This is a genomic window from Nocardia citri (assembly GCF_054065835.1).
In genome coordinates, this window is the sequence record NZ_JBSUQM010000013.1 from 112,889 (window position 1) to 159,675 (window position 46,787).

Annotated in this window: 33 protein-coding genes (1 of these 33 cut by a window edge); 11 read left to right on the top strand and 22 right to left on the bottom strand. The window is 65.3% G+C overall.

The features are described 5' to 3' along the window. The 18 genes from ACW2Q0_RS19350 to ACW2Q0_RS19435 form a co-directional block, all read right to left on the bottom strand. On the bottom strand, positions 1-479 hold the beginning of the coding sequence (locus tag ACW2Q0_RS19350; RefSeq protein ID WP_457192055.1) for an acyl-CoA carboxylase subunit beta. Its footprint begins 1,066 nt before the window's first position; 479 of the gene's 1,545 nt are visible here — the first part of the coding sequence; it begins with the start codon at positions 477-479; its stop codon lies beyond the left edge, outside the window. Between the two features lie 23 nt (positions 480-502). Next, entirely contained in the window at positions 503-5,920 is a 5,418-nt protein-coding gene (gene pks13 / locus ACW2Q0_RS19355; RefSeq protein ID WP_457192057.1) for a polyketide synthase Pks13, read from the bottom strand. Positions 5,921-6,055: 135 nt separating this feature from the next. Next, entirely contained in the window at positions 6,056-7,972 is a 1,917-nt protein-coding gene (gene fadD32 / locus ACW2Q0_RS19360; protein WP_457192059.1) for a long-chain-fatty-acid--AMP ligase FadD32, read from the bottom strand. A gap of 192 nt (positions 7,973-8,164) precedes the next feature. Further along, complete coding sequence (locus ACW2Q0_RS19365) at positions 8,165-9,244, bottom strand: LLM class F420-dependent oxidoreductase (RefSeq protein WP_457192061.1); 1,080 nt, start codon at positions 9,242-9,244, stop codon at positions 8,165-8,167. A gap of 193 nt (positions 9,245-9,437) precedes the next feature. Next, entirely contained in the window at positions 9,438-10,427 is a 990-nt protein-coding gene (locus ACW2Q0_RS19370; RefSeq protein ID WP_457192063.1) for a cutinase family protein, read from the bottom strand. Continuing rightward, entirely contained in the window at positions 10,424-10,948 is a 525-nt protein-coding gene (locus ACW2Q0_RS19375; protein WP_457192065.1) for a DUF732 domain-containing protein, read from the bottom strand. Before ACW2Q0_RS19375 ends, ACW2Q0_RS19370 begins: the two co-directional genes overlap by 4 nt. A gap of 102 nt (positions 10,949-11,050) precedes the next feature. Next, on the bottom strand, positions 11,051-12,844 hold the full coding sequence (locus ACW2Q0_RS19380) for an alpha/beta hydrolase-fold protein (protein ID WP_457192122.1): 1,794 nt from the start codon (positions 12,842-12,844) through the stop codon (positions 11,051-11,053). A 243-nt stretch (positions 12,845-13,087) separates the two neighbouring features. Then, positions 13,088-14,125, bottom strand: a complete 1,038-nt coding sequence (locus tag ACW2Q0_RS19385; protein ID WP_457192067.1) for an alpha/beta hydrolase — start codon at positions 14,123-14,125, stop codon at positions 13,088-13,090. Between the two features lie 949 nt (positions 14,126-15,074). After that, a complete protein-coding gene (locus ACW2Q0_RS19390) occupies positions 15,075-16,094 on the bottom strand; it encodes an alpha/beta hydrolase (protein WP_457192069.1) in 1,020 nt (339 codons plus the stop codon). Between the two features lie 372 nt (positions 16,095-16,466). After that, positions 16,467-17,558, bottom strand: a complete 1,092-nt coding sequence (locus tag ACW2Q0_RS19395) for an alpha/beta hydrolase (protein ID WP_457192071.1) — start codon at positions 17,556-17,558, stop codon at positions 16,467-16,469. A gap of 306 nt (positions 17,559-17,864) precedes the next feature. Continuing rightward, positions 17,865-19,799 (bottom strand): flagellar motor control protein ZomB, encoded by a 1,935-nt coding sequence (zomB, locus tag ACW2Q0_RS19400; protein ID WP_457192124.1) that lies wholly within the window; start codon positions 19,797-19,799, stop codon positions 17,865-17,867. 7 nt (positions 19,800-19,806) lie between these two features. Next, entirely contained in the window at positions 19,807-20,739 is a 933-nt protein-coding gene (locus tag ACW2Q0_RS19405; RefSeq protein WP_457192073.1) for a decaprenyl-phosphate phosphoribosyltransferase, read from the bottom strand. A gap of 1 nt (position 20,740) precedes the next feature. After that, the gene (locus ACW2Q0_RS19410; protein ID WP_457192126.1) at positions 20,741-21,286 is read right to left on the bottom strand and encodes a phosphatase PAP2 family protein; all 546 of its coding nucleotides are present in this window, start codon (positions 21,284-21,286) and stop codon (positions 20,741-20,743) included. A 77-nt stretch (positions 21,287-21,363) separates the two neighbouring features. Continuing rightward, positions 21,364-23,376: a glycosyltransferase gene (locus tag ACW2Q0_RS19415; RefSeq protein ID WP_457192075.1), complete on the bottom strand. Its 2,013-nt coding sequence runs from the start codon at positions 23,374-23,376 to the stop codon at positions 21,364-21,366. Between the two features lie 77 nt (positions 23,377-23,453). Next, complete coding sequence (glf, locus tag ACW2Q0_RS19420) at positions 23,454-24,683, bottom strand: UDP-galactopyranose mutase (protein WP_457192077.1); 1,230 nt, start codon at positions 24,681-24,683, stop codon at positions 23,454-23,456. A gap of 131 nt (positions 24,684-24,814) precedes the next feature. Beyond that, on the bottom strand, positions 24,815-25,336 hold the full coding sequence (locus tag ACW2Q0_RS19425; protein WP_457192079.1) for a hypothetical protein: 522 nt from the start codon (positions 25,334-25,336) through the stop codon (positions 24,815-24,817). Between the two features lie 290 nt (positions 25,337-25,626). After that, positions 25,627-26,388, bottom strand: coding sequence for a MerR family transcriptional regulator (locus tag ACW2Q0_RS19430; protein ID WP_457192081.1), 762 nt, complete (start codon positions 26,386-26,388; stop codon positions 25,627-25,629). Positions 26,389-26,473: 85 nt separating this feature from the next. Next, positions 26,474-27,388: an EamA family transporter gene (locus tag ACW2Q0_RS19435; protein ID WP_457192128.1), complete on the bottom strand. Its 915-nt coding sequence runs from the start codon at positions 27,386-27,388 to the stop codon at positions 26,474-26,476. A 115-nt stretch (positions 27,389-27,503) separates the two neighbouring features. On the opposite strand from ACW2Q0_RS19435, the gene ACW2Q0_RS19440 reads away from it, so the two are divergent. Further along, the gene (locus ACW2Q0_RS19440) at positions 27,504-28,004 is read left to right on the top strand and encodes a MarR family winged helix-turn-helix transcriptional regulator (protein ID WP_457192083.1); all 501 of its coding nucleotides are present in this window, start codon (positions 27,504-27,506) and stop codon (positions 28,002-28,004) included. A 131-nt stretch (positions 28,005-28,135) separates the two neighbouring features. Here the strand turns inward: ACW2Q0_RS19440 and ACW2Q0_RS19445 are convergent, their stop codons facing one another. Next, entirely contained in the window at positions 28,136-29,773 is a 1,638-nt protein-coding gene (locus tag ACW2Q0_RS19445; protein WP_457192085.1) for a SpoIID/LytB domain-containing protein, read from the bottom strand. Between the two features lie 488 nt (positions 29,774-30,261). On the opposite strand from ACW2Q0_RS19445, the gene ACW2Q0_RS19450 reads away from it, so the two are divergent. Next, complete coding sequence (locus ACW2Q0_RS19450; RefSeq protein ID WP_457192087.1) at positions 30,262-32,556, top strand: N-acetylmuramoyl-L-alanine amidase; 2,295 nt, start codon at positions 30,262-30,264, stop codon at positions 32,554-32,556. A gap of 32 nt (positions 32,557-32,588) precedes the next feature. Here the strand turns inward: ACW2Q0_RS19450 and ACW2Q0_RS19455 are convergent, their stop codons facing one another. Then, positions 32,589-33,389 (bottom strand): HAD family hydrolase, encoded by an 801-nt coding sequence (locus tag ACW2Q0_RS19455; protein ID WP_457192130.1) that lies wholly within the window; start codon positions 33,387-33,389, stop codon positions 32,589-32,591. A 74-nt stretch (positions 33,390-33,463) separates the two neighbouring features. Next, the gene (locus ACW2Q0_RS19460; RefSeq protein ID WP_457192089.1) at positions 33,464-34,282 is read right to left on the bottom strand and encodes a hypothetical protein; all 819 of its coding nucleotides are present in this window, start codon (positions 34,280-34,282) and stop codon (positions 33,464-33,466) included. Between the two features lie 159 nt (positions 34,283-34,441). On the opposite strand from ACW2Q0_RS19460, the gene ACW2Q0_RS19465 reads away from it, so the two are divergent. Genes ACW2Q0_RS19465 through ACW2Q0_RS19495 form a run of 7 tightly spaced genes read left to right on the top strand, consistent with a single transcriptional unit; the run spans position 34,442 to position 44,045 of the window. After that, positions 34,442-35,419: an ABC transporter permease gene (locus ACW2Q0_RS19465; protein ID WP_457192091.1), complete on the top strand. Its 978-nt coding sequence runs from the start codon at positions 34,442-34,444 to the stop codon at positions 35,417-35,419. Further along, on the top strand, positions 35,416-36,354 hold the full coding sequence (locus tag ACW2Q0_RS19470; RefSeq protein WP_457192093.1) for an ABC transporter permease: 939 nt from the start codon (positions 35,416-35,418) through the stop codon (positions 36,352-36,354). Before ACW2Q0_RS19465 ends, ACW2Q0_RS19470 begins: the two co-directional genes overlap by 4 nt. Further along, positions 36,351-38,225 (top strand): ABC transporter ATP-binding protein, encoded by a 1,875-nt coding sequence (locus tag ACW2Q0_RS19475; protein WP_457192095.1) that lies wholly within the window; start codon positions 36,351-36,353, stop codon positions 38,223-38,225. Before ACW2Q0_RS19470 ends, ACW2Q0_RS19475 begins: the two co-directional genes overlap by 4 nt. A gap of 12 nt (positions 38,226-38,237) precedes the next feature. Next, a complete protein-coding gene (locus ACW2Q0_RS19480; protein WP_457192097.1) occupies positions 38,238-39,911 on the top strand; it encodes an ABC transporter family substrate-binding protein in 1,674 nt (557 codons plus the stop codon). Beyond that, on the top strand, positions 39,908-41,593 hold the full coding sequence (locus ACW2Q0_RS19485) for an ABC transporter family substrate-binding protein (RefSeq protein ID WP_457192100.1): 1,686 nt from the start codon (positions 39,908-39,910) through the stop codon (positions 41,591-41,593). The genes ACW2Q0_RS19480 and ACW2Q0_RS19485 overlap by 4 nt, the downstream gene beginning before the upstream one ends. Then, entirely contained in the window at positions 41,590-43,248 is a 1,659-nt protein-coding gene (locus tag ACW2Q0_RS19490; protein ID WP_457192102.1) for an ABC transporter family substrate-binding protein, read from the top strand. The genes ACW2Q0_RS19485 and ACW2Q0_RS19490 overlap by 4 nt, the downstream gene beginning before the upstream one ends. Positions 43,249-43,286: 38 nt before the next feature. After that, positions 43,287-44,045: a hypothetical protein gene (locus tag ACW2Q0_RS19495; protein ID WP_457192104.1), complete on the top strand. Its 759-nt coding sequence runs from the start codon at positions 43,287-43,289 to the stop codon at positions 44,043-44,045. A gap of 438 nt (positions 44,046-44,483) precedes the next feature. Here ACW2Q0_RS19495 and ACW2Q0_RS19500 read toward each other — a convergent pair whose 3' ends face one another. Continuing rightward, a complete protein-coding gene (locus ACW2Q0_RS19500; protein WP_457192106.1) occupies positions 44,484-45,440 on the bottom strand; it encodes an MBL fold metallo-hydrolase in 957 nt (318 codons plus the stop codon). A gap of 47 nt (positions 45,441-45,487) precedes the next feature. Here ACW2Q0_RS19500 and ACW2Q0_RS19505 point away from each other — a divergent pair, with 47 nt between their 5' ends. After that, a complete protein-coding gene (locus tag ACW2Q0_RS19505; protein ID WP_457192108.1) occupies positions 45,488-45,943 on the top strand; it encodes a MerR family transcriptional regulator in 456 nt (151 codons plus the stop codon). A 39-nt stretch (positions 45,944-45,982) separates the two neighbouring features. Further along, positions 45,983-46,720 carry a FadR/GntR family transcriptional regulator gene (locus ACW2Q0_RS19510; protein WP_457192111.1) on the top strand — a complete coding sequence of 246 codons (738 nt, stop codon included), beginning with the start codon at positions 45,983-45,985 and terminating at the stop codon, positions 46,718-46,720. The last annotated feature ends 67 nt before the right edge of the window (positions 46,721-46,787 follow it).

A 46,787-nucleotide genomic window follows, 5' to 3' on the forward strand; every position in this document is an offset into this window, starting at 1 on the left:
ATCGAAACCTGGGGCACCATGCCGGACAGCGGCTCGACCCGTGTTCCCAGCTCGGCGTACCAGGCCAGCGAGGTCACCGCCTCCTGTACCCGGGCGCCGCCGGAGTCGTTGATGCCGACCACCGGGCAGCCGACCTTGGCCGCGAACTCCATAACGGCGGCCACCTTGCGGCCGAACATCTCCCCGACCGAGCCGCCGTAGACGGTCTGGTCGTGCGAGAACACCGCCACCGGTCGTCCCTCGACGAGGCCGTGCCCGGTGACCACACCGTCACCGTAGAGCGCCGAAGGATCGCCCGGCTTGCGCACCAGCGCACCGATTTCCACGAAGGTACCCGGATCGAGCAGCATGTTGATCCGGTCACGGGCGCTCGGAATACCCTTCTTGGCCCGCTTCGCCACCCCCGCTTCACCCGCCGGTTCCTGCGCCAATTCCAGTCTCTTGCGCAGGTCGGCGAGTTTCTCGGCAGTAGTGCTCACTTGGCCCCTCTCATCAGGCACCCCTAAGGGGTAATTACAGCAAGTTTCGCGGTGAGGTCGGCTCCGATCTTTCCGATCCGCGGCTCGTCAACGATCTGGAGGTGGTCACCCGGGATATGGATAACCTCGAGGTTCGGAATGTATTCATCCCAACCACCATTGGGTCGACGATTTGCGTAGCGGGGCTCCAGTTCGATCATGCCGTCGTGATAGCGATCCGCGAGGTACAGCACCACATTGCCGTCGTAGTGCGTTGGCGTGGTCTTCGACAGATGCCGCCCTTCGATCCATGAGGTGCGCTGATGCTCGAGCACACCACCCGGAATCTTGGTTCCGCTGATCTTGATCAGATCGCTGATCATCTTGAACTGTTCCTCATCGGAGGCCGCAGCCAGTGTCTGCAGCTGTTCGCGATCCAACTCGCCTTCCACGCCGTAAGTCTTCTTCGCGAATACCTGGTAGCGCTCGATGCGACGCAACCGCTCCTCGGGGCTGTTGTCCTCCCCCTCGGTCGGGATGGCCAGGTCGATCAGGCCGACGATGCGCACATCGGCACCCTCGGCCCGCAGCAACTGGGCAACCTGCAGCGCGAATACCGCGCCCAGCGACCAGCCGTACAGCACGTAGGGACCATTGCCCTGGATTTTGCGAAGCTCGGGCAGATACTGACGCGCCCGCTCGACGATATCGCCCTCGACGCGCTCGAAGCCGTACATCGGGGTATCGGTCGGAAGCCGCTTCAGCAGCGGTTCGTAGACCAACGTGTTGCCGCCCGACGGGTGGAATACGAAGACCGGCACGGCATTCGAGCCGTCCGGGCGCGCCCGCAGCGGACGCACGAAGCCGTCCACATCGGCACCGCTGTCCTGCAGACCACGCACGATATCGGCGAGCTGCTCTATGGTCTCGCAGTCGAGCACGTCATCGACGGTGACCTCCGCCTTGATCCGCTCGGTGAGTCGGGCCGCCAACTTCTCGGCGACCTCTTCTTCGAGGATCGGCAGGGTATTGAAAATGCCGCCCGCCGACTTACCCGTCACGATCGCCCAGGTGGCGAAGGTCAACCGCTCGGCGGCATCGCGCGGCGGCACATCTTCCTCGTCGGCACCCGCGGGCTGACCACCGAAGATCGCCGCGGCGGCCACGGCATCGGCTCCGCCCACGGCGGTGGTGTCCTCGGCATCCAGAGCGCGCTCGATCACGGCTTCGTCGGCCTCGGCCGCCGCAGCCTGCTCGGGCGTGGCCGCGACCGGGGTGGCGGTACCAACTGCCGCACCGCTGATACCGGCGGCCGTCTCCGCCTCGACGACAATCTGCTCGGCCTCCGCCTCCACCGAGGTGTTCTCGGCATCCAGCGAAACCCCTTCGGCGGCAGCGGCTTCGGCCACCGCGGCCGCCGGATCCTGTCCGGCCGCGACCGCGGCGCGCGCCGCCGCGATGAATCCGCCGTCGACCGCGATCTCCGCACCGGCCGCCTGCTTATCGGCGATGGCCTGCACCTCGTCGCGGTGCTCGATGGCGTAGCGCAGCACCTTGCCGACCTCGGTCAGGTTGGCATCGCGCACAGCCTGGATCTGCAGCTGCGGAATATCGAATTCGTATTCGACCCGGTTCTTGATGCGCATGGCCATCAGCGAATCGAGGCCGAGTTCCATCAGTGGGATCTCCATCGGCAGATCCTCGACCGCGTACCCCATCGACTCGGCGACGATCAGCGCCAGCCGCTCCTCCAGGGTCTGCGTACCTTCCGGATCCCAACGCTCACCGAAGGTTTCGACGACCTCCAGATCAGCATCCCCGGTCGTCGCGATCTCGGTCCCCGTAACCGCAACGGCGACAACAGGTTCGGGCAACGGCGCACCCGAGACGACAACTGCCTCGAACAACAATGGGAAGCTGGCCCCCGCGCGCGCATGCACCTGCACCGAAGCGCCGCCCAGATGCGGAATCAGCGTCGTGGTCAGCGTGCCGGTAGTCGGCAGCACCGCGTGCGGGACCGACGCACCCAGCGACACCTCGCTGAGCACCTGTGCCGCAGCGGCTTTCACCAGTACCGTGAGATCGGTGACGGCCGAGGCCTGCACCTCCCACACGTGCCGACCGTCCGGCAGCGCGACGTGCGCGCCCGGCACGCGGGCATTGCCGCTGCCGATGGTCATCTTCGCCTTCGGCCAGTACTGCTTGCGCAGGAACGCGGTCCGCGGAATATCGGCGTAATCGCCAGCGGGCAGCAGCGACGGCAGATCGACGCGATGTCCGTGCACGTAGAGTTGGGCGAGTGCGGAGATCACCCCCGCCGACTCGTCTTCCTTGCGCTTGAGGGTCGGGATGAGCTGTGCGTCGTGCACACCCGCCGCGAAGGTGGTGCCCAGAACCTGCATCAGCGCAACGGAATTCGGCGCCAACTCCAGGAAGGTGGTGTGGCCGGTATCCACCGCGAGCTGCACCGCATTGGTGAAGTACACCGAGTGGCGCATGTTCTTGACCCAGTAGCCCTCGTCGTGCACCGGATCGCTGCCGGGCCGGTAGAACTGTTCCTTGTTAACGGTCGAGTACAGGCCCGCCGTCAACGTGGTCGGCTCGATACCGGCCAGCTCCGCGGCCAGCTCGCCGAGCAGTGGGTCCATCTGCGAGGTGTGCCCGGCGCCGCGGGTCTGCAGCACGCGCGCGAATTTGCCCGCCGCCTCGACCTTGGCCACGATCGCCGCGACCTGATCCTGCGGACCACCGATCACTGTATTCGTCGGCGCCGCGTATACCGCGCATTCGACATCCGGATAGTCGACCAGCATCGCCTCGATATCGGCGGCGCTCAATTCGACCAGCGCCATATTCCGCACATCGTCATCGCTGATCATGGCCTCGCCCTCGCCCATAAGGCGCGAGCGGGCGCAGATCACCCGCACCGCATCCTCGAGTACCAGCCCGCCGCAGATGTAGGCCCCCGCCACCTCCCCCATCGAATGACCGACCACCGCATCGGGTTGCGCGCCGTGCGCGCGCAACAATGCGGCCAGACCGACCTGAATGGTGAAGATGCCGACCTGCGAAGTGCCGACGTTGTAATCCTGGGCGTCGTCCAGGATCATCTCGCGCACCGAATATCCGGCCTCGTCCTGCACCAGCTCATCGACCTCGTCGACGGCCGCGCGGAAGATCGAATTCTCCAGGTAGAGCTGCTTACCCATCTTGCGGTGCTGCGCACCGAATCCGGACAGCACCCAGACCGGGCCCTGCGCGGCGGGCGCGTCCGCAGTGAACACACCGGCGCCGGGCTTGCCCGCGGCGATCGCGCGCAGACCGGCAACGGCCTCTTCATGATTCTTGGCGATGACCACCCCGCGCGAACGCCAATGGCTGCGCTTGGCCAGCGAGCGCGCAACATCCTCGAGCGGAGTGTTAGAGCCTTCCTCGGTCTCCAGCCAGTCGGCCAACTCTGTGGCGGCGCGGCGGCGGCGCGAAGGCAGGTAAGCCGATACCGCAAGGATCACCGGCAGCGGTTCGGCCCGCTCGGTGGACCATTCAGCAACGGCCGCTACCTCTACCGCCACCGGCTCGGCACTGTCCGCGACTATCTCATCGGCCTCCGCGACCACATCCGTGGTCTCGATATCCGCGTCGATCGTTTCGCTCTGGTCTGCCGCCTCAGCTGCCTCGGCGATAAGTTCCGCGGTCTCTTCCGAGCCGACAGTCTCGCTCCGGTCGGTCGCAGCCGGGGTCGGCTGGTATTCCTGGATGACCACGTGGGCATTGGTGCCACCGAAACCGAAGCCGGAAACACCGATGGTCGCGGTGCCGCTATAGCGCGGGAACTCCATCGGCTCGTCGACGACCTTCAGGTGGGCCTGCTCGAATGGGATGTACGGGTTCGGCCCGACAAAGTTGACGTTCGGCGGCAGTACGTTGTTCTGCAGCGCCATGACCACCTTGGCCAGGCTGGCAGCGCCCGCACCGGACTCCAGGTGTCCGAAGTTCGTCTTCGCCGAGCCGAGCAGCGCGGGCTTATCGTCGTCGCGACCGCGGCCGACCACTCGGCCGAGCGCGTCGGCCTCGATCGGGTCACCGAGCAGCGTGCCGGTGCCGTGCGCCTCGATGTAGTCGACCGTGGACGGCGCGATGCCTGCGTCACGGTAGGCCCGGCGCAGCACATCGGCCTGCGCATCCGGGTTCGGTGCCACGATGCCGTTGGAGCGGCCATCGGAATTGACCGCCGAGCCCTTGATCACCGCGAGAATGCGATCACCATCACGTTCGGCATCGGCCAGCCGCTTGAGCACCACCAGACCGGCGCCCTCGGACCGGGCGATGCCGTCGGCATCGGAAGAGAATGCCTTGATGCGGCCGTTCTTCGCCAACGCACCGATCGAATCGAAGCCGAGAGTGATCGCGGGCGCGAGCAACATGTTCACGCCGCCGGCGAGGGCCAAGTCGGCGTCACCGTTACGCAGCGCGCGCACCGCCTGGTGCACTGCGACCAGCGCGGACGAGCATGCCGTGTCGACAGCGACCGAGGGGCCACGGAAGTCGTAGAAGTAGGAGATCCGGTTAGCGATGATGGCGGAGGATCCACCGGTCAGCGCATACGCATCGGCCGAGGCAGGCGCAGTCGGATCCGACTGACCCAATCCGAGCGCGGATACCAATTGGAAGTCGTTGGTAGAAGCGCCGACGAAGACGCCGACCGGTCTGCCCTTGAGCTCGCTTGCGGGAATTCTGGCGTGCTCCAAGGCTTCCCAGGCCAGCTCCATCATCAAGCGCTGCTGCGGATCGACCCGCTCGACCTCGATCGGGGACATCGCGAAGAACTCCGCGTCGAAGCCCTTGACTACGTCTTGGTCGAGGTAGCCGCCCAGGGTGTTGCCCTCGGCGATCTTCGCGGCCACGGCCGGGTCGTCGGTGAACTCGTCCCACCGGCCCTCGGGCCGCTCCCGGATCGCGTCACCGCGGTTGATCAGGAACTCCCAGGTCGACTCCGGGGTATCCCCCGCGCCCGGCAGCCGGGTGGACAGGCCGACGATCGCGATATCGTGCGCCTCGCCCGGCTGGTAACCGGCCGTGTAGAACGAATCGTCGGCGGATTCCGGCGGCAACTCCGGCTCACCGTTGATGACGACCTCGGCCAGCGACGCGATGGTCGGATGCTGATAGACGATCGTCGCTGTCAGCACCACACCGGTCAGCTCTTCGATATCCCCGCCGAGTGCGATGGCATCGCGCGAGGCCAGCCCGAACTCCTCCATCGGCCGGTCCGTCGTGATCTGCTCGATCGGTTGACCGGTCGCGTCGGAGACCCAGCGTCGCAGCCATTCCCGCAACTCCGCGACGGACACATCGGTCGTCGCGGCGGACTGCGAAACCTGCCCGGTGTCGGTGGTGTCGATCGCGTCCGCATCACGCACGATCGCGGTCGTCTGGTCGGTCGTGCCCTCGTTGTCAGCCATCAGTTCCTCAAGCTACCTGTCTGCGTACCGGGCGGATCGACGCCTGGCGTGGAAAGCCACGCCGAGCGCCGATATTCGGGGCCGATCTTTTCGAGCGATCTGCAAGCAATCGCTACGGCTACCACCCTCGGGCAATTACTCTTCCGGTGCATCGGGGAAAGCCTGCTGGGTGTAACCACCCCGCAGCGTTCCCTCCAGATAAGCAGTCTTACAGGCGCGCCGAGCGATCTTGCCGCTGGAGGTCCGCGGAATCGAACCGGCGGGAACCAAGAGCACGTCGCGCACGGTCACACCGTGGCGCTGGGAGATCGCCGCGCGCACCGCGTCCGCGATCGGCAGCGGATCGGCCTTACCGGCACCCGGACCGCGCTCGGCCACGACGACCAGCTGCTCGGAGGCATCGTCGGCGTCGAAGCTCAGGCCGGAATGGCTGCCCTGCTCGAATACGTCGGCGGGCAGCTGGTTCGCGGGCACCGAGAACGCGGCGACGAAGCCGGGGCGCAGCGCCTTCGACGCCTCCTGCGCGGAGAACTCGAGGTCCTGCGGGTAGTGATTGCGGCCGTCGACGATCACGAGGTCCTTCACCCGGCCCGTGATGTACAGCTCACCCTCGAAGTACACGCCGTAGTCGCCGGTGCGCATCCAGTTGGCGTCCAGCTCGGTGCCCTCGGTGTGGCTGCCCTCGATGAGACGATGCGTGACCTTGTTGCGGAAGGTCGCGGCGGTCTCGTCCGGACGGCCCCAGTAGCCGATGCCCATATTGTTGCCGTGCAGCCAGATCTCACCGACCCGACCGTCGGCCAGCTCGTGCCCGCCGCCATCGGAGTCGACGGTCTCCGGGTCGACGATGGCGGCCCACTGCGACAGCGCGACATAACCGCAGGAGACCTGCGCGATGGCGTTCTCCGCGCCCTGCTCGACCTTGATCATGCGACCGGCGTTGAGCTCGTTGCGGTCGACGTAGACGACCTTGGCCTCGTCCTCGGCCTTGGTCGCGGAGACGAACAGGGTCGCCTCGGCCATGCCGTAGCAGGGTTTGATCGCGGTCTTGGGCAGGCCGTACGGGGCGAACGCTTCGTTGAACTTCTTCATCGACGAGGTGGTCACCGGCTCACTGCCGTTGATCAGGCCGATGACATTCGACAGATCCAGCGATTCGCCGTTCTTCGGCAGACCGCGCGCGGCGGCGTGCTCGAATGCGAAGTTCGGCGCGGCGGCGAAGGTCCCGGCGCCGTCGTTGTGGGCGGCCAGTTCCTTGATCCAGCGGTACGGACGGCGCACGAACGCGCTCGGCGACATGATGGTGATGTACTTGCCGCCGACGGCGGGCAGGATCACCGTCAGCAGGCCCATATCGTGGAACAGCGGCAGCCAGGTGACACCGCGCGAGTTCCAGTCCAGGTTGATCGCGTCGACCATCTGCAGCAGGTTGGTGCCGACCGCCCGGTGGGTGATCTCGACACCAGCCGGGACACGGGTGGAGCCCGAGGTGTACTGCAGGTAGGCGATGTCATCGATGGCGATATCGGGACGCACCCAGCTCTCGCCGACACTGTCCGGGATCGCGTCAACCGCGATGATGCGCGGACGCTGGGCGGCGGGCAGCGAGCGGAAGAACTGGCGCACGCCGGCCGCGGAGGAGCTCGCGGTCAGAATGGCCGAGGGTTCGCAGTCGCCGAGCACCGCGTGCAAGCGGTCGGTGTGGCCCGGCTCGTCCGGGTCGAACAGCGGCACCGAGATGGTGCCCGCGTAGATCGCGGCGAAGAAGGAGATGACGTAATCCAGGCCCTGCGGGGCCAGGATCGCGACCCGGTCGCCCGGGTTGGTCACCTGCTGCAGTCGAGCGGCTACCGCGCGCAGCCGAATACCGAACTCACGCCACGTCAGCTCCTGCGCCTCACCATCACGCTCGCGCGAATAATCGATGTAGCGGTACGCGAGGGTGTTCGCGTCGTTGCGCGTGTGCTTCTCGACGTGGTCTACCAGGGTGTGATCATCGGGAATACGGATATGCCCGGTCTCATCCAGGTAATCGTCGAAAGTCTCTTCCATTCCTTCATCTCCTCCGAGGCACACGCAGCAAGACGGCGATATCGCCGCTGTTACCTGTGAGGCCCCGACTCGCTATCGCCCGCGGGTGCTCTACATGCGAGAGCCAGCCTGCAGATTTTATTGCGGCCTGCGCGGTAGACCGCTATCGGCTAGATGTTCTCAAACCAGAGTCATGTTACAGAGAAGACCGGGTCACTCCCCCCGCAGCAGCGGAATAATCGGTGCGAACGCGTCCATCTGGGTAGGGAACACCCCGACGTAGGACATCGATGTGAGTTGGCGCACCTGACGGATCTGTTCGGCGATCTCCTCGAATGTGCCGATCGCGACATACGGCGAGGCGAGGATGTCCTCGACCGACAGCTCGACGTCGACCTCGAGGTCCGGGTGCAGTCCGCGCTCGATGGCGGACAGCGCCATTTCGGCGGTCTTCTCCCGCTCGTCGGTGATGACGATCGCGGTAATGGCCCAGTTCAGCTCGATATCGGCGAAGCGCTCACCCGCGGCTTCCTTGATCAGATTCACCTTTTCGATGGTCTTGTCCAAGGTGATGCCGGAGAGCAGACCCTTGCCGTTCTTGGTGGTGACCGGAACGACCGAGATGATGTCGGCGTGCTTGGCGGCCAGGCGCAGCATTTTCGGGCCGCCGCCGCCGGTACAGATCGGCGGGCGCGGACCCTGCCGCGGTCGTGGCGTCCCCTTGAGACCGTGCACCTGGTAGTACTTGCCCTCGAAGGTGCATTCCTGGCCGCGCAGCAGCACATCGAGGATGCTCAGCGTCTCGTCCAGCTTCGCCAGGCGCACGCCCGGCGATTCGTACGGCAGACCGGCGGCGAGGAATTCGTCCTGCTTCCAGCCCGCGCCGATGCCGACCTCGAGGCGGCCCTTGGACAGTACGTCGATGGTGGCGAGGTCCTTGGCCAGCACCACCGGATGCCGGAAACCGTTGGCCAATACCGAGGTGCCGAGCCGGATCCGCTCGGTGGCCTGGGTCAGCGCACCGAGTGCGGCGATCGGGCCGATCTGGTCACCCAGGTGGTCCGGCACGACGAAGGTGTCGAAGCCGTACTCTTCGGCGTTCTGCGCGGTCTGGACGAACTTCCTGGCCCCGCCCTCTTGCTTGTTTCCCTCGCCCGCGGCCGCGAAGCGGAACGGCCGCAGCGGGGTACCCAGCGCGGTCGACTCGGCATCCGCGTCACGGCTCGCGGTGGTGGCCGGTGCAGTGCCGTTTCGAGCGACCTGCAGGCGATCGCTGGCGGCGGCTTCTGTCATGAACTCATGCTCCTGGCTATAGGAAGTGTGGGCGCGACGCCGGGCCACATCGTGCCCACGCTGCTGGGGGCTCGAGCGCCGGCGTCGCGATCATCAGGCGCACTTTACAGCGTTGTCGTGTATGGCTGCCCAGGCTTGCGTGGCCGCACCGCGATCAGGGCGGCTTCCTGTGACCGGTCACCAACGGAACACGTCAAGTATGCGCCGGATGGGGCGCTGCCTCGATCAACCCGTTGGCCCAGTTCACCGTCCACTGGGTCGCGGTCGTGCCATCGCCGTCCACCACGTAACCGTTGTAGAGGCTGTGCACCGGGTTGCCCACCGCGCGGACCAGGGTCAGCACACTGCCCACAACGTTGAGGGGACTCAACGCATCCCGCGGCGCGTCGCAGATCAGATCGCCCGGCGCGCAGATGGTGTACGTGCGATCGGCGAGCGAGCCGAATCCGCCCGACCTGGCACCGGTCATCGTGATCCCGGGCACCTTCAACCCGTTGAGCGCGACCTCGGCGCCGACGCCCGCGGGCGCGGTGCCGATCTGGATGGCCTGGCCGGGCCCGTTGTCACCGGTGCGGCGACCATCGGCGATCAGCATGACGCCCAGCACCTTGTCAGCGGGTACCGGCCCCTTGCCCGCGCCGATCTGGTTGGCGATATCGCCCGCGATCACCGCGCCCTGGGAGAACCCGGCGATCACATACGTGGTCAGCGGACAGTCGCGATACCGGTTCGCCATCGCGTCTTGGGCGCGCTGCCAGCCCTCGGAGCGGCTGTTGTTGTAGGACTGCTGGCCATCCGGCGGAATCGCGATCGGATTGGAGAACTGCGCGACGTAGGCAACGGTGTAGACATCCAGCCGTCCCGCTTGGAACCGCTGCGATACCGGCCCGGAGACATTGAGCATCAACGAGATCGGATTGGCCGTCGGATTGTGCGGATCGTCGTTGCTATTCGATTCCCACGTGCCGGGTATCGAAATCATCTGCACGTCGGGACACCAGGCCGGCTGGGAGGTCGGTGGCAGCGGCGGCGGCTTCGGACCGGGCTTCGGCTTGCGCAGCGGACCGGCGAGCACGAACCACAACAGCAGCGCGATGATGACGACGAGCGCTACCAGACCGATGAAGAGCAGACACCCCGCCGGTTTTCGGGACCGGCGGGAAGTCGAACCGCGCACCCTCACTGGCAGTACGTCGACTTAGCCGTATCGATGTAGATCCTTCCGGCCTTCTCCACCGGCATCTTCGACGGATCGAAGGACGGATCCGATCCGGCCATCGCGGAGACGAAGGTCATCAGATCCTGGTCGGAGGCATTCGCCGCAACCCCCTGGCAGACGTAGGAGCCGATGCTCAGCGCGATATCCGGGGTGGACGGGGTGATGCCCGCGGCCTTGAGCGCGTCGAGGAACTTCTTGTCCTTATCGGTGAGCTTCGACGTGTCTTGGGGCGTGACCGCATTGGTCGGTACGGGCTGCGGGCGCTCCGGCGTTGCCGTATCGGCGGGCGTCTCGGGGGCCTGCGACGGCTGACTGGTCGCAGCGGCGCTGGTCGAGGCGGCGGTCGGCGCCGCCGCGGTGGTGGTGGTGTGGGACAGCGTCGGCGTGTTCGACGCCGTCGAATCGTTGTTGCCACAGGCGGCAAGCAAACCTGTAGCGGCGATCCCCACGACTACGCCGATAACCTTTCCGGGGGTCCGATGCATGAATTCGTGTCCTCGATCTGTTCGCTAAGGGGTCAGGTCGCCACCCAGGCTAGAGGAAAGCCAACCACAGGTGCAGCAGCTCAGCAAACAGACCGGTTGGAATTAAATTCCGTGAACCTCGGGTTTGCCATCGCGCACGGTAATGAATCCGGTCTGGAAATTCTGCTGGATACCGCCGGGCACGCCGAACTCGTCACTGGTCGGATACCCAAGCCTGCCGTTCTCGTAGCCGAGCACCGACCACATATCCATGACCGGCCCCGAACGCACCGGCCACGCACCCGACAGCGGGCTCCAATAGATATTTCCGCCCTCGAACTTGCTGAAGCGGCCGAAATCCTTGAGCGGCGCCTCATCGGCGGTGGGAAAGCCGAGTTGGCTGTTCTCATAACCCAATTCGCCGTACTTGCCGAGAATCATCCCCTGTACGAGATGCGCGCCGGTCTTCGCGCTGTAGTAAAACGCGCCGTTTTCGAAAGACTGGACCACACCGTCTTTATTGGGGACTTTGATCTCCGACCCGGTGGGATATCCGGCCGGGCCGCGCTCGAAGCCCTGCCCGCCCCATTCGTCGAGGATCGCACCGCGCACCACCTGCGCCCCGGTCCGCGGGGTCCAGTAGAGCAGGCCGTTCTGGAAGGGCTGCATGCGTCCGCGGCCATCCGGCAGTCCGCGTTCGTCGCCGGTGGGCAGACCGAGCGGACCGTTCGGGCCGAGCGCTGCCTGGTAGCCGCCACCGATCATGCCCCCTACCGCATGCGCACCGTCGGCCTGCGAATACAAGACCCGGCCGCCCTTGAAGTCCTGTGCGATACCGCCCGCCACCTGGTACTCACCAGTGAGGCAGTCGCCGAGCCAGCCGTTGCCGCTCGCCAGCGCGGCGATCGCGCCCCCGGTCTGGCAGGCCGGTTTGTTCGGATCGACCCCGAGCGCGGCGGCGGCCTGCGGCCACGACTGGCGCATTTCGAAGTCCCAGTACGGCCACGAATGTGTGCCGGAGAGGCGGTAATTCACCTGGGCGGGGATGGATAGCTTGCCGAGTTTGGTCACGAAGTTCTGCGAGGTCAGCCGGGACAGGATCTCGAGTCCCGTGCCCGCGTAATTGCTGCTGACCCCCGGAATGCCGCTGGCCTGGTCGAACGGTCCGGTCGAGCCGTTCCCGCTGGAGATGTACAGGCTCACGCCCTTGAGCTTGTCCGCCAGCGCGTACGGGTCGTGGCTCTCCCATTCCGGACCGTCCGGCGGACCCCACATGGCGGCCGAATCGAAGCCGCCCGCGTCGTGCATGGCGAACTGGATCGCCTGCGGCATGCCGAGGGTGGTCGTGGTCAGCACACCGGAGTACGACGCGGCGTATTTCGAGAAGTTCGGATTGCGCGCGGCCAAGAACATCGCGGCCGTACCACCCATCGAAATACCTTCCATGCCACGCACATCCGTGGTCCGCCACTGACTCTCCAGCAGCGGCGGAAGTTCCTTGGTCAGGAAGGTTTCCCATTTGTAGTTGTGACCGTTGTCCGGCTGCAGCCAGTCGGAGTAGAAGCTGGACTGACCGCCGACCGGCAGCACCACCGTGACGTTCTTATCGGCGTAGAAATCCACCGCACCGGCATCGTGGGTCCAGCCGCTCTCCTCATCGGTGGCGCGCAGACCGTCGAGCATGAACAGCGCCGGGAACCTGGCGTCCGGACGCGTATTCCAATCCCGGGCCAGCAACAACTGCACCTGGATGGGCGTCGCCATCGATGGTGAATTGATCCACAGCGCGACCCGCCGATCCGTGAGCCATACCACGCGCTGCACCGTCGCGTCGACGGTCGTTGCCGCGGCGGGCTGGGCGTTTGCGGGTGCGGTGATCGGGGAAAGACCTGAAGCGAGCGGAATCGCGACAGCCATGGCGAGCAGTGCGACCCGACCGCGGGTCACACGTCCGTCACGTCGATCGCGCCGCCCCCGTCTGCCGAATCCGAGTGCTGCCACAGGTGTTTCCTACTCCCGTTTGCGCACGGTTCCGGGTAGACACGCGGACTGTCTGATTCAGGTACCCCGAAACGCAACGGGCAGCGGCGAAAATACGAAACGACGCCGTCGCTTCCGTTCGGGAAGCAGACGGCGCCGTTCGGCGTCTATACCGCTAGGTCACCGGCCGCCCGTGGCGTCGAGGATGCCGTTGCGGGCGTTCCACAGCTCACCCTCCCAGTACTTCCACGAGTGGGTACCCGCGGCCGGGAAGTCGAACGTGGCCGGAATGCCGAGCGAGGCCAGGCGAGACTGGAACGCGCGGGTGTTCACCAGCGAGAGCGCCTCCAGCGCCATGCCGTTGGCGGTGTTGAAGTAGCCGACGGCCGAGTTCGGGTTGTCGTACTGACCCGGCAGGCCGCTGGCCGCCGAGATGTACATCGGCAGACCCCGCAGCTGCGGCGCGAAGACGAACGGGTCCATCCGCAGCCACTGCGAACTCCACGGCGCGGCCATCGAGTCGACGTTGTAGCGGCCCGCGTCCAGCATCGCGATGCGAATCGCCTCACGCATACCCGGCGCGGAGATGTTCAGATAGCCGGAGAAGGATGCGGCGTACTTGAACTGGTCGCGGTGGTAGGCGGCCAGCGCCAGCGCGGCCGAACCACCCATCGAGAGACCGACAACGGCGTTGTCGGTGCGCGACACACCGTAGCCCTCTAGGAAGGCGGGGAGTTCCTTGGTCAGGAAGGTCTCCCACTTGTAGGTGGTCTTCTGACCGTTGGTGTTGCTCGGCGCGTACCAGTCGGCGTAGAAGCTCGACTGACCGCCGACCGGCATGATCAGCGAAATGTTGTCGTTCTTGAACTGATCGAGGGCATTGGTCTCGAACGACCAGGCATTGCGGTCGTCGCGCGCGCGCAGACCGTCGAGCAGGTACAGCGCGGCACCGCCGCCGCGCGCCGCCCACTGCACCTGGACCTTGATCGGCCCCATCTGCGACGGGACCATCAGATCCTCGAAGCCACCCGACGGCGTCCGCAGCACGGGGCCGTGCGCAGGCGCGGCCAAGGCAACGGTCGGGCCCATCGCGCCTGCGGCGATCGGTAGCGCCAACGCCGCGGCACCGACAGCCAGAATTCGATTCCGCCAACCACGAGGCGTGCCTCGCCGTCCCGACTTGGTTCTCTTCGGCGCGGCCGCCCTGCCGAAACGCATGAATCCTGCTCTCTTTCTGCTGTTGTGGTGTCGCCCGTAGTCCATGCGGACCCGCAACACCCGTGTTGCCAACGAGACGCGCGTCACATGCGAACCGGCACCCGACATTCCGGCACAAGAGACGGCGCTACAACGATCTGGTCACACTTGCGCTCGCTGGAGGTTATTCGACGTGCGAAGCCTTAGCAAGACCGGGGTATTCGAGTGACCGAATTCCGCCCGTTCACAAGCTGTGATCGTGCGGTGACCTTAGCGCGTTCGCCCGGAGATGTCGTGCCGGAAGGGGAATTTCGGACTGCGATCAGGGGTCACCAGGGAGTCCGCATCCGCACCCGAGATACCCCGCTCGGATTCGGCACCTGCTCGAGCACTTGCGCCAGGCGTACATACCAGTAGCCGGGGAGCAGAAGACCGCGTTCGTCGCGAGCGAGTACAGCCGGAACTGGAATGCGCGGGTATTGGCGCGTGTGATCGTCTTCAGCGCTATCGCAGTGCCGAGGTTGTAGGCAGGCGTCGACTGGTTCGCAGCCATCCACCGGCAACTTTTGCGCGCACTCCGCGAGACCGCATCGACTCGACCTTTCGCCCGCGCGAGCACCGTTGCCCGCGCCGTAATGTTGAGGGATCAACACTCGACACCGCCGCTTCCCGCGCACAGCAGGTCTCGGCGTGACCGCGCTTCCATGAACAATTCCGAACCGAACCGTGCGCGAAGCGGCCGCGATGCCGGATCGTGATGAAGCCTGCAGAATTACCGGCGCAGACTCACACCACGGACCTCCGCCGGGCATACAGCATCGAAATCCTCCGCCAGCGAACATTCAGCCAACCGATAGTCATATGTATGGATACGGTCCAAAGTAAACAAAGTCGCCTGGGCGCGCGCCCAGGCGACTTGTCTACCGCAACACCCACCCGCACGGAGCGAGCGTCCGTGCCAGCCGACAACTCAGCCGATATTGGCGGACATATCCGGAATCATCCGATAGGCCTCGTCCTGCCAGTTGGTCCACGCATGCAGACCGGCGGGCGGGAACGAATACACCGCGTTCTGCGCCCCCAGCGACATCATGCGGACCTGGAATGCCCTGGTATTCGCCAACGCGAGCGCCTCGAGCGGCGCACCCCTGATGATACGGTCCGCGGCCACCGGGAACGGGATGTTGACATCGTCGGACATCGGCAGCCCGCTGCCGGCGGCGACCCACACCCGGGTGCCGTTCTGGATCAATCGCGGCGCGAAGACGAACGGATCCATCCGCAGCCACTGCGGGCCCCACGGCGGTGCCATCGAGTCCACGTTATAGCCGCCCGCGTCGATCATCGCCGTCCGAATCGCCTCCCGCATGCCCGGCGCCGAAATATTGAGGTAACCCGAGAATGAACCGGCGAAGCTGAACTGATCCGGGTGATAGGCCGCCAGCGTCAGCGCGGCACTGCCACCCATCGACAACCCGAACACACCATTGCGATTCGGGTTGAAGCCCAAGCGATCCCGAAGAGCCGACCGCAGTTGCTGGGTCAGGAATGTTTCCCAGTCGTAGCGATAACTCTTCCCCGGCCCGGCCAAAAAGGCTTCCGTCGCACCGGATCCGGTGGACGAACCCGCCGCACCCGGCGTGACGCCGAAAAAGTCACTCGGTGCGTTCCAGTCGGCGTAGAAGCTCGACATGCCGCCGACCGGCATGACCACGTTGATATTCCAGCTCGCGAGAACCTCGGGGACGTTGGTCTCGATCTCCCAGCCATTGAGCGTTTCCGGTGCCCGCTGGCCGTCGAGCACGTAGACAACGCGGTTGGTATTGCCGTCCGCCGCGCGCAGCACCCGGCTCTTGATCGGACCCATCACCGGGGAGTCGACCCAGAAGTCGAAGGCCGCCGGGTTGAAGCCGGCCGATGCGGTGGCGCCGCCGCCCGCCACGGAGATCCCGAGCGGCAACAGCATGGCCGTCGCCACGCCGAACACCATTTTCTTCGCCCAGGAACCCGAGGCAGATCCCGGATTCGGTCGCGGGGTCCTACATTTCCAGCGCACACTTCGCATTCGACTCGACCTTTCATCCGGACGGCCAGTCAGCAAATAATAGGCAACTTATACTGAACCCTCATCGGACATATAGACCTGCCGCCCCGCCCGAAACGGGCGTTTCGACCTATATGCATGTTTTCTGCACATCAACCGCTAACGAATGCTCCTATGTTGCTGGAAAGTGATCCGACCCACAACTACCGAAGGCCTCCCGCAGCTGATTCGTTGTCAACCCGGGGTTTCGGCCGCACGCAAGCAAACAAAACCGCCTGGTGTGCGAACACGCCAGGCGGTTTCGAATGGGTCCGGATATTACCCGATGTTGGCGGAGAGATCCGGGATCATGCGATAGACCTCGGCCTCCCAGTTGTGCCAGTTGTGAATGCCGACGGACGGGAAGTCGTAGGTGACATTCTGCGCACCCAGCGTCGCCATCCGGACCTGGAAGGCCCGGGTGTTGACCAGCGCGAGCGCCTCCAGCGGCACGCCCTGGACGACGTCGAGCACCGAGTTCGCATCGGCCGGACCGGGCAGTGCGCTACCGGCGGCCACCCAGAGCCTGGTGCCGTTCTGGATCAGTCGCGGCGCGAAGACGAACGGATCCATACGCAGCCACTGCGCACCCCACGGCGGCGCCATCGCGTCGATGTTATAGCCGCCCGCGCTGATCATCGCGAGGCGCAGCGCCTCGCGCATACCCGGCGCGGAGATGTTCAGGTAGCCGGAATACGAACCGGCGTAGACGAACTGGTCCGGGTGGTAGGCCGAGAGCGTCAGCGCGGCGCTGCCACCCATGGACAGGCCGAATACACCGTTGCGGGTCGGGCTGAAACCGAGGCGATCACGCAGCGCATTACGCAGATCGCTGGTCAGGAAGGTCTCCCACTTGTAGGTATTCGACTTGCCGAGGGTCTCGTTCCAACCCGAGGAACCGGTCATCGCGGACCCGGAGGACGAGCCGTTCGCCGAACCCGACGAACCGGTGCTCATGCCGAGGAAGTTACCCGGCGCGTTCCAGTCCGCGTAGAAGCTGGACGGTCCGCCGACCGGCATGACGACATTGATATTCCACTTGGTCAGCTCACGGGCGACCTCGGTCTCGATCTCCCAGCCGTTGAGGTCACCGCGGGCCCGCATACCGTCGAGCGCGTAGACCACGCGCCCGGTATTACCGTCCGCGGCGCGGAAGATCCGCGACTTGATCGGCCCCATGCTGGAGTCCACCCAGAAATCGAAGCCGTCCGGATTGAACGCCGCCGATGCGGAGCCCGCCGGACCTGCTACTGACACCCCGAGCGGCAGCAAGATAGCCAGCGACATCAGCACCGACCGCTTGAGCCACGAACCGGCTCTCCGGGTTCCCAGACGTCGTCTCTGCGCGCTTCGCCCGATCACGCCTCGCATCTTTTCAGGCCTTTCGTTATTCGGTCGTAGTTCGACCGCGTCTCTACGTTGACCACTGGATGGGCCCATATCGAATCGGAACGCCCCACCGGGCGCACCCACGTACCATATCGCTCATCGATGCAGTTACGTTATCAAAAAGAGATAAAGCGATATGCGCCACGTTCAGCTGATCCTATAGAGCAACCTGAACGTAATCTCGAGCAACGCTGATCTGTGAAAGAAGTGGGCCCATGGAGGTCCATGGGCCCAGTGTGACTGGAGGTGCGAATCAGCTGTCTCTTTCGAGCGACCTGCAAGCAGTCGCTAGCGCTGAGGTTGCGGGTACGGATCCACGAGCCCGCACCGCTCGATCTCGTACTTCGGCACCCGATCGATCCGGTACTCGGCGAAGTGCAGGGCGTGCAGCAGGTTGTGCTTGAAGCGACCCCAGGTGAGCGGATCCCGGTAGGAGATATCCAGCGCCACGGTGTCCGGGCAGCTCATGGCGGTACGCGCCTGGGTGACCCACTTCTCGTCCAGGTACCAGGGCATCCACGGGTGCCGATCGACCATGCCGGTATCGACCACAACCCAGTCCGGGTACAGGCTCTTGTCATGACCGATCCGGCCGTCGGTGAGCCGGTCGGTGTGCGCGGCCAGCGGATACGCCAGGCCCATCTGGTCGATGACGCGCACGTCCAGCGGAACGTTCATGCTGGTCATACCGAGGTTCAGGAAGAAGACCGTATGTCCGGCGCCACCCTCGGGGATCGGCTGCGGCGGCGGCGCGACGTACCAGAACATGAACGACGGCGAGTTCAGCAGCAGGCCGCCGTTGGGGGTTTCGGCGATGTTGTTCACCATGGCTCGCACACGCGGGTAGTCCAGGTAGTCCTCGGCCAGGATCGGATGGTCGTGCCCGGTATTGAGGACGTAGTAGACCCGCTCGTCGACAATGCCGGAGGCACTGATCTTGGTGCCGGTCTTGATGGCCGTGGTGTCGGCCGCGAACAGCGCCCAGCCCGCGGTGCCGAGCAGCGCGAGCGCGACCACCGCGAAGGACCAGTTCCCCGCCGGCGCCGCGCGTAGACCGCCCTCGGGTAGCCGGATCGGCACCACGGCGACCGGCAACAACAGGCAGAACAGCTGCGGTAACAGCATCCGGCCGTGCATGAAGTCGCCGCCGACGCGCAGCGCGTAGATCGTCAGGACGAATCCGCTGCCGAGCATCAGCGCGACCACCGCACTCGGCGAGCGCAGCCATTCGCGTACCCGGCGCACCGTCCAGCGGCGCTCGTCCTTACCGCTCGTTTCCCCGGCGGCGCGCGTCGACCGGCCCGCGACGACGCCGAGGACCAGCAGCACCAGCAGCGGCACCCACAGGTAGTACGGACCGACCAGGTCCCACAGGTATTTGAAGCCCTGCCCCCACTTGGCACCGCCCGCATCCTTCGCGACCGCGGTATTCGGGTAGGGCAGGCCGTAGTAGCCCATCCGCCAGACCTGATAGCACATCGGCACCAGTCCGGCGGCGGCAACGATCAAGGCGCGCAATACGATCGGGTGCAGCCGGGACTGCGGCATCGGGGCCAGGAAGATCATCAGCAGCGACAGCGCACCGACCAGCGTCATCTCCGGACGGATCAGCGGCGCGAGGCCGGCGAGGAAAACCAGCCCGAACAGCGCGGGCAGCTTCACCCGCTCGGCCTGACTCCAGCGCACGAGCCGCCACCACAGCAGACCCAGCCAGCAGATGACCAGACCGCTCTCCAGGCCGGACGTGGCGTAGTCGCGGGCGGGCGGCAAGGCGATGTAGACGAATACGCCCGCGGGCAGCAAAAGCGCCGATGTGGTGCCGCCCCACAGCCGCGCAGCGCCGAGCATGGCGAAGACGATCGCCAGCATCGACACCGTCAGCGCGACACCGAGTACGACGTACTCCAGCCTGGCCTTGGTGAGCCAGCTGAAGAACCACACCAGATAGGTCCACGCGGTACTGGTATTGGTCTCGACGCGCTCGCCCTCGTTGAAGACCGGGCCGTTGCCCGCCAACAGATTCCGCACCGTGCGCAGCACGATGAGGCCGTCGTCGGCGATCCAACGGCGCTGCCAGGCGCCGACCGAGAAGAGTGCGACGGTGAGCACGATCCCACCGACGAAGGTGGCTCGGGATAGCCCGGCGAACCGCAAGGCCGAACGAGCCGACCCTTCGGCCGGCTCCTTCGTCACTTGTTCTGTTCGCTCCACTCCCGCTACCAACAGTTCGTCAGGTGAGATAGACAGCGACACCTACCGCTCCGATCCAGGCGATTGCGAGGAACTGGAGGATGCGATCCCCCAGCGCGATCTCTTCGGGCTCACCGGCCTCGCCGCCATCGACGTCGACCGCGTAACGCAGGATTGCGATGGTAAACGGAATCATCGAGATCGCGAACCAATTGGTGTGCTTGAGGTTGTCCTGTTGGAACGCCCACAGGCCGTAGAACACCACCACCGCGGTCGCGGCGAGAGTCCAGATGAAGCGCAGATATGTCGGTGTGTAGTACTCCAGCGACTTGCGGATCTTGGCACCGGTGCTCAGCGCGATCTGCAGTTCGGCATAGCGCTTACCCGCGGCCATGAACAGCGAGCCGAACGCCATGATCAGCAGGAACCACTGCGACAGGTCGATATTCGCGGCCGCACCACCGGCGACCGCGCGCAGCAGGAAGCCCGAGGACACGATGCAGATGTCCAGTACCGCCTGATGTTTGAGACCGAAGCAGTAGGCCAGCTGGATGCCGATGTAGACGGTCATTACCACGGCCAGATGCCAGGAGGCCAGAAACGATCCGGCGATCGAGCCGAGCAGTAGCACCAACGAGAGCGCGTAGGCCAGATTGACCGGGACGACGCCCGCGGCGATCGGGCGGTACCGCTTGGTCGGGTGCGCCCGGTCGGCCTCCACGTCGAGTGCGTCGTTGACCAGGTAGATGCCCGAGGCCGCCATGCAGAAGATCACGAAGGCGATGCCGACATGACCGAGCACACCCAGTTCGGTCGCGGTATCCGGACCCGCCGCCAGCGGCGCGGCGAGCACCAGCACATTCTTGACCCACTGACGCGGGCGGACCGCCTTGAACAGCCCGCCGGCCAGTGTCTTGGGCGGGCCCTTGACTACCGCTTCGGCTAGGTCCGTGCTGGTCGGCTCTTCACTCATGTCAACCAAGGTCTTTTCTTGTGCGGTCACTATCGAGTCTCTTTTCGGCGGCAAGCACAACAGCGGCGGACGCGGCGCCGAGCGCGGAACCGGCGAGCACGTCGGAGGGATAGTGCACCCCGAGCACAACCCGGGAGAGCAACATCGGTGGGACGAGCACCGCAGGCAAGGGTAGCCCGGTCAGTCTGCCGAGCAACACCGCCGCAGCCGTGGTCGAGGTCGCGTGCGAGGAGGGAAAGCTCAGCTTGCTCGGCGTCGAGACGTTGACCTGCACCGATGGATCATTCGGGCGCGGGCGCCGGACGATCCGCTTGATGACGATCGATGCCGCGTGCGCACCGACCGCGCCGACCGCGACCCCAGCCCACTGGCGCCGCCGCGGTTTGTCGACGAGCCAGCCCGCCGCCGCGATGCCGATCCAGCCGAGCGCGTGCTCACCGAAATGCGACATACCGCGTGCGGCCGTGATCACCGCTGGTTTGGTGCCGATAGTCGCCTGGACCGCGTTGATGACCTTGACCTCGGGCGGCTGCGGCGCCGACGGCACCGCGGATACCGGGCCACCGTGACCGTTCGCGCTCGCGCGCACCGCGGTGTTGTCGTCCGCGGCCGTGGCTTCCAGACTCACTGCTGCTCATCCTTCGTATCGATACCGAAGACGTTCTCCCAGGCCGCCGTGCTGGTCAGCATCGGGTGGGCGGCACGGTAGCGCTGCCGCATCTCCGGGAAGCGGGCGGCCAGTTCCTTGCGCAGCCGCATGGCCTGCTTGAACAGGCCGAGGGCCTGGCGCGGATCACGCTTGCGATAGACCACACCGCGGCCGTCCGCGGTGGTGACGGTGACGCCGTCGACCTGCGAGAGCAGGAACCAACGGGCATCCAGCGTCGGCACATTCAGCTGCGGACGCTCATGATGTTCGGCATGGGCCGGGCGGAAGTTGTGCACGACACCCTTGGCCAGCCGGACCACCTTGGCGATCGGATTCGCCGGTTCACCGACCGCACCGACGCCGATATGGCTGGCCAGCGGCAATTCGGTGGAGGACGGCAGGATGACCGCGTCCGGATACTGCTTGCGCATCTCGTGCACCGCGCCGAGCGCGCTCGGCAACAGTTGGAACAGTCGCTCCGGGCCGGCGAGGAAGTCCTGAATCGCCAGGTTCTGGATGGCGACGGTCGAATACTCCAGGCAGAGGAGGTGTTTCAGGGTCGCCTTGACCGTGTTGACGACCATGCCGCGACCGTTGCCCGGCATATGCAGGGACGCGACAACGAGCCGGTTGCGCAGGTGGAAGTACGCCTGCCAGTCGATCGCATCGTCCTTATCGCTCCACGCCATATGCCAGACCGCGGCGCCGGGCAGGGTCACGGTCGAATAGCCGTGATCGCGTGCGCGCAAACCGTATTCGACATCGTCCCACTTCAGGAACAGCGGCAGCGGCTGGCCGATCTCCTCGGCGACCTGTCTGGGGATCACGCAGGTCCACCAGCCGTTGAAGTCGACGTCGATGCGTCGGTGCAGCAGCTTGGAGTTGTCGCGGTCCTTGAGCGGATACTTCGAGAAGTCGTGGTCGTATTCGACATTCGGGGCGGAGGTCCACATGAAGATGCCGCGATCCACGACCTCACCCATGCTGTGCAGGTGTGAGCGCTCCTGCAGATTGAGCATCTGCCCACCGACCAGCATGGGCGATTCGGCGAAGCGGGCGAAGGCCAGCGCGCGCAGGATCGAATCGGGTTCGATCTCGATATCGTCGTCCATGTAGACGATGTACTGGGCGTCGGTGGTCTTCAGCGCCTCGTACATGACCCGGCTGTAACCACCCGAACCGCCGAGGTTGGGCTGATCGCGAATGGCGAGCCGATCGCCGAGCACCGCCGCGGCCTCGGCGAAGCCGGGTTCGTCGACCACCTTGCGATTGCCCTGATCGGCGACGATGACCGCGGCGATCTTGTCCAGCACCAGCGGGTCCGAACCGAGCGCGCCAAGGGTTTTCACCAGATCGGTGGGTCGATTGAAGGTCGGCATACCGACCGCGATGGTGCCCGCACCGGGCGCCTCGACCGGTGCGTACCAACCGCCCGCGAGCAGCGTGACGGCGGTATCGGTGGTGATATCGAACCAGATCCAGCCGCCGTCCTCGAACGGGCCGAGGTCGGTTTCGAATTCCACGTGCACCGATTCCGCACCTGTGTCGGATTTGCGGCGCTCCCTGGTCCCTCCGTGGTCACGCTCCGCTGCCTCCTCCGGGCCCTGAGCTCGCGCCGCGAGCGCGACCGCGAATTCCTTGCCCTGCACGTGGATTCGCGAGCCGTCCGCCTTCGAGCGGTAGACGTCCACGCGGCCGTGCCCGGCGAGTTCGAGCCGCAGCACGACTGACTTCAGAATGCTCCAGCGACGCCAGTAGCTCGCGGGCAACGCATTGAAGTAGGTGCAGAACGACACCTCCGACTCCGCGCCCACCGACAGCGAGGTGCGGGTGGTCGCGTGCGCGCGCCGGGCATTGGTCGACGACTCCTCCAGGTAGAGGGTGCGCACATCCAGCGGTTCACCCGGCCGGGGCAGGATAATGCGCTGCAGCAGCGACTTCGCGCGGGTTTCGGTGGTCATATCTTCCAGGATCGATTGGGAGGTCATTCGTCGCTTTCAGCGTCAATGCGGGACACCCGCACCCGGTCGGCTTCGATGAGCAAGGCTTCGCCAGTGTCGCTCATCTACGCCTCCTGGTCCGAAAGAGGTTCGCCCGACTCCAGGTGCGGCCGCAGCACATTGTCGAACATGCTCAGCGCGCTGCCGATCGCCATATGCATATCCAGGTACTGGTAGGTACCCAGGCGGCCACCGAAAAGCACCTTCGCCGCTGCGGTTTCCTTCTTCGCCAGCACCCGGTACGCGGTGAGCTTGGCGCGGTCCTCGGGTGTGTTGATCGGGTAGTACGGCTCGTCACCGGTCTGCGCGAAGCGGGAGTATTCGCGCATGATCACGGTCTTGTCGTTCGGGTAGCTATCGCGCTCCGGGTGGAAGTGCCGCGGTTCGATAATGCGGGTGTAGGGCACATCCGCATCGTTGTAGTTCATGACCGAGGTGCCCTGGAAGTCACCGGTTTCGAGCACTTCGGTCTCGAAATCGATGGTGCGCCAACCGAGTTCGCCCTCGCTGTAGTCGAAGTAGCGGTCCACCGGGCCGGTGTAGACGACCGGGGCGTCCGGGTTCTCGGCGCGGATCTGCTCGCGCACGTCGAACCAGTCGGTGTTCAGTCGGACCTCGATGAGCTCGGAGGCGGCCATATTCTCCAGCCACTTCGTGTAGCCCGCTGTGGGCAGGCCCTCGTAGGTGTCGTTGAAGTAGCGGTTGTCGAAGGTGTAGCGCACCGGCAGGCGGGTGATATTGCCCGCGGGCAGTTCCTTCGGATCGGTCTGCCACTGCTTGGCGGTGTAATCGCGGACGAAGGCCTCGTACAGCGGACGGCCGATCAGCGAGATCGCCTTTTCCTCGAGGTTCTGCGCGTCCTTGGTCTCGACCTCCGCGGCCTGTTCGGCGATGAGCTTGCGCGCCTCGTCGGGGGTGAAGTAGCGGCCGAAGAACTGGGAGATCAGACCGAGACCCATCGGGAACTGATAGGCCTGCCCTTTGTGCATCGCGAAGACCCGATGCTGGTAGCCGGTGAATTCGGTGAACTGGGTCACGTAGTCCCACACGCGCTTGTTCGAGGTGTGGAACAGGTGCGCCCCGTACTTGTGCACCTCGATCCCGGTCTGCGGCTCCGGCTCCGAATAGGCGTTGCCGCCGAGGTGGTAGCGACGATCAATCACCAGCACCCGTTTGCCGAGCAGATTGGCGGCGCGTTCGGCGACGGTCAGCCCGAAGAATCCGGAGCCGACGACGATCAGATCGAACTGTGAGGCTGAGGTTGCGGAGTTACCCGGGGACGATGCGACGGTCACGGGTGCCCAGCGTATCGGAAGTCCCCGCGCGGGCCCGGTGCAGTCGCGACCTACGCGCACTCACCGATGGATGCCATCGGAATTTCTCCTGGAGTTTGCCGAAACGAATACGGCACGGCAACAAAGCGGCTTCAGGTCGGGCGGGCCGCGGTCCAGCAGGTGGCGTGCCTGTTGGCGGCGAAGAGGAGAACGAGCAGCGGCAGGGCGAGGTCTATTGCGCTGCGGAGCAGGTTTTCCCGGATCAGGGCGCTCATCTGACCGACGAGGCCGAACAGCGGTGACACCGAGGCGGGGTGGTCGGCGGTGGACCACCAGAAGACGCCGAGGCCGAATTCATAATCGGTGAGCGAAAAGGCAAGTCCGACAATGCCGATGCCGACCGAGACACCCGATGCGATGATCAGTGTGTATCGACCGGTCTCGTCCCGACGCCAGAGTTGGATGCCGCCGAAGATCAGGCCGAAGGCCATCAGGGCCGCGCCGAGTGTGGTGAAGATGACCAGGGAATTGTCGAAGCGGCTGCGATCGCCGATGAAGTCGATCAGCAGCGCGGTACCACCGATCAGATCGGTCAGTCCGCCGAGCACCGCCAGCACCGCGGCGGTCTGCGCGACAGTGCCACTCGGGGCCCGATCCCCACTTTTGTACAGCATCGTCGACGCTCCTCCCCGCTCGTTGCGGACCACCCGATCCTACGGCCGCCGGGCTCGGCTCAGTAGCGTCGCAATCCAGCGCCGCTCGACGGCACGACAGCGGCCGCGATCGGCGCGAGCAGCCCCACCACCGGTTCGCCTGCCTGTCGAAACATCGCCGATGAGGCCGCTCGGCCGGCGCCCGAGTCCCTACCGGGCGGGACCGAATCGCTACAGGCGATATCGCGAAGCGGGGCGTCCGCACAGCAATGTGCGGACACCCACCAATCGATCCCCAGGAGCACGTCGAACTACCGGAGGTTGGCCTCGGCGTAAGCCTTCATCGCGTCGCGCACGAATTCGGTTGTCCCTTCACCGTGTACGTCGTAGTTGGCCGCGAATCGCGGGTCGGCGACGTACATTTCGCCGAGTCCGGTGAAGTACTCGAAGGACGGCGGGCGCTGGGAACCGCGGCCCACCCAGTCGTAGTGCCGCGCGACGATGGCCTGGACCTCGTCGCTGTCGGGGGCGAAACCGGCCGCGTGCGCCCGGCCGTAGTCGGCGGCGATATCCAGGTGGGTCCGGAAGTGCGCCTTCCTATCCGCCTCGCCGAGCGAACGCCACCAGCGGTCGCTGCGCTCATAGGCGTCCTTGCCCCAGCGTTCGATCACCTCATTCTTGTACCGAGTGTGGTCGAAACCGTCGAAAACCTCTGCTGCCATGAGTTGTTCACCTCGTTCCGTCTTGTGCAGCGTGTTGGTCACCGACTCGATCTGGCGCCGGATCCGATCCTGTTCGTGCCGCAGCAGTTCCAGGTGTGTGCGCAGCGCGGCGGCGGCATCCTGCTCGCCCGCGAGAACGTCGGCGATGACCGGAAGGCCGAGGCCGAGTTCGCGCAGTAGCAGGATGCGTTGCAACCGAACCAGGGAGTCCTGGTCGTAGAAGCGGTAGCCGTTGGCGCCGATCCGGCTCGGCGGCAGCAGCCCGAGCTGCCCGTAGTGGCGCAGTGCACGGCTGGTGGTACCGGCCGCCTTGGCCAGATCCTGGATGGACCATTCGGTGCCCGATGTCATGACCTGTCCTCCCTTCTTTCTCGTCGGTACAACCAGCTTGCAAGTTGACGTGACGTCAAGGTCAACCCATTTCGACCTGGACTTTCTAACGGACTCCCACCGGCGCGCGACGCTCGGTCACCGCGGGCGCGACCCGTGGCTTGGCGACCACCTGGCCGAGCAGAGTGCCGCCGAGCGCGATGACGAGTCCGAGCACCTGCAGCGGGCTCAGCGCCTGGCCCAGTGCGATCCAACCGATCAGCGCCGCCGAGACCGGGCTGAGCAGTCCGAGGAATGCGACCGAGGTGGCGGGCACCCGGGAGATGCCGCGGAACCAGAGGAAGTACGCCAGCGCCGTGCCGATCACGCCGAGGTACAGGTAGCCGCCGATGGCCGAACCGTCGAGCGCGGGCGGGGCACCCTCGATCAGGAAGGCGAGCGGTGCGATGAACAGGCCACCCGCGGTGAGCTGCCACCCGGTGATCGCGAGCGGTCCGACGCCTTCGGGCCGACCCCAGCGCTGGGTGAGCACGGTGCCCATTGCCATGGACGCCGCGCCCGCGAGTCCGGCGATGACGCCGACGGTGTCGAGTTGGGCATTGGCCCGCAGCACGACGAGCGCGACACCGAAGACACCGATCAGACCGGCGATCATCTTGCGCCCATTGGGCTTTTCGGCGAGTACGACGGTCGCGAAGGCCAGCGCGAACATCGGGGCGACCGCGCCGAGCACTCCGGCCACACCGCCGGGCAGCCGGTACGCGGCCAAGAACAGCAGCGGGAAGAACGCGCCGATATTGAGGACACCGAGTGCGGCGACGCGACCGATCCAGACCCCGCGCGGTAGTACGCGGGTGATGGCGAGCAGCGCGAGCCCGGCGGGCAGTGCACGCATCAGCGCGGCGAAGAGCGGACGATCGGGCGGTAGGAATTCGGTGGTCACGGCGTAGGTGGAGCCCCATGCGATGGGGGCGAGCGCGGCGAGCGCCAGGGTACCGGCGGACGAGTTACGCGCGGTCATTTTTGTCACGTTGGTCGCTCCTAATTGATAATATCAACGTTGAAATATCTACTAGTTGGCTTACCCCACCGTCAAGTAGATGAATGTTAAGATAATCACTATCGAGAGGAGTGCTGTGGCCGACGCGATCGATCTCTTCACCCAGCACTGGGGCCAGGAGCGGCCGGACGTCGACGTGTCACCGATGGCGGTGATCGGACGCATCCAGCGACTGTCCCGCCTGCTGGAGCAGGACATGAAGAAGTTCTTCGCCGGACACGGAGTGGAGTTCTGGGAATTCGGCATGCTCATGACCCTGCGCCGCTCCGGCGGCAGCGATGGACTCACCGCAGGCGCACTCAACCAGGTCGCCATGCTCACCTCGGGTGCCATCACCAACCGCATCGACCGCCTCGTCGCCAAGGGCCTGGTCGAGCGCGCCCCATGCGCAGAAGACCGCAGGGCGATCCGTGTCAAATTGACCGCAGCGGGCCGCACCCTGATCGACGAGCTGCTGCCTTTGCACATGGCCAACGAGCACCGCCTACTCGCCGCCCTCGACGATCAGGACCGCAGCCACCTCGCAGAACTGCTGCGCACACTGGCCGAATCGCTGGGCGATACCACGTCGTCCTGATTCGACGTCCGCGATACCCAGAACTCCTGTCGCGCAAGCGGAATCGCCGACCCGGCACCATCACGGCAATCGGGAGAAGTCGCGGCACCCGGCGAGCCGACGGCACCGGCCCGACGGGACTCCGGACGCGATCAGAGCTCTTCGTTCAGCTGCGATTCCTGGCTCGGCGGCCCACCCGATGGGATCGCGGGGGTGGGTGCCGGCGGGGTGGGGGTCGATGCGGTTGGGGCGACGGTGGTCCCGGGTGCGGACGAGCCTTCCGGCGCGATGCCGTTCGGCACTGCGGAATATCCCAGCGACATGGCATTTTCGGGATCGGGCGCGCCACCGGGCAGTACGCTCACGGGAGCGACATCGGCGCCGGGCACCACACTCTCCGACACGACATCGCCGCCAGGCACCACACTCTCGGACACGACACCGCCGCCAGGCACCGCGATGTTGGGCAGGGTGTTGGCGCTGGGCATTGCGCCTTCGGGCGAGCCGTTCGCAGCGCCCGACAGCGCGCTCTCGGGCGATATGTCGCCGCCGGGCAGGAGGTTTTCAGGTGCGCTGTCTGCGGTACCGGGCAGCGCGGCTTCGGGCGAGCCATGCGTACCCGATGGCACGGCGGATCGGTTATTTTCCGGCGACACGGTGACACCCGGCTTGCCTTCGTGGTTTCCAGGCACGGTGACACCCGGATCACCTTCGTGATTTCCAGGCTCGGTGCCGCTCGGTGTGCTCTCGTGTGAATCCGGCACCAGTTGCATGAGCGTGGTGAAGTCGACGACCCGGGCACCGAGCGTGGGCGTTGCGATAATGACGCCGTTGGTGAAAAGCCGGTAGGTACCCTCGTTGTGGGGTAGCGCCAGCTCGGGGCCGAGCGGCTGACCGACGGCGCTGCTCGCGCCGCCCAGCCGGCGGTATTCGGCATCGATCGGAGATTCGGCCACGAGGGTTTGTTTGCGCGGATCCACGGGCGTACCGGCACCGACCACCGCAGTGCCGAGTTCGGCGGGTGTGGGGCCGACATCAAAGGTGTAGATATCGGCTGGTTGCCCACCGTCCGGTGCGGCGGAGTACTCCGAACGCAGGATCCGGCCGTCCCGCAAAAGCACGGTCCCCGCGGTCGAGGCGATGGCATCGACCACGCGTGGGTCCTCCTTGGCGGTACCGGGATACACCTGGCAGTCGGTGTTATCGCAAGTCTGCGCGTACGGGTAGCGATGCTCGGCCAGCGCGTACGAACGCGCCGCGATCGCTTGTGCGCGAATGGCTTCCGTCGCACCCTCATCGACCCAGTTGGCCTGTACTTCCGCCGGGACGACGCCGAGCAGATAGTCCTCGACATCGACGCGATTCACCGTGCGCGCCTCGCCGTTGTCCATCGCGACACCGAGTGAGCCGCGATATGCCGAACCGCCGCACAGCGTCAGATGTTCGGCGGTGGGGCGGTTCGGGCGCGGGTTGAGGGGATAGATCCACGGGTCCGAGGTCGTGGTCTGCCACAGCACCGCACCGTCGCAGCCGGCCGTGACAACCACCTTCGCACCGCCGTCGGGCAGCGCGGCGAGATGCGCGGCTTGGCCGCGCGGCAGCTTTTGGCCCGCGACTCGCAATCCGGCGTCGGCATAGACGTCCAACGTCGAGTCGTCCTGGGCTAGCAGCCGCACCCCGACGGTGGTCGCCGAGATTTTGCCGGGCGTCGCACCCGGGTAGTAGTGGTCGAGGATCCGCTCGGCGGCCCAGCCTTCCAGGGCGCTGTCGAATGCGCCGACCTGACTCATACCGCGCCCGTGACCCGGTCCGGCCAGGGGCCGGACGAGGGTGTCGGTCGGCCAGGCCCAGCACGCGAGAACGGTCCCGGCCAGCGCCGCAGCACCACCGGTGACCAGTATCGGAGGGATGGATATCGGACTTCCCGATATCCATCGCCTGCGAATTCGTCCGCACGGCACACTCGTTTTCATCCGCAATTTTCGCTCCCCCGCGTCGTGTCATTCCGGTGCCGTTTGCTTCGCATCCGTTCACTCCCACGGTTTTCCAGGACCCGATCGGTTCGATACCTGTCGGCATGTCGTGTCATCCGGTCGCAAATCGAGAGCTATATTCGGGCAATCATATAATCCTCAACTAGAGGTTTAGATTTGTGACAGCTGTGAACTAGTGTGATAGTTGATGCATCGGGAAGCAACCCTGACATTCATGCAAATGATCGCTCGGTTCGACCTGATTGGAGATGCTCGTGCCGTACCGCAAACCGAAACGTTCCTACGTGCTCCCGGTTGTAACCGCACTCGCGGTAGCGGCTCCGCTCGCGTCTCTCACGCCGCGCGACTCGACCGATTACCGCTCGACAACTGGTAGCGAGCTTGCCGCAATCCCAGCGCAATTGGCCGAGGTGGTCCTCACCACGGTGCCCGACATCACCCTTCCGCTGCGCGAACTCACCGGTCTCGACCTGCCTGATCTGCATCTTTCGGATCTACGCATGCTGCCGATCCCGGAATCCATACCGGTACCACAAGGTTTGCCGCTGCCACCCGGTGTCGAGCTACCGAAGGAAATTCCACTACCCAAGCTCGATCCCGGCCAGAGCGCACCCGGCCGATCGCTGCCCGGTCAATACCGTCCTGACCAGTCGCTCCCCGGCCAGAGCGCCTCTGCCCAATCGCTACCCGGCCAAACCGCTCCCAGCCAGAACCTCCCCAACCAATCGGTTCCCAACCAATCGCTTCCCGACCAGAGCACCCCGGGCCAGGGCACCTCCGGCCACACCGCACCAGGTGGATCGAACCCAGCCCGAACCGTTCCAGGTCAAACCCCCTCCACAGCCCATGGCACCACCTCCGGTCAACCGAGCCGATCCACAGCCGCCACTTTCATCGCCGACCCCACCCAGGTCGAGCCCGACGTCACCCCCGAGACACCGGCATTGTCACCCGGTGCCGTCCCGCTGGAACTTCTCGGCCAGGTCGGCGCGCAGGTCAAGGAAATCAGCCGTGATACCCCGTTCAGTGTCGTCGCATTGACCGGGCACGATCTGGTCGATACGAAGGCGCTGGTCCGGGCCCGTCAGACCGATGGCACCTGGGGGCCCTGGTATGACACCGAGGCGGTCGACACCCGTCGCAACGATCGGGCGACAGGCGGCACCACCGGCACCGAACCGATCTACGTCGGTAATACCAAGTCCGTGCAGATCCTGGTAACCCGCAAGCAGGCCGTGGCGACCACGCCGCGCCCCCCGGTCGCGGGCGATGCGCAGGGCGCCGTGCCGATGTTGCCCACCCCGGCCACCGGACGTTCCGATGATCCGGCCCAGACCGCGGCCGCACTGACGGCCGTGCTCATCGATCCGGGCCGCGGCGCCATCGACGGCGCACTCGACAATGTCGCCGTGGCGCTGCCCGGCGGCGGACCCCATGTCATCTCCCGAGCCCAGTGGGGCGCGGACGAGTCCATCCGCTGCGAGGAACCCACCTACGACGACCAACTCGGCGGCCTGACCGTGCACCACACCGCCGGTCGCAACGACTACACCCCGGCCGAATCGGCGGGCATCGTCCGCGCGATCTACACGTATCACGCAAAGACATTGGGCTGGTGCGATATCGGCTACAACGCGCTGGTCGACAAGTACGGCCAGATTTTCGAGGGCCGCTTCGGCGGACTGGATCGCCCGGTGCAGGGCGCGCACGCGGGTGGGTTCAACGAGAACACCTCGGGCGTCGCGCTGATGGGCAACTACGAATCCGAGGAGCCTTCGGACGAGGCGATCAACGCGATCGGCCGGTTCATCGGGTGGCGGTCCAAGATCGCGGGCCTGGATCCCAAGGGCTACACCACGATGTACTCCGAGGGCACCGAATTCACCCCCTATGCGCAGGGCGAAGCGGTTCGGCTGCCGATAGTGTTCGCGCACCGTGATGTGGGCAATACCAGCTGCCCAGGTGACTCGGCCTATGCCGATATGGATCGCATTCGGGATATCGCGGCCGGAATATCGGCACCGTCGGGCACCTCCTCGAAGCCGCAACAGCAGGCACAGGCGCCGACAACCCAGCAACCGCAGATGCAGACCACCCCGCAGACCCAGACCGACATCGCCACACTGGCCGCACTCACGGCCAAGCTGCTCGGCATGGTGAGTCAGAATGCGATCGCCAGGCATTGGGCCGATACGGGCGGTCCGGATGGTCCGCTCGGCGCAGCCGCCTCGGAGCCGCTGCCCGCCGCGCGGGGGCAGCAGTACGCGAAGTTCGTCAACGGGTACGTCTACACCGGCCCGAATGGTCAGCTGTTCGAGGTGATGGGTGCGATCCTGGATCGCTTTCTCGCCCTCGGCGGCGATGGCGGCGTCCTCGGACTGCCGATGAGCAACAGCTATCCGGTGCCGAACGGGCTGCGCGCCGACTTCGAGTACGGCTCATTGATTCTCAACGAACTGACCGGCATCGTCAGCACCGTCTGGACGGCCTACACCGACACCTACCAACAGCAGGTCGAGCGCAACCCGGCCGGTGCGGGTGCCGGCGCACCGGAGCCGGCACCCGCACCGGCCGGCTGATCGCACCCGCAACCGAGCCCGACGCCGTGCGTTCAGACCCACCAGCGCTCGAGCACTTGCGCCACACCGTCTTCGGAGTTCGCCCCCGTGATCTCGTTCGCGGCGGCAATCGCCTCCGGATGCGCATTGGCCATCGCGACGCCGTGGCCGACCATGGTCAGCATCGGCACGTCATTGGGCATATCACCGAAGGCGATGATCGCCGAATGTTCGAGACCGAGGCGTTGAGCCACAGTGGCCAGACCGGAGGCTTTGGTGACGCCGGGGGCGGAGAGCTCGATCAGGCCGTGGTCGGTCGAGTAGGTGATATCGGCGCGGTCACCGATCAGCGGTGCGAGGACCGCGCGCATATCGGCGCTGGAGGTGCCACGTAGTCGAACCAGCATTTTGATCGCGGGCGCGTCGATGACCTCGGCCCGCGAGACTTCGGTGTCATCCGGATTCAGCCAGGCATGTTCGTATTCCGGCGAACTCACGAACTGCGGCGTCACCGCGTCGTGCGCACTGGCGCCGACGCGTTCGGCGGCGAGGCCACAACCGGGCAGCGCGCGTTCGGCCAGGTCGGCGATCCAGGTCAAGGTGTCCACGTCCAGGGTCCGGCTGGCGAGCACGCGGTCAGCGGCGCTGTCGTAGATCACCGCGCCATTCCCGCAAACGCACAGTGGCGCGTAACCCAATCCCTCGACGACCGGTTCGATCCAGCGCGGCGGCCGTCCGGTGGCGAGTACGAACGGCACACCATCGGTGATCAGGGCAGCCACGGCCGCCTTGGTTCGCGCGGTTACCCGCTCGTCGTGATCGATGAGGGTGCCATCCACATCGGTGGCAACCATCTTCGGCTTGGGCAGGTGCAGGCGCGTCACCTATTCCATCCTGCCGCAAGACCATCTCGGCGAGGTCGCGGCCATCATTGCGACGGCGGTCGACGCCACTGGGCGTCGGCGGCCTTCGGTATCGGATCGGACTGCCGCTGCGCCGGATCCGGCGGCGGCGAATCCGGCGCCGGCGGCGGATTCGCCCCCCACTGCGGCGGTGGGCCCGCCTGATCGGCACCTGCCTGCGGATACGGCTGCGCAGCGGACGGACCATAGTGCGGATAGGGCGGATAGGGCGTCGGCCCGGACGGATATCCCGCGGGTGGCATCGCAGGCCCGGACGGATACCCGACTGGTGGCACGGCCGGTCCGTACGGGTACCTCGCCGCGGGTGGTACGGCCACGGGCCGATAGTTGAGCCAGCGCGTCGTCGAGGGCACCAGGGCGAGTACCGCGGTGGCGATCGGGAAGATCAGCCCGAACAGACCACCGATGCCGCCGCTGATTTCGGCCGCGCCACCGCCCGAGGTCGTATAGCGCAGGGTGATCGCGTACTCCGCGATCCCGGCGATCACCACCACCGCACATCCGGCCACGACAAGCACCCGACCGAGCGGGCGCCTGGTGAACATCAGCACCGCGCCGACACCGAGTAAGAAGGCCGTGACCAGCGCGATCGAACCGATGACCAGCATGTATGTCTTGAGCCAGCTCTGCGCGAACAGGCCGGTCGAGTCGTATTCGGCGAGATCGGTGGCAAAGTCGGTGAGCCCGAGCACGATGTTGAATCCGCCGCCGAGCAATTGACCCGCACTGCCGACACTGGCCAGCACGCCGGCCGTTATCGCGGTACCGCCACCGGGTGCGGGTGCCGGAGCCGGTGGATAAGGCTCATATTGTGGATAACTCATAAGGTCCCCCTTCGAGCGCGGAACAGCCTGGACGCGCCGTTGTCGACAGAATAAAGGACATGCCGATCTCACGCGTGTCACGCACGCTCGCACGCACGTCCTTATGATCGGGGACTAATACTCGATGCTGGCCCGACCAGCCGTAAGACCAGAGGACTGATGACCGGCTTCCTGCTACGACGCGCGTTCAATTATGTCGTGCTGCTGCTGCTGGCTTCGTTCCTGACGTTCAGTCTGGCGTCGCTGACGTTCACGCCGCTGGATAGTCTCGAACAGCGCAATCCACGTCCGCCGCAGGCGGTGATCGATGCCAAGGCCGAACAGCTGCATCTCAACGAGCCGATCCCACAGCGCTATATCAGCTGGCTGAAGGGTATCCCGCAGGGTGACTTCGGCCAGACGCTGGCCGGGCAGCCGGTCAGCGAGGAACTGCCGCGACGGGTGCTGGTCAGTCTGCGGCTGCTGATCATCGGTTCGGTCGTCGGTACGGTGCTCGGGGTTCTGATCGGGGCGGCGGGGGCGATCCGGCAATACAAATTCAGTGATTACTTCACCACGGTCGTGTCCCTGCTGGTGCTGAGCACGCCGGTATTCCTGCTCGCCACGTTGTTGAAATACGGCGCACTGGAGGTGAACACGCTCACCGGATCGCAGATCTTCCTCTATACCGGTGAGACCTCGGCGAACAAGATCAACGGCTTCTTTCCGCAATTGCTCGACCGCCTCCAGCATCTGGTGCTGCCGACGGCCGGTCTGGCCCTCGGCGCGATGGCCGGTTACAGCCGCTACCAGCGCAATGCCATGCTCGACGTGCTGCAGAGCGATTTCATCCGCACCGCCCGCGCCAAGGGTCTGACCCGCACCAAGGCGCTCTACAAGCACGGCCTGCGGACCGCGCTGATCCCGATGGCGACGCTGTTCGCCTACAGCCTCGGCGGATTGATCACCGGCGCGACCTTCACCGAGAAGATCTTCGGCTGGCACGGTGTCGGGGAATGGCTGGTCAATTCGATCAATGCCCAGGACCTCTACGTGGTCGTCACGGTGACGGCATTCGCCGGTCTGGTGGTCCTGGTGTCGGGTCTGCTCTCCGATGTCGTGTACGCGATTCTCGACCCCAGGGTGCGTGTGGGATGACCGAAGCCGAGATCATCGTCCAGGGGGCGCCGCAGGTCGCCGCCACCGGTCGGCGCAGGCTCGTCCTGCGCCGCTTCCTGCGCAACAAGGCCGCCGTCGCCGGTGTGATCGTGCTGCTGGTCCTGGTGCTGCTCGCCTATGTGCTGCCGTACTTCTGGACCTGGGGCTATCAGGAACTCGATGGCACGGCGCTGCGTAAACCGCCGAGTGCGAAACACCCGTTCGGCACCGACGCCATCGGCCACGACGTCCTCGCCCAGACCCTGCGCGGCATGCAGAAATCGCTGATCATCGGCTTCTGTGTGGCCATTATCAGCACCACCATCGCGGCGCTGACCGGTTCGATCGCCGGGCTCATCGGTGGTTTCACCGATCGTGCCATCATGTGGCTGGTCGATCTGCTGCTGGTGGTGCCGAGCTTCATCATCGTCGCGCTGTTCGCGCCGAAGACGAAGGGCAGCGGATCCATCCTGCTGCTGATCCTGCTGCTGAGCGTATTCGGCTGGATGATCAGTGCGCGCATCGTGCGCGGCCTGACCATGAGTCTGCGTGAACGCGAATTCGTCAAGGCCGCACGCTATATGGGCGCACCGACCAGAACGGTGATCCTGAGCCATATCCTGCCGAATATCGCCTCGATCCTGATCATCGACACCACGCTGTCGGTGGGCGCGTCGATCATGGCCGAAACCGGTTTGAGCTTCCTGGGATTCGGTGTGCAGTCGCCGGATGTCTCGCTCGGCACGCTCATCGCCTCGGGCACCGCCTCGGCGCTCACCTTCCCCTGGCTGTTCATGTTCGCCGGTGGGCTGCTGATCGTCATCGTGCTTTCGGCGAATCTGGTCGGCGATGGATTACGTGACGCATTCGATCCCAGTGCCAAACGGGCTCGCTCGCGCAAGAAGGCTGGGTCGGAAAAGAAGGTAGGACCATGACGGACCCGGCGGAAAATCTCGCCATCGACAAGAACTCCACCGCGCCGCTGTTGGAGGTCTCCGACCTGCGAGTTTCCTTCCCCAGCGAAGAGGGCCGCATCGAGGCGGTGCGCGGGGTGAACTACACCGTTTCCGATGGCGAAGTGCTCGCCATTGTCGGCGAATCCGGATCCGGTAAGTCGGTGTCCTCGCTCGCGGTGATCGGATTGCTGCCGGAGCAGGCACGGATCAACGGTTCCATCCGGCTGCGTGGCCGCGAACTGCTCGGGCTCGGCGATCGCCAACTGTCCAAGCTGCGTGGACGTTCCATCAGCATGGTATTTCAGGACCCGCTCTCGGCGCTGACGCCGGTGTATCGGGTCGGCGATCAGGTCGCCGAAGCCCTGCTCGCACATACCGATATGACCAGTCGAGAGGCCTCGGCGCGCGCCGTCGAACTGCTGGATCTGGTCGGTATTCCGGAACCGGAATTGCGCGCCAAGGCATTTCCGCACGAGTTTTCCGGAGGTATGCGCCAGCGCGTGGTCATCGCCATGGCCATTGCCAATGACCCCGCGCTGATCATCTGTGATGAGCCGACCACCGCACTCGATGTGACGGTGCAGAAGCAGATCCTGAATCTGCTGCGCAAGGCCCGTGACATCACCGGCGCCGGTGTCATCATGATCACCCACGATATGGGTATCGCCGCTACGCTCGCCGATCGAGTGGCGGTGATGTATGCCGGGAAGATCGTCGAAACCGCACCGGCCACAGAGCTTTTCGCCATACCGCGGATGCCGTATACGGTCGGGCTACTCGGCTCGATTCCGCGCATGGACGGTCCGCCGCGCAGCCCGCTGATCCCGATCGTCGGCGCACCGCCGGCTATGCATGCCCTGCCGCCCGGCTGCTCGTTCGCACCGCGGTGCCCCATCGCCATCGATGATTGCCGTGCGGCCGAGCCGCCGTTGGAGAAGACCGGCCCGGGCCATTCGGCCGCCTGCATCCGCACCGCGGAGGTCACCTCCGCCGATCTCTTCGAGGCCTACCGCCAGGAGATTCCGGAGCCGAGCGCCGAAGCCGATACCGATGAGCGGGTGGTGTTGCGGGTTGCGGATCTGGTGAAGACCTATCCGATCACCTCGGGTGTGGTGTTCAAACGCCGCAAGGGTGAGGTCCGCGCGGTCGACGGCATCAGCTTCGAGGTGCGGGCCGGGCGCACATTGGCGCTGGTCGGCGAGTCCGGATCCGGAAAATCCACCACCCTCACCCAGATTCTCGACCTGGTGCGGCCACAAGCGGGCACCATCGAGATCATGGGCAGCGATATCGCGACCCTGACCAAGGCGCGCAAGCGGGAGATCCGCCGGAAGATGCAGATCGTGTTCCAAGATCCGACGGCCGCACTCGATCCGCGGCTGCCGATCTTCGATGTGCTCGCCGAGCCGATGCGTATCGATGGCCGGCCCCGCACCGAGATCGCCAAACGGGTACCGCAGTTGCTCGAACAGGTGGGTCTGCGGCCCGAACACGCCGACCGCTATCCCGCCGACTTCTCCGGCGGCCAGAAACAACGCATCAGTATCGCCCGCGCGCTGGCCCTGGATCCAGAGATTCTGGTGCTGGACGAACCGGTGTCGTCACTGGATGTATCGATCCAGGCGGGTGTGCTGAATCTGTTGCGCAATCTGCAGACCGAACACGGTCTGTCCTACCTGTTCGTCTCGCACGATCTTTCGGTGGTGCGCAACCTCGCCCACGATATCGCGGTGATGTATCGCGGGAAGATCGTCGAGGCCGGGCCCGCCGAACAGATCTTCGACCGACCGAGTAACGACTACACCCGGGCGCTGATCGATGCGGTGCCGGTGCCGGTCGTCAGCCGATAGAAAGAGACCGCGATGCGATCGAGAACCCGAACCACGTGGGCGGCACCGATTGTCGCACTCGGACTGATCGCGGCGGGCTGCGGTTCGGGCGCCGATTCGACGGCGGGCCTGTCGGATACGCTCGGCACCACCAACGACATCAATTCCAAGAGCGTCGACGAGGTCCGCGACGGCGGGAACCTGCGCCTCGCGACCACGACATACCCGGCCAACTGGAACACCCTGTCCAACGACGGCAATGACGGCGAAATAGCCGATATCGAACGGCCGCTGATGCCGCGCTCGTTCGACACCGATGCCGCGGGCCGATTGTCCATCAACAAGGACTACTTCACCGATATCGCGCTGACCAACACCAACCCGCAGCAGGTCACCTACACGATCAATCCACAGGCGGTCTGGTCCGACGGCAATCCGATCACCTGGGAAGACATCGAATCCGAGGCCAATGCGCTCAGCGGTAGGGATAAGCGGTTCCTGATCGCCATCACCAATGGCTTCGAATTCGTGGACAAGGTGGAGCGCGGCGTCGACGATCGCCAGGCCGTCCTGACCTTCAGCCACCCCTACACCGAATGGCGTGGCCAGTTCGCGGGCAATGCCTCGCTGTTCCCGAAATCCGTCACCGCCGACCCGGATTCGTTCAACAAAAGCCTCGCCGACGCGATGGGCCCGAGTGCCGGACCGTTCCAGGTCGTCGCCACCGACCGGTCACAGGGCCGAATCGTATTGGGCCACAACCCGAAATGGTGGGGCGCCAAACCCAAGCTCGACACCATCACCTACAGCGTGCTCGACCACTCCGCTTGGACGGCGGCGCTACAGAACAATGAACTCGACCTGGTGCAGTTGACCACGGTCGACGACGTCCAGACGGTGCGCAATACCGGCGGCCTGGCGGTACGCCGCGCACCGGGTAATCGGTGGCGCCACATCACCTTCAACGGCGCGCCGGGATCGATCCTTTCCGATCCGAAGGTGCGCGTCGCGATTTCCAAGGCCATCGATCGGCAGGCGATCGTCAGCGCGATTCAGAACGGGCTGGTGGAGAATCCGAAGCCGCTGAACAATCACATCTTCCTGCAGGGTCAGGCCGGCTACCAGGACAACAGCCTCGGCTTCGACCCGACCGCCGCGGCGCGCGAACTCGACGCGGCGGGCTGGAAGCGCACTGGCGATGTGCGAGAGAAGGACGGGCGCAAGCTCGTTATCCGCGATGTCATGTACAACGATCCGACCTGGGTGCAGATCGCCCAGATCATCCAGCGCAATCTCGCCGAAATCGGTGTGGGCCTGACTATCGACACCAAGCCCGGTGCCGGTTACTTCACCGATGTCATCCAGCCCGGTGATTTCGATGCCGCACAGTTCATCTGGTCCGGTGATGCGTTCGCGTTCAGCAGTATTCGCCAGGCGTACTACTACGACCCGAACGACCTGCAGGGCAATTACGCCCGCATCGGTTCGCCGGAGCTCAATGCCCTTATCGATCGCACCCTGTCGGAACTGGATCCGGCGAAGGCGCTGGAACTGGCGAACGAGGTGGATCGCAAGGTGTTCGAGGAGGGTCATTCGCTGCCACTGATGCAGAGCGACGGCAGCTTCGGCGTCCGCGCGAATCTCGCCAATATCGGTTCCCCCGGCCTCGCATCCTACGACTACACCAAGATCGGATTCGTGAAATGACAACAGCACGTAGCGCCCGACAGCGCCGGGTGGGAATACGGATCGCGGCACCCGCCGTCGCCATCGCGCTGATTCTGTCCGGGTGCGGATCAGGCGACGCCGTGACGGCGGGTTCCAGCTCGATCGGCACGGCCAACGACATCAATCCCAAGGATGCGAGCGAACTGCGCGACGGCGGGAATCTGCGGCTGGCGCTGACGAATTTCCCGGCGACCTTCAATGCCTCGCATATCGACTCCGACGGTGACGTATCCGATCTGGTCGGGTGGGCGCTGCCCGGCTCGGTGCAATCCGACGCGGCGGGCAATATCACCACCGACACCAACTACTTCACCGAGATCAAACTCACCAATACGAATCCGCAGACCATCGTCTACACGATCAATCCCAAGGCGGTCTGGACCGACGGGACGCCCATCACCTGGGAAGATCTGAAATCCCAGGCCGAGGCGCTCAGCGGACGCAATCCGGCCTTCCAGGTGGCGGCAACCCAGGGCTACGCGCAGATCGGCACGGTCGAACGCGGTGTCGACGACCGGCAGGCGATCGTCACCATGGCCCAGCACTATGCCGAATGGCAGGGCCTGTTCAGCCCGTTGTACCCCAAGGCATCGACCGCGACCCCGCAGGCCTTCGACGACGTCGACCGCAATGGGCTGCCGGTTTCGGCGGGGCCGTTCATGATCACGTCGATCGATAAGGCGCAGCAGCGCATCGTATTGGGCCGCAATCCGAAATGGTGGGGTGATACGCCGAAGCTGGATACGGTCACCTACAGCGTGCTCGACTACTCCGCCCGGCTGAACGCACTGCAGAACAACGAACTGGATTCGGCGTCGGTCTCGGGCATCGATGAGGTCAAGGCCGCCTCGAACGCGCCCGGCATCAAGGTGCGTCGCGCACCCGCGCTGCGGTTCTCGCACTTCACCTTCAATGGCGCGCCCGGCTCGATCCTCGCGGATCCGAAACTGCGCGTTGCCATTTCGAAGGGTATCGACCGGCAGGCCATCGCGACCTCGGCGCAGCAGGGTGTCGTCGTCGACCCCAAGCCGCTCGACAACCACATCTTCATGGTCGGCCAGAAGGGCTATCAGGACAACGCGGCATCGGTGGCCTACAACCCCGACCAGGCCGCCAAAGAACTCGACGACCTCGGGTGGAAGCTCAACGGTGACGTCCGGGAGAAGGACGGCCGCAAGCTGGAAATCCGCGATGTGATGTACCAGCAGGAGAGCTGGGTGCAGATGGCGCAGATCGCGCAGCAGAACCTGGCGAAGATCGGCGTCAAACTGATCATCCAGACCTACCCGGGCAATGGGCTCTTCACCGATGTGGTCGACCCGGGTAACTTCGATATCGTCCAATTCACCTGGAGTGGTGGCATTCTCCCGCTCGGCGCACTGCCGCAGATCTACGCGTTCGACCCGGCCAATACGCTGAGCAACAAGGGCAAGATCGGCTCGCCCGAACTGAACGCCCTGATCGAGCGGACGATTTCCGAACTGGATCCGGATAAGGCCATCGAGCTGGCGAACGAATGCGACAAGATGATCTTCGATGAGGGCTTCTCGCTGCCCATCGTGCAGTCCCCGGGCACCGTGGCGGCGCGCGAGGGGTTGGCCAATTACGGCGCCTTCGGTCTGGCATCGGTGGACTACACCAAGGTGGGGTTCGAGAAATGAGATTCGCGGTAGCCGTCGCCGTTCCCGTTGTCGCCCTCGGACTGATCGCAACCGGTTGCTCCGATAACAGCATTATCGCCGGCACGGTCGATATCGGCAGCACGAACGACATCAACCCGAAGGATCGCGGCGAACTGCGCGACGGCGGGAATCTGCGGTTGGCGCTGAGCTCGTTCCCGGAGTCGTTCAACTATCTGCATGTCGACGGCAGTACCGACAGCACTGCCTCCGTTATCAATCCGACACTGCCGTCGCCGTGGATAAGCAACGCGGCCGGCGAGCTGACGGTCGACCACAATTACTTCACCGATATCAAGCTGACCAATACCAGCCCGCAGCAGGTCACCTACACGATCAACCCGAAGGCCGTGTGGTCCGACGGCACCGCGATCACCTGGGAGGACCTGCGTTCGGAGGCCGCCGCGCTCAGCGGTAAGGATCCCGGTTTCCTCATCTCGTCGGCCAGTGGATTCGACCGGGTCGCCAAGGTCGAACGCGGTGTGGACGATTCGCAGGCGATCGTTACCTTCGACAAGCCCTACGCCGAATGGCAGGGCCAGTTCTCGCCGCTGTATCCCAAAGCGGTCACCGCGAATCCGGAGGCATTCAGCAATCTCGACCGCGACGGTATGCCGGTCAGTTCGGGGCCGTTCATCATCACTTCCATCGATCGGGCGCAGAACCGGATCACCCTGGGGCGCAATCCGAAATGGTGGGGTGATACGCCCAAACTCGACACCATCACGCTGAGCGTGCTCGATGATTCCGCGGTGCTGCCCGGCATCCAGAACAACGAGATCGACTATGCGTATATGTCCGGGATCGAGAATGTGACCGGTGCGCGGAATTCGAAGAATGTGGTCATCCGGCGCACACCCGAACCGAGCTGGTCACATCTGACCTTCAACGGCGCACCCGGTGCGCTGCTGTCGGACCCGCAACTGCGGATTGCCATCTCGAAGGCGATCGATCGGCAGGCACTGGTGAGTGCGGCCCAGAACGGTGTCGTCGATAATCCGACACCGCTGAACAACCACATCTATATGAAGGGCCAGAAGGGCTACCAGGACAATTCGGCGCCCATCGCCTTCGATCCGGACGGGGCCGCGCGAATGCTGGACTCGCTCGGCTGGAAGCTCAACGGCGACGTCCGCGAGAAGGACGGCCGCAAACTGGAATTGCGCGATGTGATGTACCAGCAGGAAGCCTGGGTGCAGACCGCGCAGATCGTGCAGCAGAACCTGGCGCGGGTCGGGGTCGAGATGACCATCCAGACCGTTCCCGGCAGCGGGTTGTTCAAGAATATGATCGATCCGGGCAACTTCGATATCGCCCAGTTCAGCTGGGGCGGTAGTGTTCTGCCCCTGGGCGCGCTGCCCCAGATCTACGCCTACGACCCGGCGAATCTGATGGGCAATAAGGCCCGCATCGGATCCCCGGAACTGAACGCGCTGATCGAACAGACCATTGCCGAACTCGATCCGGCGAAAGCCATCGAACTGGCGAACAAATGCGATCAGATGATCTTCGCCGAAGGCTATTCCGTGCCATTGCAGCAGGCCTCGGGCACCTACGCGGTCCGCGATAACCTCGCCAACTACGGCGCCTTCGGCCTCGCCACCCCCGACTACACCAAAGTCGGCTTCCTGAAGTGAAATTCGGACCGGGCCACCCCCTGGCCTATCCGGTCTGCGTGACGATCGCGGCCCTGGTTGTCTGCCTGGCCTGGGCGCCGTTCGGCGACCTGGACCAGGTGGCGGCGTTGGCGGTCGTCGCGGTGGGCATTGTGGGCTATACGGGTGTTCAGCTCGCCCGGGCATTGGGCCGGCTGCCGAATGGGCTGACAGACATCGGCCCGCGCCGGGTGGACCGCACGGATCCGTCTCGCGGCGAAGGCGACCGGGATTCGCCTGGCAACGTCGGCGCGCACTTCGACGCCGGCAGCCGGAGTTCGGATACCGGCAGTAGCGGCGTGGAACGGGGGGATACCGCGCGCACGGTGGAGATCAAGCGGGTGCGCCAGCAACATCGGCTCGTCAGCCGCAGCTGGCTCGAGATCACCGAGAATTATCGAACTCGCTGGCTGCCGGTATTTTTCGAGCCGGCACTGCTCGCCATGACCGAGACCGAAGCCGAGGTGGCCGACCGATCAGTCGACACCGCCACCCTGCATTTCTATCCATCCGGAAAGGCACGCACCGGCGAACCGCCCGGCCGCCTGATCGACAACCCCTCCCGCCCGGATCCCGACGCCCCGATCCTCGCCACCGACTCCGCCCGCATCCGCCGCCGCCTCCTGCTCGACGCCCAGTCCACCGTCGCCGCCCCCTTCGTGGCCCTGATGTGGGTCTACGTCGCCGCCGGCGGCTTCACCGCGTTCGTCGCCGCCACTGCCGTGGCCGCCGCCACCACCATCTGGCTCTCCGCGATCCGCGGCTCCGACCCCAGCTGACCTGTCCGTTCCGCGTCGAGTTTGCGGACGGCGGGGTGCCTGACCTCGAATCCGAAGAATTGCCCTGACCAATTCGATGGTCTCGCCGGGGTTGCCGTCTTCGGGTCATCGTTACGGCCATCTCAGGGGAACCCATTCCAGCTCCGGTAACCCGCCCTGCCCTAGCAACCAGCGGTTACCAGCCCGCCGCGCTGACGGCACCGATGCTGTTCGGCGGCGGGGACAACCGCTCGTGTTACCCCGTCCAGGCGGGCTGCTGACACGACATCAGGTTCGATCCGGCCTGACTGCGGCTTACTCTGTTGCGGCAGAACGACACACGGGTTCGCACAGGCCCGATGCCCGCACTCTTCTGCACTCACCCCGGAAACGCCAGATCACCAATGCAGGCGACTTCGAACATTCACAAGTGCCGAGCGGACAGTGATCTGCATGAGTTCACGGTAGCGCCTGTGCGGGATCTATCCGGTTGGTAGTGAACCGGCTGCTCGCGTCGTGATCGTGGGTCGGGACAATGGTCACCGTGTGGCGGGCCAGGTGTAGCCGGTGCAGCGTCTTGAAGGTGGCGTCGCGGTCCACGTCGACGAAAAGGCCCGGGTAGCTGGACTTCTGGCGAATATCGTCGATTTGCAGGTAATGCCAGGCGGCATCGCCTGCAAGCAGCACCCAGCCGCTTTCGGTGTGGCACAGGATCCCGATGCTGCCCGGGGTATGACCGGCCAGATCGACAAGCACCACACTGCCGTCGCCGAACAGGTCGCGGCTGCGGGTGAAGGTGAGCACCGGTGGTCCGTCGAGGTCGAACTGCTCGAGCGGGCGGTCGCGCAGAGAATCGCGCACGCCGCCGACCGGAGCGACCGCCCCGCCGGTGATCCAGCGGTGTTCGTCGCTGTGCACGTGAACCGGCAGGCCGGGGAAGTCGAGCAGGCCGCAGACATGATCCCAGTGCGTGTGTGTGGGCAGTGCGAAACCCGGTGCGGGAAGCTGAGGTTCGCGCTGCAGGGCGGTGACCGTCGCGATGGTGTCGGCGGGTGGCTGGACCGCTACCCGCAGGATCGAGGGAAGCTGCGCGATGGCCCGGTACTCGGCGTCGAGGCAGAAGCTCGGATCCACCAGGAAGGTGGCCTCCGGGTGCTGAACGACGAACGAGGTAAGTGAATTGCGAATCTGCCTCGGATCGAACCGTCCCTCCACGACCATGGGCGTCGGCACCGTACGCGGCACCTGCTCCAGGGTCGTGATCTTGACCGTGCGCTGCGCGGCGGGCAGCCCCGCATCGGCGATCGACCGCAGGAAACGCTCGTCGGGCTTGCGCGGCCGCACCATCCCGCGCACCAGACCCGTCGCGGCGGCACAGCATTCGAACACACTCGGACTGCGAACTGGTTCTGACATGGAGGCACGCTAATACTTGATGTCGACATGAAGTCAAGGAGGCGATCGTGACCACCGTATCGGACCTACGCATCGGCGACGCTGCGGCGATCCTCGGTATCGAGGCCCACGTCCTGCGCCATTGGGAATCCGTCGGCCTACTCCACCCACCCCGCACCCCTTCCGGCCACCGCACCTACAACCAGCAAACCCTCGACATCGCCCGCCTGATCCGCATCCTCCAACGCACCGGCCTCTCCCTCGAACAGATCCGCGACTTGGGTACCAGCACCTGTGACGCCCGCGCCGCCCTCATCGAGGCCAAACGCGCCGAAATCCGTGCCCGCATGGCCCTGCTCGAAGCTACCGACGGGTTCCTGGCCCACCTCACCACCTGTAGCCACCCGGTGATCGCCGACTGCCCCGAATGCTCGGAGTTCAGCCGCCTCGAACCGAGCACATACCCCGGACGGCAATCCAGCACCAGCGCACCACCATCGGCGTGCGACCGCGGCGTGGTCTGACCACTTGACCTCCTGACCTATTGGGCGGAGAGTGGCGATATGGCGTTGCAACCTGTGGTGAAGCGGTCGGTAGCTGGCGATGTGTTCGAGCAGATCGCGGCGGATGTGCTGAGCGGGGAGTTGACACCCGGTGCGACGCTGCCCAGTGAACGACAGTTGGCGGAGGCGTTGGGGGTTTCCCGGCCCGCGGTGCGGGAGGCGCTGCAGCGGCTGGCGGCGGCCGGACTGGTGGCGGTGCGGCAGGGGGATGCGACCACTGTGCTGGATTATCGGCGCGGGGCCGGGCTCGAGGTGTTGCCGCGGCTGCTGGTTCGGGCCGGTGAGCTGGACCCGAAGGTCGCGCGCAGCATTCTGGAGGCCCGGCTGCACAATGGGCCCAAGGTGGCCGAACTCGCGGCGATCCGGCTCGGCGAAACCGAGTCCGCCACCGTGCGCGCCGCCTTGGATCGCACCGTCGAAGCGCTTGCCGCCGAACAGGATCCGATCGCGCAGCAGCGGCATGCGATGCAGTTCTGGGATCACGTCGTCGACGCCGCCGACTCCATCGTTTTCCGGCTGATGTTCAACATGTTGCGCGCCGCTTATGAACCCGCGCTCGCGGCGCTGGCCCCGATCATGTCCGCCGAGGTCGGCAATGTCGAGGCCTATCGAAACCTGGCCGCCGCCATCGAGTCCGGTGCGCCGGAGCAGGCTATGAGCACCGCTCGGGTGCTGCTCGAACCGGCCACCACGGCCCTGATCGAAGCATTGGAGGGCACCGAAAACATCGGACGCTGACAGCGAATTCGTGATCCGGCGTCGCCCGATCCCGGATCACCGCAGCGGTTCGGAATATCGCTCGACG

Excerpts from the sequence above, each read along its gene's own strand:
- pks13 (WP_457192057.1), bottom strand. The coding sequence starts at position 5,920 with ATGGCTGACAACGAGGGCACGACCGACCAGACGACCGCGATCGTGCGT.
- fadD32 (WP_457192059.1), bottom strand. The coding sequence starts at position 7,972 with ATGGAAGAGACTTTCGACGATTACCTGGATGAGACCGGGCATATCCGT.
- ACW2Q0_RS19365 (WP_457192061.1), bottom strand. The coding sequence starts at position 9,244 with ATGACAGAAGCCGCCGCCAGCGATCGCCTGCAGGTCGCTCGAAACGGC.
- ACW2Q0_RS19375 (WP_457192065.1), bottom strand. The coding sequence starts at position 10,948 with ATGCATCGGACCCCCGGAAAGGTTATCGGCGTAGTCGTGGGGATCGCC.
- ACW2Q0_RS19380 (WP_457192122.1), bottom strand. The coding sequence starts at position 12,844 with ATGGCTGTCGCGATTCCGCTCGCTTCAGGTCTTTCCCCGATCACCGCA.
- ACW2Q0_RS19385 (WP_457192067.1), bottom strand. The coding sequence starts at position 14,125 with ATGCGTTTCGGCAGGGCGGCCGCGCCGAAGAGAACCAAGTCGGGACGG.
- ACW2Q0_RS19390 (WP_457192069.1), bottom strand. The coding sequence starts at position 16,094 with ATGGTGTTCGGCGTGGCGACGGCCATGCTGTTGCCGCTCGGGATCTCC.
- ACW2Q0_RS19395 (WP_457192071.1), bottom strand. The coding sequence starts at position 17,558 with ATGCGAGGCGTGATCGGGCGAAGCGCGCAGAGACGACGTCTGGGAACC.
- ACW2Q0_RS19405 (WP_457192073.1), bottom strand. The coding sequence starts at position 20,739 with ATGAGTGAAGAGCCGACCAGCACGGACCTAGCCGAAGCGGTAGTCAAG.
- ACW2Q0_RS19415 (WP_457192075.1), bottom strand. The coding sequence starts at position 23,376 with ATGACCTCCCAATCGATCCTGGAAGATATGACCACCGAAACCCGCGCG.
- ACW2Q0_RS19425 (WP_457192079.1), bottom strand. The coding sequence starts at position 25,336 with ATGCTGTACAAAAGTGGGGATCGGGCCCCGAGTGGCACTGTCGCGCAG.
- ACW2Q0_RS19430 (WP_457192081.1), bottom strand. The coding sequence starts at position 26,388 with ATGACATCGGGCACCGAATGGTCCATCCAGGATCTGGCCAAGGCGGCC.
- ACW2Q0_RS19435 (WP_457192128.1), bottom strand. The coding sequence starts at position 27,388 with ATGACCGCGCGTAACTCGTCCGCCGGTACCCTGGCGCTCGCCGCGCTC.
- ACW2Q0_RS19445 (WP_457192085.1), bottom strand. The coding sequence starts at position 29,773 with ATGAGTCAGGTCGGCGCATTCGACAGCGCCCTGGAAGGCTGGGCCGCC.
- ACW2Q0_RS19455 (WP_457192130.1), bottom strand. The coding sequence starts at position 33,389 with ATGGTTGCCACCGATGTGGATGGCACCCTCATCGATCACGACGAGCGG.
- ACW2Q0_RS19460 (WP_457192089.1), bottom strand. The coding sequence starts at position 34,282 with ATGAGTTATCCACAATATGAGCCTTATCCACCGGCTCCGGCACCCGCA.
- ACW2Q0_RS19465 (WP_457192091.1), top strand. The coding sequence starts at position 34,442 with ATGACCGGCTTCCTGCTACGACGCGCGTTCAATTATGTCGTGCTGCTG.
- ACW2Q0_RS19470 (WP_457192093.1), top strand. The coding sequence starts at position 35,416 with ATGACCGAAGCCGAGATCATCGTCCAGGGGGCGCCGCAGGTCGCCGCC.
- ACW2Q0_RS19475 (WP_457192095.1), top strand. The coding sequence starts at position 36,351 with ATGACGGACCCGGCGGAAAATCTCGCCATCGACAAGAACTCCACCGCG.
- ACW2Q0_RS19480 (WP_457192097.1), top strand. The coding sequence starts at position 38,238 with ATGCGATCGAGAACCCGAACCACGTGGGCGGCACCGATTGTCGCACTC.
- ACW2Q0_RS19485 (WP_457192100.1), top strand. The coding sequence starts at position 39,908 with ATGACAACAGCACGTAGCGCCCGACAGCGCCGGGTGGGAATACGGATC.
- ACW2Q0_RS19490 (WP_457192102.1), top strand. The coding sequence starts at position 41,590 with ATGAGATTCGCGGTAGCCGTCGCCGTTCCCGTTGTCGCCCTCGGACTG.
- ACW2Q0_RS19500 (WP_457192106.1), bottom strand. The coding sequence starts at position 45,440 with ATGTCAGAACCAGTTCGCAGTCCGAGTGTGTTCGAATGCTGTGCCGCC.
- ACW2Q0_RS19510 (WP_457192111.1), top strand. The coding sequence starts at position 45,983 with ATGGCGTTGCAACCTGTGGTGAAGCGGTCGGTAGCTGGCGATGTGTTC.